At 57.3% G+C, this 57,671-nt stretch carries 47 protein-coding genes (1 of these 47 cut by a window edge); 27 read left to right on the top strand and 20 right to left on the bottom strand.

What is annotated here, in order from left to right; all coding sequences use genetic code 11:
• Positions 1–250, bottom strand: the 5' portion of a protein-coding gene (locus ACCC84_RS04420; protein WP_004963241.1) for a LysR family transcriptional regulator. 671 nt of this gene lie to the left of the window's left edge; 250 of the gene's 921 nt are visible here — the first part of the coding sequence; it begins with the start codon at positions 248–250; its stop codon lies off the left edge, out of view.
• Between the two features lie 130 nt (positions 251–380).
• Between ACCC84_RS04420 and ACCC84_RS04415 the strand changes: the two genes are divergently transcribed.
• On the top strand, positions 381–1,667 hold the full coding sequence (locus tag ACCC84_RS04415; protein ID WP_371901663.1) for an MFS transporter: 1,287 nt from the start codon (positions 381–383) through the stop codon (positions 1,665–1,667).
• A 147-nt stretch (positions 1,668–1,814) separates the two neighbouring features.
• A complete protein-coding gene (gene tus, locus ACCC84_RS04410; RefSeq protein ID WP_198773126.1) occupies positions 1,815–2,753 on the top strand; it encodes a DNA replication terminus site-binding protein in 939 nt (312 codons plus the stop codon).
• Here the strand turns inward: tus and ACCC84_RS04405 are convergent.
• The 3 genes from ACCC84_RS04405 to fumC form a co-directional block, all read right to left on the bottom strand.
• Complete coding sequence (locus ACCC84_RS04405) at positions 2,743–3,111, bottom strand: VOC family protein (RefSeq protein ID WP_004963250.1); 369 nt, start codon at positions 3,109–3,111, stop codon at positions 2,743–2,745. The two genes, tus and ACCC84_RS04405, sit on opposite strands and share 11 nt — an antisense overlap.
• Before the next feature lie 65 nt (positions 3,112–3,176).
• Complete coding sequence (locus ACCC84_RS04400; protein WP_371901585.1) at positions 3,177–3,878, bottom strand: helix-turn-helix transcriptional regulator; 702 nt, start codon at positions 3,876–3,878, stop codon at positions 3,177–3,179.
• A gap of 66 nt (positions 3,879–3,944) precedes the next feature.
• Entirely contained in the window at positions 3,945–5,342 is a 1,398-nt protein-coding gene (fumC, locus tag ACCC84_RS04395) for a class II fumarate hydratase (RefSeq protein ID WP_004963256.1), read from the bottom strand.
• Positions 5,343–5,651: 309 nt separating this feature from the next.
• Here fumC and manA point away from each other — a divergent pair, with 309 nt between their 5' ends.
• Entirely contained in the window at positions 5,652–6,830 is a 1,179-nt protein-coding gene (manA, locus tag ACCC84_RS04390) for a mannose-6-phosphate isomerase (RefSeq protein WP_371901584.1), read from the top strand.
• Positions 6,831–7,024: 194 nt separating this feature from the next.
• Positions 7,025–8,563 carry a YdgA family protein gene (locus ACCC84_RS04385; RefSeq protein WP_004963262.1) on the top strand — a complete coding sequence of 513 codons (1,539 nt, stop codon included), beginning with the start codon at positions 7,025–7,027 and terminating at the stop codon, positions 8,561–8,563.
• A 52-nt stretch (positions 8,564–8,615) separates the two neighbouring features.
• Here ACCC84_RS04385 and ACCC84_RS04380 read toward each other — a convergent pair whose 3' ends face one another.
• Positions 8,616–9,767 (bottom strand): serine hydrolase domain-containing protein, encoded by a 1,152-nt coding sequence (locus ACCC84_RS04380; RefSeq protein WP_198773128.1) that lies wholly within the window; start codon positions 9,765–9,767, stop codon positions 8,616–8,618.
• A 102-nt stretch (positions 9,768–9,869) separates the two neighbouring features.
• Between ACCC84_RS04380 and ACCC84_RS04375 the strand changes: the two genes are divergently transcribed.
• Complete coding sequence (locus ACCC84_RS04375; RefSeq protein WP_004963269.1) at positions 9,870–10,823, top strand: LysR substrate-binding domain-containing protein; 954 nt, start codon at positions 9,870–9,872, stop codon at positions 10,821–10,823.
• On the opposite strand, the gene ACCC84_RS04370 is transcribed toward ACCC84_RS04375, so the two are convergent.
• A complete protein-coding gene (locus tag ACCC84_RS04370) occupies positions 10,783–11,850 on the bottom strand; it encodes a Mal regulon transcriptional regulator MalI (RefSeq protein WP_198773129.1) in 1,068 nt (355 codons plus the stop codon). The genes ACCC84_RS04375 and ACCC84_RS04370 overlap by 41 nt on opposite strands.
• Before the next feature lie 186 nt (positions 11,851–12,036).
• Here ACCC84_RS04370 and malX point away from each other — a divergent pair, with 186 nt between their 5' ends.
• A complete protein-coding gene (gene malX / locus ACCC84_RS04365) occupies positions 12,037–13,656 on the top strand; it encodes a maltose/glucose-specific PTS transporter subunit IIBC (protein WP_273868095.1) in 1,620 nt (539 codons plus the stop codon).
• Positions 13,649–14,830 carry a MalY/PatB family protein gene (locus ACCC84_RS04360; protein ID WP_371901583.1) on the top strand — a complete coding sequence of 394 codons (1,182 nt, stop codon included), beginning with the start codon at positions 13,649–13,651 and terminating at the stop codon, positions 14,828–14,830. The genes malX and ACCC84_RS04360 overlap by 8 nt, the downstream gene beginning before the upstream one ends.
• A gap of 33 nt (positions 14,831–14,863) precedes the next feature.
• Here the strand turns inward: ACCC84_RS04360 and ACCC84_RS04355 are convergent, their stop codons facing one another.
• Together ACCC84_RS04355 and ACCC84_RS04350 are read right to left on the bottom strand one after the other, a co-directional pair.
• A complete protein-coding gene (locus tag ACCC84_RS04355) occupies positions 14,864–15,229 on the bottom strand; it encodes a TIR domain-containing protein (RefSeq protein ID WP_004963281.1) in 366 nt (121 codons plus the stop codon).
• Positions 15,226–15,822 (bottom strand): NUDIX hydrolase, encoded by a 597-nt coding sequence (locus tag ACCC84_RS04350; protein WP_198773132.1) that lies wholly within the window; start codon positions 15,820–15,822, stop codon positions 15,226–15,228. Before ACCC84_RS04350 ends, ACCC84_RS04355 begins: the two co-directional genes overlap by 4 nt.
• Before the next feature lie 96 nt (positions 15,823–15,918).
• Between ACCC84_RS04350 and ACCC84_RS04345 the strand changes: the two genes are divergently transcribed.
• The 10 genes from ACCC84_RS04345 to add all read left to right on the top strand — a co-directional run bounded on the left by ACCC84_RS04345 (position 15,919) and on the right by add (position 23,117).
• Entirely contained in the window at positions 15,919–16,674 is a 756-nt protein-coding gene (locus ACCC84_RS04345; protein WP_004963286.1) for a DeoR/GlpR family DNA-binding transcription regulator, read from the top strand.
• Positions 16,675–16,756: 82 nt separating this feature from the next.
• Positions 16,757–16,891 (top strand): hypothetical protein, encoded by a 135-nt coding sequence (locus ACCC84_RS04340; RefSeq protein ID WP_259341174.1) that lies wholly within the window; start codon positions 16,757–16,759, stop codon positions 16,889–16,891.
• A 158-nt stretch (positions 16,892–17,049) separates the two neighbouring features.
• The gene (locus tag ACCC84_RS04335) at positions 17,050–18,030 is read left to right on the top strand and encodes a 6-phosphofructokinase (RefSeq protein WP_004963290.1); all 981 of its coding nucleotides are present in this window, start codon (positions 17,050–17,052) and stop codon (positions 18,028–18,030) included.
• Between the two features lie 11 nt (positions 18,031–18,041).
• On the top strand, positions 18,042–18,353 hold the full coding sequence (locus tag ACCC84_RS04330; protein ID WP_039992127.1) for a PTS sugar transporter subunit IIB: 312 nt from the start codon (positions 18,042–18,044) through the stop codon (positions 18,351–18,353).
• Positions 18,350–19,717 (top strand): PTS sugar transporter subunit IIC, encoded by a 1,368-nt coding sequence (locus ACCC84_RS04325; RefSeq protein ID WP_004963297.1) that lies wholly within the window; start codon positions 18,350–18,352, stop codon positions 19,715–19,717. Before ACCC84_RS04330 ends, ACCC84_RS04325 begins: the two co-directional genes overlap by 4 nt.
• Positions 19,704–20,546 carry a class II fructose-bisphosphate aldolase gene (locus ACCC84_RS04320; RefSeq protein WP_198773135.1) on the top strand — a complete coding sequence of 281 codons (843 nt, stop codon included), beginning with the start codon at positions 19,704–19,706 and terminating at the stop codon, positions 20,544–20,546. Before ACCC84_RS04325 ends, ACCC84_RS04320 begins: the two co-directional genes overlap by 14 nt.
• 69 nt (positions 20,547–20,615) lie before the next feature.
• The gene (locus ACCC84_RS04315; protein ID WP_039992129.1) at positions 20,616–20,885 is read left to right on the top strand and encodes a hypothetical protein; all 270 of its coding nucleotides are present in this window, start codon (positions 20,616–20,618) and stop codon (positions 20,883–20,885) included.
• A gap of 9 nt (positions 20,886–20,894) precedes the next feature.
• Positions 20,895–21,332, top strand: coding sequence for a PTS sugar transporter subunit IIA (locus tag ACCC84_RS04310; RefSeq protein ID WP_004963303.1), 438 nt, complete (start codon positions 20,895–20,897; stop codon positions 21,330–21,332).
• Positions 21,329–21,955: a P-loop nucleotide/nucleoside kinase family protein gene (locus tag ACCC84_RS04305; RefSeq protein WP_273868080.1), complete on the top strand. Its 627-nt coding sequence runs from the start codon at positions 21,329–21,331 to the stop codon at positions 21,953–21,955. The genes ACCC84_RS04310 and ACCC84_RS04305 overlap by 4 nt, the downstream gene beginning before the upstream one ends.
• 163 nt (positions 21,956–22,118) lie before the next feature.
• Positions 22,119–23,117 (top strand): adenosine deaminase, encoded by a 999-nt coding sequence (add, locus tag ACCC84_RS04300; protein WP_039992130.1) that lies wholly within the window; start codon positions 22,119–22,121, stop codon positions 23,115–23,117.
• 38 nt (positions 23,118–23,155) lie between these two features.
• On the opposite strand, the gene ACCC84_RS04295 is transcribed toward add, so the two are convergent.
• From ACCC84_RS04295 to ACCC84_RS04270, 6 genes are all read right to left on the bottom strand, one after another.
• Positions 23,156–24,151, bottom strand: a complete 996-nt coding sequence (locus tag ACCC84_RS04295) for a bile acid:sodium symporter family protein (RefSeq protein WP_371901581.1) — start codon at positions 24,149–24,151, stop codon at positions 23,156–23,158.
• An 87-nt stretch (positions 24,152–24,238) separates the two neighbouring features.
• Positions 24,239–25,279 carry an oxidoreductase gene (locus ACCC84_RS04290; RefSeq protein ID WP_004963315.1) on the bottom strand — a complete coding sequence of 347 codons (1,041 nt, stop codon included), beginning with the start codon at positions 25,277–25,279 and terminating at the stop codon, positions 24,239–24,241.
• Positions 25,280–25,369: 90 nt separating this feature from the next.
• Positions 25,370–26,299, bottom strand: a complete 930-nt coding sequence (gene araC, locus ACCC84_RS04285) for an arabinose operon transcriptional regulator AraC (RefSeq protein WP_039992131.1) — start codon at positions 26,297–26,299, stop codon at positions 25,370–25,372.
• Between the two features lie 137 nt (positions 26,300–26,436).
• Positions 26,437–27,423, bottom strand: a complete 987-nt coding sequence (araH, locus tag ACCC84_RS04280; protein WP_039992132.1) for an L-arabinose ABC transporter permease AraH — start codon at positions 27,421–27,423, stop codon at positions 26,437–26,439.
• Positions 27,424–27,440: 17 nt separating this feature from the next.
• Entirely contained in the window at positions 27,441–28,976 is a 1,536-nt protein-coding gene (araG, locus tag ACCC84_RS04275) for an L-arabinose ABC transporter ATP-binding protein AraG (protein ID WP_004963321.1), read from the bottom strand.
• Positions 28,977–29,080: 104 nt separating this feature from the next.
• A complete protein-coding gene (locus ACCC84_RS04270) occupies positions 29,081–30,064 on the bottom strand; it encodes an arabinose ABC transporter substrate-binding protein (protein WP_039992744.1) in 984 nt (327 codons plus the stop codon).
• Positions 30,065–30,552: 488 nt separating this feature from the next.
• Between ACCC84_RS04270 and ACCC84_RS04265 the strand changes: the two genes are divergently transcribed.
• The 3 genes from ACCC84_RS04265 (at position 30,553) to ACCC84_RS04255 (ending at position 35,360) form a co-directional block, all read left to right on the top strand.
• Entirely contained in the window at positions 30,553–32,232 is a 1,680-nt protein-coding gene (locus ACCC84_RS04265) for a ribulokinase (protein WP_039992133.1), read from the top strand.
• Between the two features lie 84 nt (positions 32,233–32,316).
• Positions 32,317–33,822 carry an L-arabinose isomerase gene (gene araA, locus ACCC84_RS04260; RefSeq protein ID WP_004963327.1) on the top strand — a complete coding sequence of 502 codons (1,506 nt, stop codon included), beginning with the start codon at positions 32,317–32,319 and terminating at the stop codon, positions 33,820–33,822.
• A gap of 125 nt (positions 33,823–33,947) precedes the next feature.
• On the top strand, positions 33,948–35,360 hold the full coding sequence (locus ACCC84_RS04255; RefSeq protein WP_004963330.1) for a glycoside hydrolase family 1 protein: 1,413 nt from the start codon (positions 33,948–33,950) through the stop codon (positions 35,358–35,360).
• Positions 35,361–35,469: 109 nt separating this feature from the next.
• On the opposite strand, the gene ACCC84_RS04250 is transcribed toward ACCC84_RS04255, so the two are convergent.
• A complete protein-coding gene (locus ACCC84_RS04250) occupies positions 35,470–36,618 on the bottom strand; it encodes a glycosyltransferase family 9 protein (protein WP_371901580.1) in 1,149 nt (382 codons plus the stop codon).
• Positions 36,619–37,059: 441 nt separating this feature from the next.
• Here ACCC84_RS04250 and ACCC84_RS04245 point away from each other — a divergent pair, with 441 nt between their 5' ends.
• Positions 37,060–37,329, top strand: a complete 270-nt coding sequence (locus ACCC84_RS04245) for a hypothetical protein (protein WP_371901579.1) — start codon at positions 37,060–37,062, stop codon at positions 37,327–37,329.
• Entirely contained in the window at positions 37,326–37,655 is a 330-nt protein-coding gene (locus tag ACCC84_RS04240) for a hypothetical protein (protein WP_004963342.1), read from the top strand. Before ACCC84_RS04245 ends, ACCC84_RS04240 begins: the two co-directional genes overlap by 4 nt.
• Before the next feature lie 220 nt (positions 37,656–37,875).
• Here ACCC84_RS04240 and ACCC84_RS04235 read toward each other — a convergent pair whose 3' ends face one another.
• Positions 37,876–38,037 (bottom strand): hypothetical protein, encoded by a 162-nt coding sequence (locus tag ACCC84_RS04235; RefSeq protein ID WP_371901578.1) that lies wholly within the window; start codon positions 38,035–38,037, stop codon positions 37,876–37,878.
• A gap of 134 nt (positions 38,038–38,171) precedes the next feature.
• Here ACCC84_RS04235 and ACCC84_RS04230 point away from each other — a divergent pair, with 134 nt between their 5' ends.
• Entirely contained in the window at positions 38,172–38,522 is a 351-nt protein-coding gene (locus tag ACCC84_RS04230) for a hypothetical protein (protein WP_371901577.1), read from the top strand.
• 345 nt (positions 38,523–38,867) lie between these two features.
• On the opposite strand, the gene ACCC84_RS04225 is transcribed toward ACCC84_RS04230, so the two are convergent.
• The 4 genes from ACCC84_RS04225 to ACCC84_RS04210 all read right to left on the bottom strand — a co-directional run bounded on the left by ACCC84_RS04225 (position 38,868) and on the right by ACCC84_RS04210 (position 53,712).
• On the bottom strand, positions 38,868–39,122 hold the full coding sequence (locus ACCC84_RS04225; RefSeq protein WP_371901576.1) for a hypothetical protein: 255 nt from the start codon (positions 39,120–39,122) through the stop codon (positions 38,868–38,870).
• Between the two features lie 174 nt (positions 39,123–39,296).
• Positions 39,297–40,535 (bottom strand): VENN motif pre-toxin domain-containing protein, encoded by a 1,239-nt coding sequence (locus ACCC84_RS04220; RefSeq protein WP_371901662.1) that lies wholly within the window; start codon positions 40,533–40,535, stop codon positions 39,297–39,299.
• Between the two features lie 310 nt (positions 40,536–40,845).
• The gene (locus tag ACCC84_RS04215) at positions 40,846–51,909 is read right to left on the bottom strand and encodes a hemagglutinin repeat-containing protein (protein ID WP_371901575.1); all 11,064 of its coding nucleotides are present in this window, start codon (positions 51,907–51,909) and stop codon (positions 40,846–40,848) included.
• A gap of 81 nt (positions 51,910–51,990) precedes the next feature.
• Positions 51,991–53,712 (bottom strand): ShlB/FhaC/HecB family hemolysin secretion/activation protein, encoded by a 1,722-nt coding sequence (locus tag ACCC84_RS04210; protein ID WP_273868041.1) that lies wholly within the window; start codon positions 53,710–53,712, stop codon positions 51,991–51,993.
• A gap of 342 nt (positions 53,713–54,054) precedes the next feature.
• Here ACCC84_RS04210 and ACCC84_RS04205 point away from each other — a divergent pair, with 342 nt between their 5' ends.
• From ACCC84_RS04205 to rsxC, 4 genes are all read left to right on the top strand, one after another.
• Positions 54,055–54,492: a DUF2569 domain-containing protein gene (locus tag ACCC84_RS04205; protein ID WP_004963358.1), complete on the top strand. Its 438-nt coding sequence runs from the start codon at positions 54,055–54,057 to the stop codon at positions 54,490–54,492.
• A 148-nt stretch (positions 54,493–54,640) separates the two neighbouring features.
• On the top strand, positions 54,641–55,222 hold the full coding sequence (gene rsxA, locus ACCC84_RS04200; protein ID WP_004963360.1) for an electron transport complex subunit RsxA: 582 nt from the start codon (positions 54,641–54,643) through the stop codon (positions 55,220–55,222).
• Entirely contained in the window at positions 55,222–55,797 is a 576-nt protein-coding gene (gene rsxB, locus ACCC84_RS04195) for an electron transport complex subunit RsxB (protein ID WP_004963363.1), read from the top strand. The genes rsxA and rsxB overlap by 1 nt, the downstream gene beginning before the upstream one ends.
• The coding region (gene rsxC, locus ACCC84_RS04190) for an electron transport complex subunit RsxC (RefSeq protein ID WP_371901574.1) at positions 55,790–57,671 on the top strand (1,882 nt) is incomplete at its 3' end. The genes rsxB and rsxC, both read left to right, overlap by 8 nt.

The raw sequence follows: 57,671 nt of genomic DNA, 5'->3' as shown, positions 1-57,671 counted from the left end.
CTTTTTCCGCTGCGCGATTGACCTGATCGACCACCTGCCAGGCTTCCTTGAGAAACATTTCGCCGGCCTGCGTCAGGCTGACATTGCGATTATTGCGCGCCAACAGCCGTGCGCCGACCATCTCTTCCAGCGCCTGAATCTGTTGGCTCAAGGGCGGTTGCGAGATGCGCAGCCGCTGTGCCGCACGGCCAAAATGCAGTTCTTCTGCGACGGCAATAAAATAGCGCAGATGACGAAGCTCAATATTCATATGTTTAACGTCTTAATTGGAATTATTAATATATTAGACAAAAAACTGGCTTCTCCCTATGATTTTATAAAGCAACGATATGCTTGTTTAATCACCCGATCCCCGGTAAGGAATATCTGTGAACACCCCGATGCGTTCAGCGGCCGATACGCCGTCGACGCGGGCCGCCAACGATCCGCTGGCGGCCACTGCGCCTAAAAAACAATCCTCTTCATTGAATAAACGCCCTTATATCGAACGCGGTACGCCGCAATTCATGCGCGTCACGTTGGCGCTGTTTTCTGCCGGGCTGGCCACCTTTGCCCTGCTGTATTGCGTGCAGCCAATCCTGCCGGTGCTGTCACAGGATTTTGGCGTGTCGCCGGCACAAAGCAGCCTGTCATTGTCCTTTTCTACCGGTTTGTTGGCGATTGGCCTGTTATTTACCGGCCCGCTGTCCGACGCCATCGGCCGTAAATCGGTGATGGTAACCTCGCTGCTGCTGGCGGCGGTTTGCACGCTGATCTGCGCATTTATGACCAGTTGGCACGGCATTCTGCTGATGCGCGCGCTGATCGGCCTTTCCCTGAGCGGCCTTGCCGCCGTTGGCATGACTTACCTGAGTGAAGAGATCCACCCCAGCTTCGTGGCGTTCTCGATGGGACTGTATATCAGTGGCAATTCGATCGGCGGCATGAGCGGCCGCCTGGTCACCGGCGTATTAACCGACTTCTTTTCCTGGCGCATTTCACTGGCGGTGATCGGTTTGTTCGCGCTGATTGCGGCGTTTGTATTTTGGCGTATCCTGCCGGCATCAAGGCACTTTCGCGCCAGTTCGCTGCGGCCGCGAACTCTGATGATCAATTTCAAACTGCATTGGCATGACCGCGGCCTGCCATTACTGTTTGCCGAAGGTTTTCTGCTGATGGGCAGCTTTGTCACCATGTTCAACTACATTGGTTACCGCTTGCTGGCCGATCCCTATCATCTTAGCCAGGCGATTGTCGGTTTATTGTCGGTGGTTTACCTCACCGGTTCTTACAGCTCGCCGAAGGCCGGCGCCATGACGTCTCGTTTCGGTCGCGGGCCGGTGCTGCTGTTTGCCATTTTGATTATGCTGACCGGGATTATTATTACTCTCCTGGCGCCGGTCACACTGATTTTCATCGGCATGATGCTGTTCACCGGCGGGTTCTTTGCCGCGCATTCGGTCGCCAGCAGCTGGATCGGCCGCCGCGCGCGGCGTGCCAAAGGACAAGCCTCCTCACTCTATCTGTTCTGCTATTATGCCGGTTCCAGCGTTGCCGGCACGCTGGGCGGCGTATTTTGGCACAGCTTCGGCTGGACTGGCGTCGTCGTCTTTATCAGCGTCATGCTGTTGCTGGCGCTGTGGGTGGTACGAGCGCTGAAACAGTTGCCAGAAGCGGCACGCCTGTAATCCTCAACTCAGGCGCGGCGAGCTGTCGCGCCTGTATCCCCTGCCTGACCCGGACTGCTGTTAGCTATCATGCCCCACCGTTGCTGATGTTGCCTCCTCGGTTATCCTGCCCTACAATGTATGTTGTAACTAAAATGCGAGATTGCGATGAGCAAATACGATCTGATTGGCCGGATGAACCAATGCTTTAACCAGCTCGAAGCCGAACTGGGGCAACTCCAGCAGCAAATTCTGCCGTTGCGGCTACTAGCGGCACGGGTATTCAGCCTGCCGGAGATCGCCAAAGGCAACGAGCATCAGCCGATTGAACAGATCGCCGTGCAGCAGCACCTCGGCCAGGCGGCGCGCGATCTGGCGCTGGAACATTATCAACGCCTGTTTATTCACCATAACAAGCAGCACGTCAGCAGCAAGGCGGCAGTACGTCTGCCCGGCGTGATTTGCCTGGCGGTTGAGCGGCCACAGTCTCTGGCGTTGCAACAGCAGGTGCAGCAAATCAATCAGTTGAAAGCACAACTGGAGCACATTATTACCGTGGAATCCGGCCTGGCGCCGGAACAGCGCTTTGACTTCGTGCACACCCACCTGCATGGCCTGATTACCCTGAGCGCCTACCGTGCCATCACCCTGCTGACCAACCCTGATTCGGTACGCTTTGGCTGGGCCAACAAGCACATCATCAAGCACGTCAAACGTGACGATATCCTGCAGACGCTGGAAAAAAGCCTGAAGGCCGGCCGCGCGGTGCCGCCGTATAACCGCCAGCAGTGGGCCGAACTGGTGAGCCGGGAAATTGATGACGTTAGCCGCCTGCCGCAGGCGGCCACCTTGAAAATCAAGCGACCGGTCAAGGTGCAGCCCATCGCTCGCGTATGGTATCAGCAACAGCAAAAGCAGGTGCAACACCCCTGCCCGCTGCCGCTGATGGCGCTGTGTCAGGTTGACAGCGGCGCGCAGGTGCCAAAGATTGGCGAGTTGCTTGACTATGATGCCAGCGCGGTGAAGCATAAATACAAGCCGCAGGCCAAACCGCTGCGCCTACTGGTGAAACGGCTGCATCTGTATACCGACGCGCCTAGCGATTAAGGGTATATACCCGCAGACGATGCCCGTCAGGATCGCATGCCATAAAGCAGTAGCCGAACGCCATTTGCCGCGGCGTCTGGCAAATCTCGAATTGCCAGTCACGCCACTGACGGTATAAAGCATCAACCTGCTCTGACTGCTCGCACAAAAATCCCAGTTCGCCGCCCCCGGCGTTGGCGGTGGGCTCCGGCTGCACGTCGTGTTTCGACCACAAGGCCAGCTTGAAGCCGTTGTCGGTCACCCAGAGGGCAAAGGTAGCGGAGAGTTCTACCGGCGCCGCTCCGAGCAACCGGCTGTAAAACTGCGCGCTCGATTCTGGTTGGTCGACATAAAGAATGGTGATGCCTGGTGCGATCATGATTAGCTCCTGGTAATGAAGAACCTCGACAGGTTCCGATGACCACAGCCTAGTCGCCCGTACTGTCAGTTTTTGTCAGTAGCCTCGCCAATGCCGGTACTTTCCCGCCACAGTTTAATCAACGCCCGGCGACCGCGCGGGTAGCGTTGCGCCAGGGGAGAAATGGCGCCGATACGATCGAGACGAAAATGGCGCAGCGCCTGACGCAGCTCGCACCAGGCCAGCAACACCTGCACCTGTTCAAAATAGCCGAGAGCAAACGGCCACAGACGTCGCTGCGTAACCGCACCAGCGGCATCCTGGTAGGTAATGTCGATCTTGCATTCGCTACGGATGGTGTCGCGTATCGTCGAGCGCAACGCGTCGGACACCGGCACGCTCTCCACCGGGCCAATCAGTAGCGTGTTGGCTTCCAGTTCTTCGCGCAGCGCGGCGGGCAGCACTGCGGCAATTTTTGCCAACGCCCGATCTGCCGCAGTGGCCAGTTGGCTGTCGCCACGACGCGTCACCCAGCGCATCCCCAATACCAGCGCTTCAATTTCCTGGGTTGAAAACATCAGCGGTGGCAACATGAATCCCGGCCGCAACACATAGCCGATGCCCACTTCGCCGACGATCTCGGCACCCTGCTGCTGTAAGGTGGCGATATCGCGATACAGCGTACGCATACTGATACCCAGCCGTTGCGCCAGCGCGTGTCCGGCAAGCGGATAACGATGCTGACGCAGGATCTGCATCAGTTCCAACAGCCGTTGAGTGCGTGACATAACGCGATTTTCCTCATAAAAAAGGGCCTACCTGCGTAAGCCCCAGCGCTGACCAACGGGTAGCGCTTATTTCTTCATGCTGCCAACCATATCTTCCGGCCGAACCCATTCGTCAAACTGCTGTTCCGTCAGATAGCCCAGCTTCAGCGCCGACGCCTTCAGCGTCAACCCCTGCTTGTGCGCCTGCTTGGCGATTTCCGCCGCCTTGTCGTAGCCGATATGGGTATTCAGCGCGGTAACCAACATCAGCGATTCATTCAGCAACTGCGAGATACGATCGCGATTCGGTTCGATGCCCACCGCACAATGCGCATTGAAGCCGTTGATACCGTCCGCCAGCAGGCGAATCGATTGCAGATAGTTATGGATCACCATCGGGCGGAATACGTTCAGCTCAAAGTTGCCGGAGGCGCCGCCAATATTCAGCGCCACATCGTTGCCCAGCACCTGCGCGCAGAGCATGGTCATCGCCTCACACTGCGTCGGGTTGACCTTGCCCGGCATGATCGAACTGCCCGGCTCGTTTTCCGGAATGGCGATTTCACCGATACCACAGCGCGGACCGGACGCCAGCCAGCGCACATCGTTGGCGATCTTCATCATCGACGCCGCCAGCCCCTTCAGCGCGCCGTGGCCATGCACCAGCGCGTCGCAGGTGGCCAGCGCTTCGAACTTGTTCGGTGCCGTCACGAACGGCTGGCCGGTTGAGTCCGCCAACGCTTTTGCTACCCGCACCGCGTATTCCGGGTGGGTATTCAGACCGGTGCCGACCGCGGTGCCGCCCAGCGCCAGTTCACACAGGTGCGGTACGCTGGCCTCGATATGGCGCAGACTGTGTTGCAACATTGCCACCCAACCGGAAATTTCCTGTCCCAACGTCAGCGGCGTAGCATCCTGCAAATGAGTACGGCCGATTTTCACGATGTCACTAAAGGCGTCGGCTTTTTCGTTCAGCGTCTGGTGCAGCCGCTGCAGTTCGGGGATCAGGTGCTGGCGCAGCGCGATCACCGCCGCCACGTGCATGGCGGTCGGGAAAACGTCATTAGAACTCTGGCTTTTATTGACGTCGTCGTTCGGATGCACCAGACGCCCTTCGCCACGCTCGCCGCCCAGCAACTCACTGGCGCGGTTGGCTAACACTTCGTTGATGTTCATGTTGGTCTGGGTGCCGGAACCGGTTTGCCAGACCGACAACGGGAATTCGTTGGCGTGCTTATCCGCCAGCACTTCATCTGCCGCCTGAATAATCGCCTTGCCCCGCTCCGCCGGCAGCAGGCCAAGATCGACATTGACGCTGGCGGCCGCGCGCTTGGTCAGCGCCAGCGCGTGGATCAGCGCGGTCGGCATTTTTTCGCTGGAAATACGGAAGTGTTCGAGGGAGCGCTGCGTTTGTGCCCCCCACAACCGATCGGCCGGTACTTCGATGGGGCCCATAGAGTCTTTTTCAATACGAATGGCTGCCATCACTGTCTCCTTAGCACAATTCCTAAAAGTAAGATGTCCACGCCGCTACGGCGCGAACCTGTTTACAGGCACATCCAGTATAGTGACATAATAACTATTCGCATTAAGAGTCTGCGTTTATCCCTGCCAGCCCCGGTTTCGCCTGACGGCAAACAGAGGATAGCGCCAAACCGCCCGCCGCGCGCTGGGTAGCGAGGTGGCGATACGCCCACTGTCAAGGATAATGACATTTTTAGATTTCTCCGCTTGCAAGCACCCTCGGTGCATTGTTTACTTGGCGGTAATTCCTTTATAAAGCAGGTAGTAATCATGCAAAAAATGACCAATGCGGTGCAAAATTACGCATGGGGTAGCCACGAGGCACTAACCAAACTGTACGGCATCGCCAATCCGCAAGGAAAACCGATGGCAGAACTGTGGATGGGCGCTCATCCCAAAAGCAGTTCTCAAGTGCCTGACGCCAATGGCGATCTGCGTTCATTGCGCGACGTGATTAATCAGGATCAGCCAAAGCAGCTCGGACAGGACGTCGCCACTCGCTTTGGTGAACTGCCGTTTCTGTTCAAAGTGCTGTGCGCCGATCAGCCACTGTCGATTCAGGTCCACCCAAGCAAATCCGCGGCAGAAGTGGGTTATGCCCGCGAAAACGCCACCGGTATCCCACTTGACGCCGCCGAGCGCAATTACAAGGATCCCAACCACAAGCCGGAATTGGTGTTCGCCCTCACGCCGTTCCTGGCGATGAACGGCTTCCGTGAACTGGCCGACATCGTTGCGTTACTGCAACCGATCGCCGGCGCGCATCACGACATCGCCGCGTTCTTGCAACAGCCGGATACCGAACGCCTGGCTAAACTGTTTGCCAGCCTGCTCGGCATGAGCGGCGAACAGAAATCCCTGGCGCTCGGCGTGCTGAAGGCGGCGTTGAATAACCAACAGGGCGAACCGTGGGACACGGTACGCTTTATTGCCGGTTTCTATCCGGAAGACAGCGGCCTGTTCTCCCCACTGCTGCTCAACGTGGTAAAACTGGCTCCGGGCGAAGCGATGTTCCTGTACGCAGAAACCCCACACGCCTATCTGCAAGGCGTTGCGCTGGAGGTAATGGCCAACTCGGACAACGTACTGCGCGCCGGTCTGACGCCGAAGTTCATTGATATCCCCGAACTGCTGGCCAACCTGCAATTCCGCCCACAGCCGGCGTCCGGTTTGCTGACACAGCCGGAAAAGCGTGGCGATGAGCTGTTCTTCCCCATCCCGGTAGAAGATTTCGCCTTCTCGCTGCATGACCTTTCCAGCAGCGCGCAAAGCCTGGCACAACGGAGCGCGGCCATCGTGTTCTGCGTTGAGGGTGAAGCCCGTCTGGAGAAACAGGGCCAGCAGATTACGCTACATCCGGGCGAGTCCTGCTTTATCGGCGCGTTTGAATCGCCGGTCAGCGTCAGCGGCAGCGGCCGTATCGCTCGGGTCTACAATCAACTGTCATAACGCCGCGCACTACTGAACCGCGCAAGCCGTGGCACCGTGCCGCAGCTTGCGCGATATGAGTATAAAGTTCAGTAAATTAGTTGCTATAGTGCCGGGGTTACCGTCACAATTAAACGCCTGCGGGCGTTTTTTGTTGGCCCAATTTGCCTCCCCATCTGCCAGCGTCGGATGGTTTATGAAAGGATGATAGAACGATGAAAAAATCATTAGTCGCCGTTGGCGTCATTGTGGTTCTAGGCGCAGCATGGACTGGGGCTTCATGGTATACCGGCAAACTTATCGAACAGCGGATGGGCGAAGTGGTGGCCAACGCCAACACCCAATTGAAAGCCTATCTGCCAAAAGCCGGCGTCAAGCTGGGTTACGAAAACTACCAGCGCGGGCTGTTCAGCAGCCAGGTGCGTTACGTATTGCGTGCTGACGGCACTATCAGCGGCGACGATGCCGCGCTACAGCCGGGCGACGAACTGGCATTCCTGGAAACCATCGATCACGGTCCCTTCCCGTTCGCCCAATTGAAGAAGTTCAATCTGATACCAAGCATGGCGTCGGTGCATACCGAACTGGAAAACACCCCGGCGGCCAAAACCCTGTTTGACATCACCAAAGGCAAATCGCTGTTCAGCGCCGATTCGCGCATTGCTTATAACGGCGATACCTCCAGCGCCATCGAGGTGATCCCGGTCGACTACCAGAAAAACGGTTCTTCACTGAAGTTCTCCGGCGCAACCATCAATGCCGACATTGCCCGCGATCTGAAAGCAATACAGCTCGACGGCAGCAGCGACAGCGCGGTGATTACCGGCCCGAACCAGTTTGGCCAGAACGAGCAGGTTTCCCTACAGGGTCTGAGTCTGAAAACCGATACCCACGCCGGCAAGTTCGATCTTAGCCTGGGCAACCAGACGCTGGCGGTGAAGCAGTTGAAAGTGACGGTAGACCAGAAAGACACCCTGACGCTGGACGGTTTCAACCTGGCGAGCCAGTTTGGCGAAACCGACAGCAACCTGAACGGCCAGATTGACTACACCATGGACGCACTGAAAATTCAGGATCGCGATTTTGGTGCCGGCAAATTGTCGCTGAAGATCGACAAGCTGGACGCGCAGTCGCTGAAGGAATTCGCCGACCGCTACAACCAGCAGGTCATGGCCATGATGCAGCAGGGAGAAACAATGGACGCCGAGGCCTATCAGCAGCAGACCACGGAAATCCTGATGCAAAACCTGCCATTGCTGCTTAAAGGCAATCCGACCATCAGCATCGCGCCGCTGAGCTGGAAAAACGCCAAAGGCGAAAGTACCTTTACGCTGAATCTGGATCTGCTTGATCCGGCCAAGGCCGGCACACCGGCTGAATCTGTCGATCAGCTGCTGTCCCGTTCGGTGAAGAAACTGGATGCCAATCTGAGTATTCCAGTACCAATGGCGATGGAAACCACCGCGCAAACCGCCATGCTGCAAGGCTACAACGCCGAAGAGGCGCAAAAACTGGCGCAGCAGCAAGTGCAAGGCCTGGCGGCGATGGGCCAGATGTTCAAGCTGACCACCATGAAGGACAACGTGATCGGCACCCGCTTCCACTACGCCGACAATCAGGTTGATCTGAACGGTAACAAAATGAGCCTGCAGGAGTTCCTTGGCCTGTTCGGCATGCTGGCCGGTCCGGCAGAGCAAGGCGTTCCGCCTGCCCCGGCACCCATGCCGGCTCCGGTGCCTGCACCGGCGCAATAACGCTGTTATCAGGGGCGCATCTAGCGCCCCTTTTGCTGCGCAGGCAGGCAGCTCAGACCCGGTACACCGCATCGCGGATCTCGCCCGGATATATTCCACTCATGCCCTCATACGCCGTATTGGTCAACGCCACCACGCTCAGCGCCGCTTGTTGATCGCAGAACCAGCTGTGGCCGTAGGCTCCGCCCCATTGCAGCGTGCCGTTGCGCTGCGGCGTCGCCGCCAAGGCCGCATCCAGCAATAATGCCCCGCCAAAGCCAAACCCCCAACCCGGCCCTTGCGTTTCCGCCGCCGCGCTGACGTGCGGCTGATGCATCAGCGCTACCGTTTCCGCACGCAGGAAACCACCTGCGCCGTGGCGCATCGCCTCCACCATTTTCAGCACATCATCGGCGCTGCCGACCATGCCGGCGCCGCCGGAAGGATAAGCGTCGGCGTCCAGCGCGCGCGATGGCGCGAAATCGATCTGGTAGCCGAACTCCGGCGGCAGCGTTAACTGCAAACCGTCGTACATCGGTTCCGGTCGCGTGGCGCCGTTATAATAGGCCGTCGCCAAATTGTCGGCGTTGGCGCTGCTGAACCCGGTAGCACGCAGACCGAGCGGCTGCGCCACCAACTGCTCAAACAGCTGCGGCAACGGCTGGTCGGCGAGCTGTTCTAGCACCGCCCCCAGTACGTCAATCGACAGCGAGTAATTGAATGTGCTGCCCGGTTCAGCGATCAACGGCGCGTCCGCCAGCCGACGCAGATTCTGCTGCAGCGTGCCGCTGGCGCATTCCAGTCCGTCCTGGATCCCCAGGCGATGATACGGTTGCGACGGCAGCTGCTTGAAACGGTAATCCAGGCCGGCGCTATGCGTCAGTAATTGCCGCAGGGTTATCGGCGGTATCCGTCCGTCGGCCAGCGCCGGCGTAAACCATGGCAACCAGCGGCTGACCGCATCATCCAATTGCAGCTTGCCTTGCTCCAGCAGGCGCATTGCCGCCAGCGTAATAAAGGGTTTGGATACCGAAGCCAGTCTGAATTGCGTAGCGCGGCGCATCGGTTTGCGCCACTCGCGGTCGGCATCTCCGCCCGTTTCGGCGCAGATCAGCTCGCCATCGTGCGCCACCAACACCACGCTACCGACGATCCTTTCCTGCTCTATTGCCCGCTGTATCACTGCCTGCACACGCTTTGCTACTGACTGATTCACTGCTGACATGTTCTGCTACTCCAATATTTGTGAGTAAAATCAGTCTAAAGCGTTCATTGTGAAATAAAATAGGCTAAAATTTAATGCACCATTAAGGCAGGGTTAACGATAATGAGTTCACTGTTGCAGCTTTTGCCCTTTTTCGAAGCGGTCGCCCGGCTTGGCAGTTTTACCCATGCAGCCCGGCAACTGGGCGTCACGCCGCCGGCGGTATCACAGAATATCCAGACCCTGGAAACCCGGTTGGGCATTCGCCTGTTCAACCGCACCAGTCGTTCGGTGCGGCTGAGTGACGAGGGCAAGCTGTTCTATCAGAGCGTGGCACCGGCGATGAGCCAGATCGATGTCGCGGCCGAAAATATCCGTGCGCTGCGCAGTCGCCCGTCGGGGCATTTGCGCATCACCCTACCGCAGTTGGCCGCTTCGCTGCTGGTGATGCCGTTTTTGACCGAATTCCACGCACGCTATCCGGAAATCCAGCTGGAGCTGTTTACCGACGATCGCTTCGCCGATCTGGTCCTGGACCATTTTGACGCGGGCATCCGCATGCATGCGGTACTGCAAAAGGACATGATCGCCGTGCCGATCGACAATGGCCAGCAACGGGTGATCGTCGCCGCACCACACTATCTGGCGCAGCATGGCATGCCGACCACGCCGGAGGCGTTGCGCCAGCATAACTGCCTGCGCTATCGCTTCCCCGGCAGCGGCAAGCTCGAACCGTGGTTTTTGACCCACGGTGGCCAGCATTTGGCACTGGAGGTGAGCGGCTCGATGATTTTTAATGAGGATCTGCTGCTGAAGGCGGCCGCGCTGGCCGGGCTGGGGCTGACGCAGCGTTTTCGCGGTACGGTAGAACCAGAGCTGGCCAGTGGACGACTGGTTGAAGTGATGGCAGATCACGCCAGCGACGCCGCCGGCTTCTTTATCTATTTCCCTGCCCGTCGGCACATGCCGCTAAAGTTGCGGGTCTTTATCGATTTCATGCAACAACAACGCCAGAACGCCCAACGCGCCAAGACGCTTAAACCGAACCGCGCGGGATCAGGCTCGGCGGCAGAATGACGTCCTGCGGCGGCAGATCCCGCTGCTGGATGCGTTGCAGCAGTCGCGACGCCGCGCTGCGCCCCACTTCACGTGCGGAACTGGAAACCAGGGTCAGCGGCGGCTGCGTTAACGCCGCTTCGGGCACATCGCCGAAACCAATCAACGCCACCTGCTGGCCATAAAAGCTGTCCATCCCCTCAGAGCCGATGCCACGCCCGCTTCGCACGATGCCGAAGTAGGCACCGAGTGCCACCGAGGCTTTATGACAGACCAATGCGCTGATGTTCGGATATTGTCGCAATAGCTGCTCCGCCGCCTGCGCCGCCGCCTGCTGTTGGCAATCGCATTCGACTATCCATTCGGAACGAAACGGTAAACCGTACTGCACCAGGGTGGCGCAAAAGCCGCCAAGCCGTTCTGCGCGGGTCAGCGAGTCACTTTGGCCGCCGAGATAGGCAATCTGACTATGGCCGCGCTTAATCAGCAGTTCGGTGGCCATTTTTGCCGCCTGCATGTTATCCGGCCGTACCACGTCCACGCCTTCCAGACCGTTGGAGCGCGCGGCACACACCAGCGGCACCCCCTGTTCTTCGGCCTTCTCGCGCAAACCGCTGACCGAACGCAGGCCGCCGGCCAATACCATGCCGTCAACGCCGTGTTGCAGCAAGGTGTCAAAACAGCGCATCAGCCCCTGCCCCTCGCGGCCGCTTTGGGTCAGAAACAGCACTTTGCCGTTGGCCTCCAGCACTTCGCTCAGCCCGGCGGTCATTTCCGCATAAAACGGCTCGCAAATGTCACGCAAGATCAGGCCAATCACCCCAGAATCGCCGCCGCGCAGCGTTGCCGCCTGGCGATTGCGTACGTAGCCAAGCAGTTCGATCGCCCGATTGACCCGCTCCACGGTAGTGGCCGAAATGCGCCCTTTGCCGCTGAGAACCAGCGACACCGTAGTGACAGAAACGCCCGCCTGTAGCGCGACATCGGTGATGGTGATCTTTTTAATTGTTTTAACCTCGGTGCAATGAAAGCGCCGCGGTAGCGGCACGGCAAATGTTATACCGAATGTCGTTATTCAGTAAAACGTTTTACTTTCTAACCTATTGTTGCGGTAAAACCTGCATGCAAATTGTGATAAACGGCGCATTTTTCATAGGTAAAACGTTTTATCTTATTTTTACCTTACATCGGTACATTCCTTTTTTGTTCGCCTTTTCGCCAGGAGTTCCCGTTTATGCCAGCGGCTAAAAAACCAAAAATCACGCTTTGGGAGTTTTTCCAAAGTCTGGGCAAAACCTTTATGTTGCCCGTCGCGCTCCTCTCTTTCTGCGGCATCATGCTGGGGATCGGCAGCTCACTGAGCAGTCGCGATGTCATTACCCTGCTGCCGTTCCTCGGCCAGCCGATTTTCCAGTTACTGTTCACCTGGATGAGCAAGGTCGGCTCGTTTGCCTTTAGCTTTCTGCCGGTGATGTTCGCCATTGCCATCCCGCTCGGCATGGCGCGCGAGAATAAAGGCGTCGCGGCCTTCTCCGGCTTCGTCGGCTTTGCGGTACTGAATCTGGCGACCAATTTCTATCTCACCAGCGCCGGTATCTTGCCCACCGTCGATCCGGCGGTGCTGAAGGCCAATAATATCCAGAACATTCTCGGTATTCAGTCGATCGATACCGGTATTCTCGGCGCGGTGATCGTCGGTATTATCGTCTATTTGCTGCACGAGCGTTTTAACACCATCCGTTTGCCGGACGCGCTGGCATTCTTCGGCGGTACGCGTTTTGTGCCGATCGTCACCACCGTGGTGCTCGGACTGTGTGGATTGGTGATCCCGCTGATTTGGCCGTGGTTTGCCGCCGGCATCAATGGCCTCGGCTGGGTGATCAACGGCGCCGGCGCCTTTGGCCCGATGATTTTCGGCACTGGCGAACGCCTGCTGTTGCCGTTTGGCTTACACCATATTCTGGTGGCGCTGATCCGCTTTAGCGAAGCGGGCGGTACCCTGGATGTCTGTGGCCACAGCGTCAGCGGCGCGTTGACCATTTTCCAGGCGCAACTCTCCTGCCCGACCACCCACGGCTTTGCGGAAAGCGCCACGCGCTTCCTGTCACAAGGTAAAATGCCGGCGTTTCTCGGCGGTCTGCCGGGGGCGGCACTGGCGATGTATCACTGCGCCAAGCCAGAAAATCGGCATAAGATCAAAGGACTGCTGATTTCTGGCGTGGTAGCCTGCGTGGTAGGCGGCACCACCGAACCGATCGAATTCCTGTTCCTGTTTGTCGCGCCATTCCTGTATCTGATCCACGCCATTCTCACCGGGCTGGGCTTCACCGTGATGGCGCTGCTGGGGGTCACCATCGGTAATACCGACGGTAATGTCATTGATTTCGTGGTATTTGGCATATTGCACGGCACCGCCACCAAATGGTATCTGGTACCGCTGGTCGCCGCCGTCTGGTTTGCCGCCTACTACGCCATTTTCCGCTTTTCCATTCTGCGCTTTAATATCAAAACACCGGGTCGCGAGAATGACAGTCCGCTGGCCTCTGGCACGCCTGGCACGGTGGTCGGCAAATCCGGCTATAACGTACCGGCCATTCTGGCGGCGCTGGGTGGCGGCGAGAATATCGTCTCGCTGGATAACTGCATCACCCGTCTGCGCCTGTCGGTCAACGACATGAGCAAGGTTGACGACGCCGCGCTGAAGGCCAACCGCGCCATTGGCGTGGTACATCTGAACGAACATAATCTGCAAGTGGTTATCGGGCCGCAGGTGCAATCGGTGAAGGATGAATTAGACTCACTGATAAGTCGTACCCCCCCCGTTACGCCATTGCAGGGAGCGTCTCATGTTTGATTTTTCTACCCCTATCGATCGCCACGGCACCTGGTGCACCCAATGGGATTACATTGCCGACCGCTTTGGTGCCGCCGATTTACTGCCGTTCACTATTTCGGATATGGACTTTGCTACCGCTCCCTGCATTCTGGATGCCTTGCAGCAGCGTTTACAGCACGGCGTACTGGGCTACAGCCGTTGGCAACATGAAGATTTTCTTGGCGCGGTGCGCCATTGGTATCAGCAGCGTTTCCAGACACCGATCGACACGGCAATGGCGGTATACGGCCCGTCGGTGATTTACATGGCGGCGCAGCTGATCCGCCAATGGTCGGCGCCAGGCGAGTGCGTGGTCACCCATACGCCGGCCTATGACGCCTTTTACAAAGTGGTGCTGGGCAATCAGCGCCAACTGTTACCCTGCCCGCTGCAAAAGGTGGGTAACCAGTGGCGCTGCGATATGGCACATCTGGAAGCGCTACTGGCACGACCGCAAACCCGCATCCTGTTGCTGTGCAGCCCGCATAACCCTACCGGCAAAGTGTGGAGCGTCGACGAACTGCAGCAGATGGCAGAATTGTGCGAACGTCATCAGGTGCGGGTGATCAGCGACGAAATCCATATGGACATGACCTGGGACTCGCAGCCGCATGTGCCATGGAGCCAGGTGGCCACTACGCCATGGGCGCTGCTGACATCCGCGTCGAAAAGCTTCAATATTCCGGCCTTGACCGGGGCATTCGGTTTTATCAGCGACGACGCGTCGCGTGAAAGCTATCTGCAGACGCTGAAGGGCCGCGACGGACTCTCGTCCCCGGCGGTGTTGGCGGTGGTGGCGCATATTGCCGCCTATCGTCACGGCGCGCCGTGGCTGGATCAACTGCGCGACTATCTGCACGCCAACCTGCATTATGTCGCGCAGCGGTTGAATCAGGCCTTTCCCCAGCTCGACTGGCAGCCACCGCAGGCTACCTATCTGGCCTGGATCGATCTGCGGCCGCTGAATATTGACGATCGTGAATTGCAGCAGGTGCTGATCGAACGCGAAAAGGTGGCGATCATGCCGGGCTTTACCTACGGCGAAGAGGGGCGCGGTTTTGTGCGCTTGAACGTTGGCTGTCCACGCAGCAAGCTGGATGCCGGCCTTGACCGACTGATTGCCGGCCTGAAATTCACCCTGGGCGACCGCTAATGCACCACGGCAGGCCTGCGCCTGCCGTTCGTTTCACTCGGCGTCGGGAAGGTCTTCCAGCCGGTAATAGACCTGCAATCCCAGCGCATTCGCCACTTCGATATCCTTATCGGCCCCGCGCGACGCTCCTTCAATGCGGTAAATGCCCTGACAGCGCCCAATCAGCCGATGGGCAACCGGATACAGATAAGCTTCGCCGATCTCATCCCCCAACTGCTGCGACCCTGCCGCTGCCGCCAGTGGCAACGCCAGCCATTCGCCAATCACCGGCAGATGCCCACGCTGATATACCGCCAGCGCCGCCTGTTCCAGGCGGTGCAGATTGGCAGCAATTTTTTCTGCATCACCGTCAGTGCCGCTACGGTAAGGGCCAGCGATCAAAATCTGTTGTACCGTCATTCTTCGTTCTCCTGAATCGGGTTAAGCGCAATGTATTGCAGTAACATGATGGTTTTGGCGTCGACGATGACCCCCTGACGGATGGCCAGCAACGCGTCATCCAGCGTCATTTCCAGTACATCCAGGTCTTCACCCTCGGCGACAACTCCACCGCCGGCATGGACGCGGTCGGATGCCTGATATTCGCCAATAAAGAAATGCAGTTTTTCGGTCACCGAACCGGGGCTCATGTAAGCTTCGAACACTTTCTGCACCTTTTGCACGATATAGCCGGTTTCTTCTTCGGCTTCTGCACGAATGCGCTGTTCCGGCGACGCATTGTCCAACAGGCCTGCCGCCGCTTCGATCAACATGCCATCATGACCGTTGACGAACGCCGGATAGCGAAATTGCCGCGTCAGAATCACCGTTTTGGCCTGGCGATTAAGCAGCAGGATCACCGCGCCATCGCCGCGGTCATAGGTTTCACGGCTTTGCCGTTGCCAACTGCCATCACGGCGCAGAAAATCAAAGGTGGTTTTTTTCAGTAGATACCAATCGTCCGACAGCACCTGTGTGCTGATGATGCGGACGCGATCCTGGGTGGCGATCATTGATCGGCTCCTAAAGTCAGTGGATAAGCATTGATACTAACGTGCAGTTTCGTGTATTATCAAGATAATTCGTGCAGATTAAGTCAACGGGGTTTTATGCTCACCAGCCAACGCAAAAAATTGATCCTCGAAAAACTCGCGCAAGAGGGCCAGGTGCTGGCCAAACAGCTAAGCGAGATGTTTGGGTTGTCAGAAGACACTATCCGGCGGGATTTACGCGAGCTGGACAGCGAAGGTTTGCTGCAACGGGTCCACGGCGGCGCGCTACCGGTATCGTCGGCCATTGCGCCATTTGCCGAACGTAATACGCTGGAATCGACGGCAAAGCGCGCCATTGCCGGCGCCGCTGCCGCCATGATCCTGCCAGGCCAGGTGGCTATCGTCGATGGCGGCACCACGTCGGCGGCGCTGGTAAAGCAACTGCCAGCCTCGTTACATGCCACTATTGTAACCCACAGCCCCAGCGTGGCGGTCGATCTGGTGGAACATCCCCATATCGAGGTGATCCTGATCGGTGGCAGGCTGTTCAAACATTCGATTGTCAGCGTTGGCGCCGCCGCCGTTGAGGCAATGTCGCACATTCGGGCCGATATCTACTTTATGGGCGTCACCGGCGTGCACCCGACTGCCGGCCTTAGCACCGGCGATCTGGAAGAGGCCTACATCAAACGTGCCCTGGCGGCACGCGCCGCGGAGACCGTGGTCCTTGCGTCCGCCGCCAAGCTGAATGCCGCATCGCAGTATGCCATCGGCGACGTTACCCTGGCGCAAACCATCATTGTCGAACATGCCACCGACGACGCGCTGATCGCGCCTTTGCAACAGGCTGGCGTCAGCGTAATCAAGGCCTGACCTCTCCCCCTCTGGCTGCATGTCGTGGGGGCAAAACTGCCCCCAGCGGCGTCGCGACCTGATAACGCCCCAAGAAAATGCGATGAAAATCACATTTACGCCAAGTTTTTACCGCCTGCCGATCGGCATTTGCGGCCTTTCCCTGCCCTTGGTCATCATATTGACACAACCATTTGAATTTCAAAAACAAACCGCTGAGTCGGTCGTTTATCGCTAATGGCGACTTTGTGAGTTACTTCGCAAAAAATAACCACTGACCACGGCAGTCAAGGTTATTGGCAACTATTTTTGTGATTATTTTGTGATGTCTATTGCAAATTTTACCCACACCAAAATTGAACAATGAGCTCACGGAAACCAACGGGAGTCATTGAGATGAAAATCGGTGTGGTGATAAGTGGCGGTGATGTTACAGGCATCAATAACTTTATTTTCCAGATTGCCAATCTGACGCAGGCGGAAATCGTGTTGTTTAACGGAGGTATTCCCGGCTTGCTTGAACATCGCCATCAATCGATTAGCCATCGCGATCTGATTGATTATGCCATTAACGCGCTACCGATTATTTCCTCTGGGCGCACGGCAAGGAAATTGTCCAGCGTAGAATACGAAAAAATCGCCAGACAACTCAAATCTCTGCATATCGATGTGCTTATTATGGCGGGCGGTGATGGATCGCTACAGTTCTTAAATACCCTGAGCGAATTTGGCATTAATTGCTTCGGCGTTGGCATGACGATCGATAATGACGTTTTCGGCAGTCATTATACCATTGGCTTTTCCACCGCCTGTGAGCAAATATTGAAAGAGGTCGCCAAATTGCGTAATACCGGCCGTGCGTTACCGGGTCGGGTGTTTATGCTCGAACTGCTGGGTGGCTACTGCGGTGAATTAACTCTGCAATCGGCGATTAAATCCAACGCCGATTTTGCGTTGATCCCCGAGTGCCAACGGTCATTAAGCAGCCTGGCGGAAAAAATAAAGCTGCGGCTTGAACGGCAAAACAGCGTCATCATTTTATGTTCGGAGGGCTATACAAAAGAATATTCACCAGGTTTTCAAGGAGCTATCGATACCATGATTGCCCAGTTGGAACCACGTATCGGCGTTCGTATTCGTAAAACCATTGTCGGTTACGGGCTGCGCAATGGCGAGCCTACCTGCGAAGAAATTTATCAGGGCACCCTGATGGCAAGCGAGGTGGTGCGTTGTATTCAATCCGGGATGAGAAACAAAGCCGTCATTATCAATGCCAGTAATCAGGCTATTCCAATTGATTTGATCAGCATGAAGAAACGGCTGGTTGATCTCGAAGGGCACCATTACAAACTGGCCAAACAGTTAAATATCATTTGAGGAGAATATCCATGTTAAAAATACTCTGTGTATGCGGCTGTGGTTTGGGTTCAAGTTTTGCCATTGAAATGAGTGCCAGGGCGGTGCTTAAAAAACTGGATATTGATGCGGATATTGATCACACCACAATTTCCGAAGCCAGCGCCTTTAGATCCGATATTATTCTGACGCAAAAAACTTTTGCCGACATCCTGAATGCCGATGCCAGTGATGAAGAGAAAAAACGGGTCATTATTCTTAACAAGCTGACGGACAAGACCGAGATTGAACAGAAGATCGTCGCCTTTCTGAAAGAACGTAATATGCAAGGGACCCCATCATGAACAGCGTGATAGATTTCATTGTCAGAGACCTGCTCGGGCAGGCGTCGATATTAATTGCCTTTATTGCCATGCTGGGATTATTGCTGCAAAAAAAATCCACCGGCAAAGTGGCAGAAGGCACCTTCAAGACGTTATTGGGTTTTTTAATCATGATGGCCGGCATTAATATTATTGTCGACACCCTCACCTACCTGAACAGTATTTTCACCCACGGTTTCGGCATGACCGGTTATATCACCGACGTGGCGGCGATCGCCGGTCTGGCCAACCGTGAGCTGGGATCGGAGGTCGCACTGACGCTGATGGTGATCTTTGCCGTAAACATTCTGATCGCCCGCCTCACGCCGTTCAAATACATCTTCCTTACCGGACAGGCGATGCTGTGGATGGCCACCATTGGCGCGGTAATCGGCTACAAGGCCGGGTTGAGCGGATTGCCGCTGATCCTTACCGGCGGCATCTTCGGCGGCATCATGGCGGTAGTGATGCCGGCGCTGGCACAGCCGGCGGTGCGCAGGATCACTGGCTCCGACGAGGTGGCGCTGGGGCATTTCTGCACCATCGGCTATCTGGTGCAGGCGGCGGTGGCCAAGGTGGTCGGCAAGGGCTCGCGTTCCACCGAAGATCTGCAATTGCCGGACAACTTCAAATTCCTGCAAGACACCTACCTATCGATGGCGGTCGTGATGATCCCGATGTACCTGATCCCGGCGCTGGCGGCCGGCCCACAGTATATCGCGCAGTTTGCCAACGGCATGAATTACCTAATGTATTCCTTCATGCAGGCGATTCAGTTTGTCGCCGGGGTGTTCATTCTGTACAGCGGCGTGCGGTTACTGCTCAACGAACTGGTACCGGCGTTTCGCGGCATCGCCATGCGCATCGTACCGGATGCCAAACCGGCGCTCGACTGCCCGGTGCTGTTCCCCTACGCCCCCAACGCGGTGATCGTCGGCTTCCTGGCGACCACCCTTGGCTCGGTGATCGGCATGATCGTCTTCCCGATGTTTGGTCTGGCGATGATCCTGCCGGGACTGCTGACCAACTTCTTTGCCGGCGGCACCGCCGGGATCTTTGGCAACGCGCTGGGCGGTCGGCGCGGAGCGATGATCGGCGGCGTGGTGCATGGCCTGTTCATCACCTTCCTGCCGGCGATTCTGGTGCCGATGCTGGAAAGCTACGGCTTCGTCGGCGTGACCTTCAGCGATTCCGATGTCATCAGCAGTGGTTTGGTACTGGGCCATGCCTTGCAGAACAACTGGCTGTTTGTCGCGCTGTTCATTGCTTTTGTCACGCTTCTGGCGTGGTTCGTCAACGGTAAATCAACCAAGCATCATGAGGAAAAAATCCATGAAACTCTATAACTTCCCCGAGCTGTCGCAGGTAGCCAAAGCGCGTGGCTTCAAGGCACTCGGCTCGTTTAACCTGCACTGTCTGGAGATGCTGCCGGCCTTTTTCCGCGCGGCCAAACAGACCAACAGTCCGTTGATGATCCAGATTTCCACCGGTACCGCCGACTATCTCGGCCACAAATTGCTGGTTGACGCCGTCAGCTCGCTGGCGGCCAGCGAACAGGTACCGACCTGTCTGCACCTCGACCACTGTTCGGATCCGTTGGCCATTCGTACGGCAATCGACGCCGGTTTCAGTTCGGTGATGTACGACGGCTCGCACCTCAATATTGAAGAAAATATTGCCAATACCCGGCTGGTGATCGCTATCGCCCATCCGCGCGGTGTGTCGGTGGAGGCGGAACTGGGGGCCATTGGCGGTGCCGAAGACGGCAAGATGGTGGCAGCAGAAGACATCAGCTTTACCACCGTCGAAGATGCCAAACGGTTTGTTGACGAAACCGGCGTCGACATGCTGGCCGTGTCGGTCGGCACGGTGCATGGCCTGTATACCGGCAAGGCGCAGCTCCAGCATCGGCGTTTGGCGGAAATCACCGCGGCCACCGGCACCCCGCTGGTATTGCATGGTGGCACCGGCGTCAGCGATGAAGATATGCGACTGGCAGTGGCTGGCGGCATCGAAAAGGTCAACGTTGGCACCGAAATGAACGTGCAGTGGGTCGGTCGCTGCAAGGAGATGTTTGAAAAAGGCAAAGTCAGCGACAGCGTGCGCAAATTCCTGATCCCGGCCAACGACGCGGTCACCCAGGTATTAGCCGAAAAGATCGGTTTATTTAAATAAACGCCGTTTTATTCTCACCTATCAATATCAACCCTGGCGCCCCGGCGCGAGTCGGGGCTGGAGACGATGATGTTTGAATTTATTAAACGCCGTCGGCAGGAAAATCCTGTCGATGCGGCAGATAACCACGCCGAGGCCGCGCGAGCCGCGGAAACTATTGCCCAATGGGAACAGCGGTTGGCAAATAATCCGCAGGACGGCGAAATACAAAAGCAATTAATGCTGGAATATAACCGGGCGCTGAAAATATATGCCAAAAGCAAACGACATCGCGACCAGCTTGATTTACTGTTTGTCAAAATCGACGAACTGCGCAATATCACAAGGAAGACCATCTGAGGGGAATTTATGTCGATAAAACAATTGCTGATCGAAGCAAATGCCATTCAGGTCGGGGTGCAGGAAGATGACTGGCAACGGGTGATTGCCCTGGCGGCACAGCCGCTGGTCAATCAGGGATATATTCACGAGTCCTATTATAAAGCAGTGATTGACAACACGCTGACTCACGGCGCGTATTACGTTTTTGACGAAGGGATCGCCATTCCCCACGCGCGGCCGGAATGCGGCGTAATTAAAAACTGCTTCAGTCTGGTATTGCTCGAACAGCCGATTGCCTTTGGCGATGGTGAAAAGGCCGATATCGTTATTCTCTTCGGCGCTACCGACGGTCAGGGACATATTCAGGACGGCATTCGCGCCATCGTCGAATTACTGGATAATCCACGGGTCATGCAACAACTGCGCGCAGCAAAACAATGGCAAGAAGTGGTGGATATATTATGAAACAGACACTCGGCACGGTTGGCGAAAAAACCGTTATTTTGGTCAACGGCGTACCCGCATCAGGCAAAAGCAGCGTCGCCGTGCGACTGTCGCACCATTTTGCCTTGCCCTACCTGACCGTCGACGGTATCAAAGAGCCATTTATGCACTGTTTTCCCCAGGTCGACCGCCAGCTTAACCGCCAACTGGGGCGCGCAGCCTATCAGGCGATTTGGGCAATCGTCGCCCAGGCGTCGGCGCAGTGCGTGTACGTTATTGACGCCTGGTTTGGTTTTCAACCGAAAGATGACCTTCGCCGTTATCTGCAACAGGCCGGCGTCACGCAGGTGGTGGAGATCTGGAACCAGATTTCCCCTGAACTGGCAGTGGCGCGATACGCCGCACGGCTGCATCAGCGCGCCAAGGGACACCCCGGCGCAGAATATCTGCCGGAATTGCGTGAGTTGGCCGAACGGGCTGCGCCGATGGCGCTGGGACCGGTGCTACGGGTCGATCAGTCTCAGCCGCTGGATATGCCACAGATTATCGCCTGGCTGCAAAATACGCTGAGCGCCAGCACAGACTCACGCAGCAGCGCCGCGTTCGCTGCCAGCGGTCAATCCTACCGCCTGGCGTCACGCTGAGCGTGCAATGGCGGGGAGTTACCCTGCCATTGCTTAAAATTACCGCCACTTCAGCGTTTATGGTGATCATGATCACTTTTTTTTGCAACATCATGGTAATTTTCATCCGTTTGTTTTTATACTGATATGCACTTTACCTACAACAAAATGACGAGTGCACATCATGATAGATCCCCGCCTACCGCTTACCGATATCCATCGCCACCTTGACGGCAACATTCGTGCGCAAACCATTCTCGATCTGGGTCGCCAGTTCAATCTTCAACTGCCAGCCAACGAGCTGGAAGCGTTGCGTCCACACGTGCAGATCACCCATGCCGAGCCCGATTTGGTGAGCTTCCTGCAAAAACTGGACTGGGGCGTGGCGGTATTGGGCGATCTGGAAGCCTGCCGCCGTGTGGCCTATGAAAACGTTGAAGATGCGGTCAACGCCGGGCTGCATTACGCCGAGCTGCGCTTTTCACCGTATTACATGGCAATGAAGCATCGCTTGCCGGTTGCCGGCGTGGTGGAAGCGGTGGTTGACGGCGTGCGTAGCGGCTGCCGCGATCGCGGCATTGACGTGCGCCTGATTGGCATCATGAGCCGCACCTTTGGCGAAGATGCCTGTCTGAAAGAGCTGGAAGGTCTGTTGGCACACCGCGACAGCATCACCGCGCTGGATCTGGCTGGCGACGAGCTCGGCTTCCCCGGCAGCCTGTTCCTCAGCCACTTTAACCGTGCGCGCGACGCTGGCCTGCGCATCACCGTGCACGCCGGCGAAGCCGCCGGGCCGGAAAGCATCTGGCAGGCGATTCGCGAACTGGGCGCCGAGCGTATCGGCCACGGCGTCAAGGCGGTAGAAGATCCGGCGCTGATGGATTTCCTGGCAGAACATGGCATCGGCATTGAATCCTGCCTGACCTCCAACATTCAGACCAGCACCGTGCCCTCATTGGCACAGCATCCGCTTGCCACCTTCCTGCGCCACGGCGTACTGGCGTCAATCAACACCGACGATCCGGCGGTTCAGGGCATCGAGATTGCGCATGAGTACAACGTGGCGGCGCCACAGGCCGGACTGACCCCGGACGAGATCCGCCGTGCGCAGCACAACGGCCTGACAATGGCATTTCTTGACCAACGGGAAAAACAGGCGCTGCGCGATAAAGTCGGCGCTTGAACGCTACGGGCGCAGTGACTGCGCCCGTAGATATGACGCTATTTGCTCGCCTCAACCGCCTGCTGCCGGGCGGTTTTGCGCGCATAGCGTTGTGCCAGCACGGCACAGACCATCAGCTGTATCTGGTGGAAAATCATCAACGGCAGCACCATCGCCCCGACCGCCGCCGCCGGGAACAGCACGTTGGCCATCGGAATGCCGTTCGCCAGGCTTTTCTTCGACCCGCAGAACACGATGGTGATCTCATCGGCGGTGTCAAAGCCCAGCAGACGCGCGGCGTAGGTGTTGATCACCAGCACCGCGGTCAACAGCAGCAACGACATCAGCACAATCACCAACAGCGACCAACCGTCAATCCGCTGCCAAATACCTTCCACCACCGCCGCACTGAAGGCGGTATACACCACCAGCAGAATCGATGAGCGGTCAGTGAGGTTGATCAGTTTGCGATGGCGATCGACCCATTTGCCGATCAGCGGCCGCGCCAGATGGCCGAGGATAAACGGCACCATCAGTTGCAGAATGATCGAACCGATGGCGTGCAACACATCGGTATTGCCACCCTGGGTATGCATCAGCGCGCCCACCAGCAATGGCGACAGGAACACCCCGAGAATACTTGAGGCCGACGCGCTGCAAATCGCCGCCGCGACGTTGCCGCCGGCTGCCGAAGTAAACGCGATAGCGGACTGCACGGTAGCCGGCAGCGCACACAAATACAGGAAACCCAGGTAGACGGTCGGCGTCATTACGCCGGGCACCAGCAGGTTCATCGCCAACCCGAGCAGCGGAAACAGCGCAAAGGTACTGAGGAAAACCAGTAAATGCAGTTTCCAGTGGCTCATACCGGCGACGATCGCATCGCGCGACAGCTTGGCGCCGTGCATAAAGAACAGTAACGCGATGGCGGCGGTAGTCAGACGTTCGAAAAAGACTTTCCACACCCCTTCACACGGGAACAGTGATGCAACGATCACTACCAGAATCAAGACCAGCAAAAATTTATCAATGCGCAGGCGCTGCAACCAGGACATGAGACAGAATTCCTTGCAAAAAAGCGGGTTCAGTGGCTGAACCCGTAATATCAATCAGAATAATTTTATCGACCGTAACGCAGGCACTCAGGCCACCGGCAGCGCTTTCTGTTGTGCCGCCGACGCCATGCCCAGCTCGATCATTTCCATCACCGCGATTGCCTCACTGGCGGGCACCGGGTTTGCTGCGCTGCCGTTGATGGCGTCGCGAATGGCGGCATAATAGGCCGGATAGTTGCCCGGCAGGGTCAACAACGGTTTTTCTGCCAGTACACCATCACGTGACAACGTCACCACCCCATCACGCATATCATAGCCCCAATCGGCCTGCGGCAAGCGTTCGCCGGCCTTCAGCCGATCCTCCTGCGGATCCAGCCCGAATTTGACAAAGCTGCCCTGGGTGCCATGCACGATATAGCGCGCGCTTTCCGCCGCCGCCAGCACCGTGCCGTGCAGCACCACCCGGCGTTTGGCGTAGTGTAATACCGCGTGGAAATAGTCAACGGATTGCGAACCTGGACGCAGCTCGGCCATATCGACAAACAGCGAGTCCGGCTTGCCGAACAGCTGCAGGGCCTGGTCGATCAGATGTGGGCCAAGATCGTACCAGATGCCGCTACCAACGCCACCCTGTTCACGCCAGCGCTGACGCACTTCGGGGCGGTAACGATCGAAATGCGATTCGAAGTACACCACCTCGCCAAGCGCCTGTTCCTGCAATAATGCTTTAAGCGTCAGAAAATCGCTGTCCCAGCGGCGGTTATGAAACACCGACAGCAGCAAACCGCTTTGCTTGGCCTGCTGGTCGAGCTGCTGCGCCTGGGACAGCGTCACGGTAAACGGTTTATCTACCACCACGTGCTTGCCAGCGGCCAGCGCCTGTTGCGCCAGCGGGAAGTGGGTATCGTTCGGGGTGGGAATGACGATCAGATCGAGTGTCGGATCGTTGAACAGCGCCTGCGGATCGCTGACTACTGACAGGGTTGGCCAGTCGGCGTGCACTTTGCCGGCATCACTGCTTGATACCGCCGCCAGCTCGACGCCGGGCGTGCCGACGATCAGCGGCGCGTGGAACGTTTTGCTGGCATAACCGTAACCGACCAACCCAACACGTAATTTTTCAGCCATGGTGTTTCCTCTGACAAGGCTTATCTAGACCTCTCCGATTTGACACCATGACGCCGGCCGCGACAAGAAGTAAATTAAATGTTAACACCACTAGCGAGACGATGCCGCTTCCTGCAATGGCCACGGCTGCTCACGCAGACTCTTCGCCGGGTAGTTTATTTCCAGGCTGCGGCGGCGAAAATCGCTGGGGCTGACCCCCACGCGTTTGCGAAATACCCGGGAAAAATACAGCTGGTCGTCATAACCGACCACCCGACCGATGGTGGCGATAGATTCCTGGGTAGTCTGTAGCAGCAGCTTGGCACGGATCACCCGCTGGTCCTCACGCCAGCGCAAAATGTTGATCCCTACCTGTTCGCGGAACAGGTGGGCCAGCCGCGATGGCGACAGGCAGACGTGGCGCGCCACTTCATCAATGCGCAGTTCTCCAGCCAGGTTGCCGGTGATGTACTGACAGGCTTCAATTACCCGCGGATCCATGATTTTCTGCGGACTGAGCGGATCTTCCTCCATCGCCCGCAGCAGCAGGCGCTCCAGCAGATTCATCCCCATTTCTTCCGCAAAGCGTCGACCGGAACGCTGGGTTTGTTCAATGTTGGCAAATAACCGATCAAACTCCAGCAGCAGGTTGTTGTTCGGCAGCGACAGGCGTCCAACCTCATGGGTTTTGCTGTGCCACTCCAGCCAGTCGGCCCAATAGGCTCGCGGACGAAAGTAGACCCAGCGGTGATACCAGCAATCGCTTTCCGGCGAGCGGCCGTAATAGTGCGCCGCCTTGGGCGGAAACAGCAGCAGATCGCCGGGGTTGCAGTAGAAGGTGTCTTCACCGTCAAACACCTTGCCCTGGCCTTTGATGGTGAGATTGAGAATGTAGCCCTTCATGCCGCCAGGGCGATCGATAAAGAAATCCAGCGGCCCGTCCGCCATGATCGGCGTCAGCCCGGCAACCAGGTAGGCATTAAAGGTGTAACCCGGCAACAGCGGGTTCGGTTGGGGTTCCTGAACCATGCGATGATACATCTAGCCTCCAAAATTCGCGTCCACCCCGCCCGCGTTGCGCCGACGACGCCACTGCGAGGTACCTGTGTTTAGTTTACCGGCCCGCCAGATAACTGCGCGGGCCGGTGGCAGAACTGTGATGCCGGCGAACTTTTCCCCTAGGCCGTACGTTTCGCCTTCTGTTTGTAACGGTCGAAAATCACCGCTGCCAGCAGGATCAACCCGCGTACCACGTACTGCGAGAACGGCGAGATGTTCAACAGGTTCATCGCGTTTTCCACCGTGCCGAGGATCAGAATGCCGGCGATCACGTAGGAAATCTTGCCGATCCCGCCCTTCAGCGACACGCCGCCCAATACGCAGGCGGAAATCACGATCAGTTCATAGCCGATGGAGGTCATCGGCTGACCGCTGGTCATACGCGAAGCCAAAATGATGCCTGCCGCCGCCGAGACCAGGCCGGACAACACGAAGATGATGATTTTGGTACGTACTACCGGTACCCCGGCCAGACGCGCCGCCTCTTCGTTGCCGCCAATCGCCAGCGTATTGCGGCCAAAGGTGGTTTTGTTCAGCAAAAAACCGAACAGCGCCAGACAGCCGATGGTGATCCAGATCGGCGCAGGCAGCCCCCACCAGTTGGCATAGCCGAGGGCGAAGAAGCGCTCATCCTCGATGCCCACCGCTTTACCGTCGGAAATGATATACGCCAACCCACGGAAGATTTGCATGGTCGCAAGCGTGGTGATCAGCGCGTTGATCTTCAGGCGAGCAATGACAAAGCCGTTGATCAGCCCCGAAGCCATGCCCAGCAGCAGACCGGCGCCGACGCCAATCCACAGGCTTTCAGTCATGTTGATCACCACCGCGGTGGTGACCCCGGCACAGGCGATCACCGACGCCACCGACAGATCGAAGTCACCGGACGCCAGACAGAACAGCATGCCGCAGGCCACCATGCCGGACATGGAAATTGCCAGCCCCAACCCTTTCATATTGATGAACGAGCCGAAGTTGGGCACAAATACCATGCAGGCGATAAACAGCACCGCAAACACCACCAGCATGCCGTAGCTGTCCCAGATACGCGTCAACCCCTGGCCGCCGCGGCTTTTTACAGAATTATTGGTTGTCATGGTCGACATCTCTTTCTCCTTCACAGTCAGGCCACCGCGCTGGCGGCGTCAGGGGCAATTTCGGGGGTGCGTAACATTGCCAGGCTGAGGGCCTTTTCCTCGCTGGCCTGGTCATGCAGCAACTCACCGGAGATGGCGCCTTCGCGCATCACGATGATCCGGTCAGCCAGCCCGAGCACTTCAGGCAGATCGCTGGAGGCAAACAGCACCGCAATGCCCTGCTGCGCCAACTGGTAAATGACGTTGTAGATTTCATGTTTGGCGCCAACGTCAATGCCGCGCGTTGGCTCGTCGAGCATGATCACTTTCATCTCTTCCGACAGCCAACGCCCGAGGATCGCCTTCTGCTGATTACCGCCGGACAGGTTCATAATCAGCTGCTCGGCGCTCGGGGTTTTGATATTGAGCGCGCGGATGTGGTGCGCCGCATTGCTGGTTTCCCAGGCGTTGTTGATCAGGCAACCGGCCTTGATGCTTTTACGCCGCGCGCTGATGTTGATGTTGTCGCGCACCGAATGCACCGGGATAATGCCATCGGCCTTACGATCCTCCGGGCACAGCATGATGCCGGCGCGAATGGCGTCGATGGGCGAACCTATGCGGATTTTCTCGCCGTCGAGCGACAGCTGACCGCCGGCGATGCGCGTGGCGCCGAATATCCCCTTCATCAATTCGCTGCGCCCAGCCCCCACCAGGCCAAACAGGCCGACGATCTCCCCGGCACGTACGCTGAGGCTGATCGGCGTTTTCACGCCGCTGGCCTGCAGGTTGTCCAGTTGCAGGCGTACCGCGCCATGCTCACGCGGCTGATAACCATAAACATCGCCCAGATCGCGCCCGACCATCGCCTGCACCAGCTGTTCGTTATTCACCTGACTCATGTCGTCGAAGGTGCGCACGTAGCGCCCATCCTTGAACACCGTGATGGCGTCGCTCAGGGCAAAGATTTCCTCCATACGGTGCGATACGTACAGAATCACCCGGCCCTCGGCACGCAGTTCACGGATCACGCGGAACAGTTGCTCAATCTCGCGCGCCGACAGCGAACTGGTCGGCTCGTCAAAGGCAATCACTTTGGCATTGCGCGCCAGCGCCTTGGCGATTTCCACCATCTGCCACTGGCCGATTGACAGGTACTTCAGCGGCGTATCCGGATCGATGTCCAACCCGAGATGCTCAAGCTGCAAACGGGCTTCATAACGCAACAGCTTGCGATCGACCAACCCGCGTTTGGTCGGCAACTGGCCCAGATAGATGTTCTCCGCAACCGTCATTTCCGGCACCAGGTGCAGCTCCTGGTAAATGATCGCCACGCCGGCGTCCAGCGCGTCGGTGGTGGCATTAAAGCGCACCGGCTGGCCCTTGAGATGGATTTCGCCCTTGGTCGGCGCATAGTTGCCGCTGAGGATCTTCAGCAGCGTCGATTTGCCGGCGCCGTTTTCCCCCATTAGCGCGTGGATCTGCCCGGCCTGGCAGCTGAAACTGATATCGTCCAGCGCCTTGACCCCCGGAAAGGTTTTTCCGATGCCCTTGAAAGCCAGATACGGCGTGGTGGCTGTCATAGTGCTTTCCTCATGCTTGTCTGAAAACGCCGCTCGCCGGCAAACGCCGTGACAACCGATGGCCGTCACGGCATACGCACTGGGCGAGCGGGCAATGCAAAGCGTTACATCAGGCCTTTTTTCTGCAGTTCGGCTTTGAAGTTGTCACGCGTGATCAGCACCACGTCGGTAACTTCGGTGAATTTCGGTGGCTCGGCGCCCTTTTCAACCCAGTCATGCAGCATCTGAATGCTCTTGTAGCCATGGATGTCCGGGCTTGGCAGCAGCGAGCCATAGAAGCCGGTGGCCTGCCCCTTGGACAGTTCGCTCACCGCGTCAACGCCGTTGATGCCGATGCCGATCACGTTCGGTGCTTTAAAGCCCTGACCTTCGGTAGCACGCACGCCGCCCAGCACGGTATTGTCGTTCATGCCCACAATCAGCCAGTTCTTCACCCCGGGATGCTGCACCAGCATCGAGTTGGCGGCGTCAAACGCACCTGGAATGTCGTTGGATTTGGTCGGTACCTTATAGATTTGCTTTTCCGGGAAGCCGGCGGCCTTCAGCGCGTCCATCGAACCGCTGGTGCGGCGGCGAGCCGTGTCCAACTCATCGGCGGTGATCGCCATTACGCCGGTTTCTTCCACTTTCCAGCCACGCTTGGTCATTTCCTTCCACAGCTCTTGCCCCTGACGCTCGCCGATTTTGGTCGCCGCCATCATCACCAGCGGCACGCTGTCCATCGGCTTGCCTTTGGCGGTGACGAACTGATCGTCAACCGCAATCACCTTCAGATCGTAACTGCGCGCCTTGGCGACGATCGCCGAACCAAGTTTCGGATCCGGCGTGCAGATCACAAAGCCTTTGGCGCCGCTGGCCGCCAGGCTGTCGATGGCGTTGAGGGTTTTTTCGCCGTCCGGCACGGCGATTTTGATCACTTCAAAGCCGAGGTCTTTACCGGCCTTGTCTGCAAACTTCCATTCGGTCTGGAACCAGGGCTCCTCCGGTTGCTTGACCAGAAAACCCAGCTTCATGGTTTCGGCGATAGCCGATTGTGACATAACCGCTGCCAGGCCAATCGCCGCCAGTGCCTTAGTGAATTTATGCATGATGCTCTCCGCTGTGTTGTTCTCCCCGGCGCTGAAATCACCGCGCAGTGAAAACGCTTTCATTAGGGTAGTGATACGGTTATCGATAAAGAAAAACGCTTATTGATGCGCCTTCGTTCCTCATCGACTTTCAGACCGGGTTAGTTTTAGCGGGTATTTGTTGCTGAAATGTAGAGCGCTATCACATCCAGAGATTACAGCAGATATGTACATATATTTAGCAAATTTAGCCAATCATTAACTTTTGACTGCCATCACAAAATCACTGCAGGAAGCAGGAAAGTGCATACTTCCAGCTAACCGCTCCTCACTGCCCCATGACACACGCTCCTATGGTTATAGCCATCTTTCACGATGCAGATGCGTTGACGGCGCGTGCGCGCCCGTCAGTAGCCGAGGCTGCCCCCGGTAACCGACCCCGTTCGGCGCCTGCACCCTGAAACCTATCGGGTATCCGCCACAACAGATTAATAATGAGGGTCAACATCATGACGGCAGGCGCAATCGCCCTGGGATTGGACTTCGGCAGCGACTCGGTGAGGGTGCTGGCGGTGGAGTGCCATAACGGCAATGAGCTGGACACCGAGGTGGTTTATTACCCCCGCTGGCAACGCGGCGAATATTGTCATGCGGCTGAAAACCAGTTCCGCCACCACCCACTCGACTATATCGAGGCGATGGAGCAGGCAATCGTGGCGGTGGTGCAGCGCATGAGCGAGCAGCAGCGCCAGCAGGTGATTGGCATCGGCGTGGATTCCACCGGTTCAACGCCGGCGCCGATTGATGAGAACGGCGATGTGCTGGCGTTGCGACCAGAATTCGCCAATAACCCGAATGCCATGTTCGTGTTATGGAAAGATCACACTGCGATTGAAGAAGCCGAAGAGATCAATCGGCTGTGCCATAGCGGCAACGCGGCCGATTATTCACGTTATATCGGCGGTGTTTATTCCTCCGAGTGGTTTTGGGCCAAAATTCTGCACGTATCGCGCGCCGACGATGCGGTACGCCACGCCGCCGCTTCCTGGGTTGAACTGTGCGACTGGGTGCCGGCATTGCTGTCGGGAACCACTGCGCCGGCGCGGTTAAAACGCGGGCGCTGCAGCGTCGGCCATAAAACGCTCTGGCACCCGGACTGGGGTGGTCTGCCGCCAAAAGAGTTCTTTGCCGCGCTCGATCCGCTGCTGGTGGAAGACTTGCCCTATCCCCTGTTCGAACAGTCTTATACCGCCGATCTGCCGGTCGGCACGCTGACCGCCGAATGGGCGCAGCGCCTGGGCCTGCCGCAGCACGTGGTGCTGTCCGGCGGCGCGTTCGACTGCCATATGGGTGCGGTCGGCGCCGGCGCCCAGCCGTATACCCTGGTCAAGGTGATCGGCACCTCCACCTGCGACATTCTGATTGCCGACCGTGAACGGGTCGGCGATCGCGCCATTGCCGGTATCTGCGGTCAGGTTGACGGTAGCGTTATGCCGGGGCTGATCGGCATGGAGGCAGGCCAGTCGGCGTTCGGTGACATGTACGCCTGGTTCAGCCGCCTGCTGAGCTGGCCACTGCGCGAAGCAGCAACGCGCCAGCCGGAGCTGGAACCACAGCTCAAACAGATTGAAAACCAGCTGCTGGCGTCGCTTACCGACGCCTGGGCCGCTAATCCTTCGCTCGATCACCTGCCGGTGGTACTGGACTGGTTCAACGGTCGCCGTACGCCATATGCCAATCAGCGCCTCAAGGGGGTGATTACCGATCTCAATCTCGGCACCGATGCACCGACGCTGTTCGGCGGTTTTATCGCCGCCACCGGCTTTGGCGCGCGCGCCATTATGGAATGCTTTGAACAGCAGGATATCCCGGTTGAGAATGTGCTGGCATTGGGCGGCATTGCCCGTAAATCACCGACCATCATGCAGGTTTGCGCCGACGTGATGAATCGCCCGCTGCAGATCGTCGCCTCCGATCAGTGCTGTGCGCTCGGCGCGGCGATCTTCGCCGCCGTCGCTGCCGGACAGTTCGCCGATGTCCCTGCCGCACAACGGCACATGGCCTGTGGGCTGGAGCGCACGCTGCAACCGGATCCGCTGCGAGTCGCACGCTTCCAGCAGCTCTACCAGCGTTATCAGCAGTGGTGCGACGCCGCCGAGCCGCGCTACGCCGCTGAACGTCATGCATAAGGATCCACAGCCATTGAACTTTCGGGCGCCGCCTGCGGCAGCGTCCGCTCTCTTATCACCCAGTCAACATGTCAGGAGTTACTGATGGACGCATTCAAACAGCGCGAAGTATGGTTCGTGATCGGCAGCCAGCATCTGTATGGCCCGCAAACGCTACAACAGGTCAAAGAACATGCCGAGCAGGTGGTCAACAGCCTGAACCGCGACGCCGGTCTGCCGGTCAAGCTGGTGCTAAAACCGCTGGTGACCACGCCGGATGAAATCACCACCGTGTGCCGCGATGCCAATTATCAACAGCAGTGCCTCGGCATTCTGACCTGGCTCCATACCTTCTCGCCGGCAAAAATGTGGATCGCCGGCCTGTCGATCCTCAACAAACCGTTGCTGCAGTTCCATACCCAGTTCAACGCCGAAGTGCCGTGGGACAGCATGGATATGGACTTTATGAATCTCAACCAGACCGCGCACGGCGGCCGTGAGTTTGGCTTTATCGGCGCACGCATGCGTCAGCAGCACAGCGTGATCACCGGCCATTGGCAGGACCGCAACGCGCATCAACGCATCGCACAATGGATGCGCGTTGCCGCCGCCCGTCAGGAAAGCCAGCAGCTGAAAGTGGCGCGCTTTGGCGACAATATGCGCCAGGTGGCAGTAACCGAAGGCGATAAAGTCGGCGCACAGATCCAGTTCGGCTATGCGGTGAACGCCTACGGCATCGGCGATCTGGTCAGCGTGATCAACGAAGTCAGTCGTGGCGACGTCGATACGCTGATTGAAGAATATGAAGCCAGCTATGTGCTGAGCGAAGCGGTAAAAAGCAACGGCGCCAAACGCGAAAATCTGATCGACGCGGCACGTATCGAGCTGGGTATGAAACGCTTCCTTGAGCAAGGGGATTTTCACGCCTTTACCACCAACTTTGAAGATCTGCATGGCATGAAGCAACTGCCGGGGCTGGCGGTACAGCGCCTGATGCAGCAAGGCTACGGCTTTGGCGGCGAAGGCGACTGGAAGACCGCCGCCCTGCTGCGCATTCTGAAAGTGATGGCCGGCGGCCTGGATGGCGGCACCTCGTTTATGGAGGATTACACCTACCACTTCCAGCCGGGTAACGATCTGGTGGTTGGCTCACACATGCTCGAAGTGTGCCCATCCATTGCCAAGGAGCAAAAACCGCTGCTGGACATTCAACCGCTGGGCATCGGCGGCAAGGCGGATCCGGCACGCCTGATCTTCTCTACCCCGGCCGGCCCGGCGGTCAACGCCAGTCTGATCGATATGGGCGATCGCTTCCGTCTTCTGGTCAACCAGGTGGATACCGTGGAACAGCCGCATCCGCTGCCGAAATTGCCGGTGGCGCGCGCTATCTGGCAGGCACAGCCGACGCTGGCTACCGCTGCCGAAGCCTGGATTCTAGCCGGCGGCGCGCACCATACGGTATTCTCACAGGCGCTGAACGCCGATTATCTGCGTCTGTATGCCGAAATGCACAACATCGAGTTCCTGCTGATCGATAACGACACCACGCTGCCGGCGTTCAAGAACGAAATCCGCTGGAACGAGGCCTACTATCAGCTGAACCGCCGTTAATCTCGCTCTCTCTGCCAGCCAACAAAACTGCAACCGGTTTCAGAAACCGGTTGCAAAACCATTCCCGTTCCCCCTAGACTAGGCTGATACTGATTCAATCATTCATCTGACAGAGAGAGTTGTTTATGTCTGCTTTCCCGAAAGATTTCCTCTGGGGCGCGGCTACCGCGGCGTATCAGGTTGAAGGCGCCCATGACGCCGACGGCAAGGGCCCATCCATCTGGGACGTGTTCTCCCACCTGCCCGGCACCACCTATCAGGGCACCAACGGCGATGTGGCGGTCGATCACTATCATCGCTTCCGCGAGGACGTGGCGCTGATGGCCGAAATGGGCATGAAGAGCTACCGCTTTTCCATATCCTGGCCGCGCCTGCTGCCGCAGGGCCGTGGCCAAGTCAATGAGGCCGGGGTAGCGTTTTACAGCGATCTGATCGACGCGCTGCTGGAACACGGCATCGAACCGATGATCACCCTTTATCACTGGGATCTGCCGCAGGCGCTGCAAGACGAAGGCGGCTGGGAAGCGCGAGCCACTACCGAGGCGTTCGAAGCCTATGCCCGCCTGTGTTATGAGCGTTACGGTGACCGCGTCAAGCTGTGGTCGACCTTTAATGAAACCATCTGCTTTATTGGTTTTGGCTATATCACCGGCGGTCATCCACCGGGCGTGCAAAACCCGGCGCGCGCGGTGCAGGCCTGTCACCACGTTTTTGTCGCCCACGCCAAAGCGGTGGCGGCATTCCGTACCAGCGGCATCGACGGCAAGATCGGTTTCGTCAATGTGTTGCAGACCAATACCCCACTCAGCCAGTCACCGGAAGATCTCGCCGCCTGTCAGTTGGCCGATGGCATTTTTACCCACTGGCTGTATGACCCGGTACTGAAAGGCGAATACCCGGCAGAACTGCTGGCGCAGACTCAGGCGTTGTGGGGCGTTCCGCAGTTCGCTGACGGCGATCGCCAACTGCTGCGTGACAATATCTGCGATTTCATTGGCCTGAATTACTACAAGCGCGAAACCATTGCCGCCAACCATCAGGAATCCCACCTGACTATCAACACCACCGGCGAAAAAGGCAAAGGCCACCAGCAAGGCAATGAATTCGGCTTCAAGGGTCTGTTCAAGTTCGTGCGCAATCCGAACGGCGTCTATACCGATTGGGACTGGGAGATTTATCCGCAGGGCCTGACCGAAGGCATCATGAATATCAAGGCGCGCTACGGTGACATTCCGATTTACATCACCGAAAACGGCCTTGGCGCCAAAGATCCGATTATCGATGGCGAAGTGGTAGACGACGACCGCATTGACTACCTCAACCAGCATATCGGCGCGATCGAAGATGCAATCGCTCAGGGGGCTGACGTGCGTGGTTATTATCCGTGGTCATTTATCGACTTGCTGAGCTGGCTGAACGGTTTCCAGAAGCAATACGGTTTTGTTTATGTCGATCACCAGAAGGATCTGGCGCGCCAGCGCAAGAAGAGCTTCTTCTGGTATCAGAAACTGATCGCCAGCAACGGCGCAGAGCGTTGATTTAGCCTGCGCTCACTTTAACCCGCCCTGCTACGGGGCGGGTGTTGGCGTATCAACCAGGCACCTTATGCGACTCTGGAGCTTGAGAGTGCCAGTGGCTAAGGGCCGGTTACTTTAGCAAACCTCTTTGGTCTATCTCGTGCCATATCAGCTCCGGAATGTTCGCAACATCCGCTATTATTCTATTATGAACAATTATCTGACTTGCATTGCCATAACCCGGCGCCCATAAGTAGTTGTTGTCGATGACGTCTTTATAAACAGAGATAAGTGTTTTCTCCCATGCGGCAGATATATGCACAATCGACGTGTCTGGCGTTACCACCATGTCAGCCCCATACAGTAATGCCATAACATGATGTAGTGAGTTAAATGGGTTTATAATGGCATTATCAGGAAGTTGTAGATTCAATTGTCGCCGATGATCGAGAAGAATGAACGTGATATTGGTTGATTTGCTATTAAGCATCTTAACAATATTGAACAGTTGCCGTTGAGATAGATCCCTCTCCGCACTGCCAGTAAATACATTAATCACAATTTTTATCCGTTCTTTTTTGGCGTCATAAAAATCACGCACTTCACGAAAAACCGCACCAGGAATGTGCAAATCATAAGCTTTGGGATTTATATGGCCAATTCCGATAAAACTAGCCACCATGGCAATAGCCTCTGTTACATGTTGCTTACCATTTTCAAATGCAAGCGATTTACTGTAATGGTTAATGCAATTCCATTTATTGAAGCCAATAACCGCTTTGGCATTTATTTCACTAAATAACCTTAACCTATGCACTGGAGTTTCGAACAGGCAAAGGTCAATGATCAGATCGTAATGATTCGCTCTTAACCGATTTATTGTCGACTCTGCAACGGTATGATTAAAGCTCTTAAGAAAAATCGCAGTGCTACAATCCTCTGCCTGGTAGACACCTCTGATATAAGGATTATATTTAACCACCACACTACTCGACGTTGTCAATAATAAATCAACCGTGTAGCCAGCCTCAGACAACCCCTTTATCAGTGGTGTAGTAACCACCACGTCGCCGACGGTACCCTCATTGCGCAGGAGCAGAATGGTTTTAATGGATTTTACATTTAGCTCACTCCTTATCCTTTTATCCCAAATCAGTTTTGCCAGGTAAATATTTCCATTAAGTTTTAGCTGCTTGAAATAGTAGTTCCTGCGACGATTCCATTCTCTTAATTTTCTGAAGCGCCCTTTTGTTATGGTGATTTTCAAATCCTTATTCATAAAACCTCCTTGTTATTAATTGATCATTAAATCTGCTTTCTGTCTCTTGGCATGGTAGCGATTGCTGTTATTTTCTTTGCAATACCAGGTGGTGCTTACAGTCAATTTTTTTAAATCCTGCTCGCCTAAACACCCGGCAGAGTGGCACTATGGCTGCTGACCTGGTGTATAATACTGGCTATACTGCCATTTTTCATAAGTGTGTTAGGGAATAAAAACCACCAATAAAATTATCTTATGAACGTGCTCTTTACGCGCACTGGCACCAGTAATGCAGGCTGAGATCACGCACCGCGTCGGGCGACAGGTCTTTGCCCGCTTTGAGTTGGCTACTCTGCAGCCCGCCCTTTTTTGTCCAGTTGGTAATACGTGTCGCTCTCGGTGTGGCCACGCCGATATCGACGTTATGCGCACCGTTACGCAATAACAAGGAGGTTCATCATGGCCAAGATCAACGCACAACGTCAGGCAGAGTACCGCGCACGCCGTCGCTGCAACCACAACATCACCCGCCTGAACATGGAAGTGAGTCACCGCGCCCAGTTTGCGCTTGACCGATTGGCGTATCACCACGGCCTGACCCTGCGCCATATGCTGGAACGGCTTATCACTGAATCCCATGATGCCTTGTGTAAGACGCTGGATGGAGCCGTGGTCCAACGCTATATCGACAAAGCACCGACCACCGACAGCAACGAGGTGACACCATGAAGATAACCTTCACCGCCGAACCGATAGCCACACTGACCCTTATCCGTCACGGCTGGCGACCAGGAAGCCGGTTTAGGCTGTTACGTCAGGGCAACCTGATCACGCTCACCCTTGTTACCGATAATGACGAGTGGGACACCCTGTGCGCAGACAGCCAGCACGGCTATGACCTTGGTGCAGACTGGGTGCGGCAGAACGGCGAGCTGGTTATTGGTGGCGACTGGCTCAGCGAGTTTGACCTCACGAGACCCAAGCAGATCAAGGCCACCGCTGCGCCGGGCAAGATAGTGATAACACAGCGAGAACAAGGGTATTTTAGTGCATAAAAGCAAAACCTCGGCCACTTGTCCGAGGTTTTTGTTTACCTGCCACAAGGGTGACGTTGCCCTGGTTGCTGCCAACGGCGCTGACGCTTTGGCTCTGGGTGGTGCCTTTCTCGTCGATTTCATTGGAGTTGGAATCGAGCATTCATTCAGATAGAGTTTTCTGGCTTTTTCATGTCAGATGACCTCTTTTTGCAGGAGAAGAAAGGCCGAAAACTCTACTTTACGCCGGTACTGAACAAAGGGAAGAGATCACAGCGGTAACACCGGCAAGTATCGCATCAACGTAGTTAAACGGATCTTTACCACCAAGCTGAACGGCTGCATTTGCACCTACACCTATCGCTGCATTGGTCAACACACCGGCTTTAAGAGAGTTTGCCAACGGCCCCGCCCCAAATGCCAAGAACGCCTTATCACCGAGCCGCATGACGCGCTGTGTAAGACGCTCGATGAAGAAGCGTTCAACCGCTACCTCGACAAAGCACTGGCCACCGACAGCAGCAACGAGGTAACGCCATGAACCTTGACATCACTTTCACCACTGACCCGATCCCCCTGATTATACTGGCCGGTCAGACGCTAGCGGACAACGGCTTTACGCCGGGCACCTTGATTGCGGTGCAACAAAAAGACTCGGCGTTTTATATCAGCATCGTTAACGACCCGCAGCGCTGGCAAGCCCTCTGCGAAGAGAGCGAGAACCGTGCCGACCTCAGCGCCGATTGGGTGCGCGATGACGGTGAACTGATTATCGGCGGCGACTGGCTCACCGATATCGATATTACCCAACCGGAACACATCGACATCACCACTGCACCAGGCAGGATCGAGGTCAGACGACGAACACTGACTATTTTCAAGGCCTAGAAGCATCAACCCCGGCGAAAGCGACCGGGGGTTATATTAATCTACCTAAAACTCATCGATAACAAAAAAACCAAAAAACAATTCCTATAGGCGGACCTATCAAGGATACCTTGAGACAAACAAATAAATCTTCCGATGAAAAGGGAAAGTTGCTATTAACATCCCAAGCTAGCCATGCCCCTAGTAATCGTCCAAATAAGAGCATAAAAATATCACCACCCCCATTGAACAGCACAGATATAAAAGGTTAAGTAATGACTTCGTTTTATTTTCCATCACTTTCCCCCAAGCTATTCTGTAGCTTATCCTGAACCATCCCTGACACGGCTGAATCGCCAATATTACCTACATTTTCCTATGACGCTCATGCAACTTATTTTTCAACCATACTCCAGCACCTAATGCCACTCCTGCCATGCTCCCTTTTTTTAATGCGATATATAATGCATCTTCCCATGAAAAAAGGAATACCCCATCATTGAAGTAGAAAATTGTTGACACTCCTAGTTGGCATATGAAAAGAACAAAAGATATTAAAACAGTACAGTATACAACCAAGAAAAGAAGCCAAAGGATACCAACCTTGCTGAACAGATTCATTGCTTCTTCTCCCGCTTGTCTAACTCATCTTTTACAGCTTTTCCTGTAAGTTCAGAAGCAGTAGAACCTGTAACTGCCCCAATAACATCCTTTGTTACTTGATCAGTTCCGGATACAATGCATCAACAACTTTTCCTCCTAAACTACCAACCGCACTACCAAAGCCAGTACTTATCACAGAGTTAGTCGGATCTTCCCCTTTAATCGCACTGCCAATCGCAGCCCCCCCATATTGATCGCTGCTGATGCCTGCCAGCTTTTACCTGTAGTCGCGGCAGCTGTCACACCAGCAAGAATTGCATCAACATAGCTGAAAGGATCATTCCCGCTAAGTTGTACGCCGGTATTCACGCCTACACCGATTGCCGCATTAAGCGCCATACCTTCTTTTATTGTGGTGCCAAGGACACTGCTGCCAAATAACAATACCGGGTCTCCAATGCTGGCGTTGGATTTATGATAACCCCAGGTATTCATGATGGTTTGTGCTTTCTGCTGCGCCTCTGTCTGCGGCGCTGATTTCAGATAATCCTGCCCAGAAAGAACTCCTGCGATCAGCTCTTTAGTCACTGCCTCACCATATTGAGCCTGCATGTCAGACGCATATATCTTCAGATAGCTCACCAACTCGGTTTGCTCTGCCGTGCTCAACTCACTCGGTTCTTTATTGAACTTGGCAACCAGTGCATCACTGCGTTTATCAGCATTCTCAAGCTGTAAAAACTCTTTCGCGGTTTGAAGCGACTTGTCGCCCTGCTTCACTTTTTCCGCCAACGCATCACGTTTTCCCGAGGAGGTACTACTCAGGAAGTTATTCTCAACCGCGTTCTTCCCGGCCTGCGCTGCCGTTACCGCCCCCACAGTATCGCCCGTTGCCAGTCCACCCACAAGCCCGGCTGCCAGAGTGCTCAGTGCACTGATAGTCTGTTTCTGCTCCTCGCTCAGTTCACTGACTGCTTTACCCAGATACAGCTGGTTCATCACCAGTTGCGCCATCAATTCACCGCTGACCGCACCCGTGGCTCCTGCCGCCGCACTGTTGCCACTGGCGTAAGCGATGACGGCTCCCACCACCGCGTGCGCCATCGCGCGACTGGCTTCATCCGACACCAGTTGGTGGATTTGCTCCGCAAGATACGGCGCTGCAGCTCCACTCAATGCCTGTGCCATATTGCCACCGGCCAGTCCCTGTATCGCCGCCGTCGCCGCCTGCATTCCTTGCTGGATGGCGCTTCCGGTGCCCCATTCGGCTTGCGCCGTCTTATACGAAGAGGTGTTGGTCAGCTTCTCGTTGTAAGCCGCCCAGTCTTCCTTGCTGGCACCTTTACCCGGTTCTTTCTCGCCCTTCGCCGCTAATTCTGCCTTACCCGCATTCGTCGCCCGGATTTGTCCCTGTGTCCGCGCGATATCCATCACCTGACCGCCAATCTCCCCGATCAGTTGAACCTGCTACCAAGTACCTCAGCCCTGGCTGGGGTACATAACAACATGAATTACAGGTCGCGATAATAGAAAAACCATATAGGTAACCCTATCAATATTCCAACAAGAGCTACTTTAAAATAAGTAAATAGTTTATCAAAAAAAAATGAAGGTATGTCCTCTCCTCCTCCTACCCAATAACCAAGTAGGCTGAATGACATCGCTATAATGAACAACGCAATAAAAAGGCTCAAGCATAGATAAAGTAAAATAATAAAAGATCTATATTTACTATTGACCATTATTTTTCCTTTTTGCTTTTCAAGGCTTCATTAACCCCCTCGGTAAATAATCCCGAAGCAGCGGAGTCTCCTGCATTACCCACTATCACAGGTAATGGGTTTTGCTGTACTGGCTTGGTTATTGTCCAAACTCCCGTAGGCACCCACTCATACTGTTTTGATATTGGATTCAATGCCTTATCCATTGGGATTTTAATGATATTACCAGTTGCATAACCAGCCGATGCACCTGCCTTGCTCAGCAATGCCCCCATAAACGGATCATCACCTTTCATCTCGGCTTGGTAATACCCCCCGGCAGCATTCCAAGTCACTGTCGGGTTATAGCCCTTACCCGCAGTGATTGCACCGATCACACCTGAACCAATCACGTCTGAGAGTTTAACTTCACCCGTTGTACCGTATTGGATTGCAGCATTGGCTGCGCTTGATACCCCCACCGCGATTAATTGCTCTTTCCCTTTCGTTACCGCATTGGTAATAATATTTTTCCCGCCCATTATGGCTACCGGCCACGAAGTCGGATCACTCACAACTGCTATGAAGCGATCTCCGGTGGTAATGTTGTCTTGAAGGAACTTAAGATCCGTACCGTTAAGGTAATTAACCAACGCAGCGGCATCCGGATCTTTCAGTTTTTCATCCAACCGGATTTGTGACGGATGCGCATCATTGGCAACATTGGTTGCACCTTGAATAAGCTCTTCCCACGTCACACAAGCCACACCACCACCAGTACAGGCGTCAACCAGCTCTTTGCTGTTCTTGTTGCTGATTTCGATATATTTCTCAACAACGGACTGGCAGTCACCACCGGAGGATTTACAGTCGGATAGCTCTTTATCGAGCTGTCTGCCTTCTGTGCTGCTCAGATAGTTATTATCAACCGTCGTCTTCGCCGCCTGACCACCTGCCAGCGCATCTGCCGATCTATCGCCGGTCAACCCACCTGCCAAACCACCGGCCAAGGTCGCCAGTGCACTGATGGTTTGTTTCTGCTCTTCGCTCAGGTCGCTGATTTTGGTGTCTTTACCGTACAACTGGTCTTTGATGATGCCCGCTGCGATTTCACCCGCAGTGGCGCCAGCAGCGCCGGCCAACGCATTATTTCCCTGCGCTGCTGCAATGGCTGCGTTTACTGCCGCATGAGCCAGTGCTCGTGCTGCCGGATCATTGGTGCTTTGCGCAATCACGTTCGCGATGTAGGGCGCTGCGCCTCCGGCTATGGCGGCGGCCATATTTCCACCGGCCAAGCCCTGTATCGCAGCGGTGGCGGCCTGCATTCCTTGCTGAACCTTGCCACCTGTGCCGAACCCCGAGTCGTTAAACGCCTGATTGTAGAAGTTCTGGTAAACCTGCTTGCTGATATCCTCGGCCTTCGGCTCCTTGCCCGGATTGGCTTTGCGCCACTGTGCCTCCGCTTTCGACTGGTCTTCCGGGCTCGCAGACTTCATCTTTTCGTTAGCGGCTTTGGTCGCTGCTATTGCACCTTCCGTGCGTACGATATCCATCACCTGACTGCCAATCTCCCCGATCAGTTGAACCTGCTTAAGCCGGTTCTGCTCCTTTTCCTTGTTGAAGATCGGGCTGATGCTGCCGTCGTTGGCGTGCTCGGTATCCCGGTTCAGCGTGGTGATATCCTGCCGTTGCCTGACGCTATCCCGGACTATCAGCGTCCCCTCGCTGACCCCGGCCTTGGTCGTCCCGTCGGCATGCCCGCTGTTGTTGGCCACCGACAGCATGCCGCCAGCCATATGGGTCAGCAGATCCTTACCCACCGGACCGCCGCTACTAAACGAACCGCCGCTGTGCGTCGCTTTATAATCCGCCTGGTTGTGAATATCACTCCAGCCCAGCGTGCCCGTCTCAAGGCGATTCCTGTCTTGCGCTGAGCTGCTTGCTATCACCGCACCGTTTAACTGCGTATGCTCACCCACCTTGACGTCATAGCCACCTCGGCCCGCAAACAGCCCGCTTTGCTCCTTCACCGAATCGAAGTTACTGTTGAGCTTATCCCGACTGACGCTCATATACGCCGAGCCGGTCATTGAACCGAAGGTGAAACTGCCGCCGGCGCTGATGTTCTGCTGTCTGGCATCGTAGCGGTCGCTGTCCTGCTCGCTTTGCAGCGTCAGGTCACGCCCAGCCTCTACGGCGACTTTGTCTCCGCTCGCCTGCGCGCCCTGTAGCCGGGTGTCGCGGCCGCTGCTCAGGCTGAGGGTGCTGCCTGCATCCAGCGTGGTTTCGCTATGCGTCAGGCCGTTGCCCCGCTCATGCCCCTTGCCGGCATTGATCCCCGCCGACACGCTGATACCCCAGCCGCCTGAACCGACACCAATCCCCACGCCGATGTTGCCGCCCTGACTGCTGTTCTTGCCGACGGTGCTTTCGCTGTTTTGCGCTGAATGCAGGCTGAGATCACGCGCCGCGTCGAGCGACAGGTCCTTGCCCGCTTTGAGTTGGCTACCGCCAATCGTGATATCCCCACTTCCGTCCGCGTGGTTTTTACCGGTCGCCGTTATCGACAGGTTTTGCCCGGCGTTGAGCGTGCTGCCCTGCGATTGGCGGCTATCGCTACGGGTTTCACTCTTCGACGCCTGGCTGCCGTAGGAAACGCTGATGCCCACCGTATTAGTGTTCGCCGCATCGTTGCCTTTCGCGCTATCCAGTTGCCCGGCCTGTACGGCCTGCAGCCCGGACAGCGCCGCCTTGGTGTTTTGCAACGCACCAAGCCGCCCGTCACCTTCTTTTCTGGCCTGCTGTGCCGAACTGACCGCGGTGTTGAGTGCGCTGCCTGCGGTACCCGACAGCGCCAGCGTCAGCCCGCTCTGCTTCTGTTCGAAGGTTTCTTTACGCGTGCGTGCATCAAAGCCGGGGTCAATGCGCACGCTGTCGCCACTCAGGGTCAGGCTCTTGCCCGCCACCAGATCGGCACCGCCAACGTGCAGTTGGTTGCTCGCCGACAGGGTGACGTTGCCCTGGTTGCTGCCAACGGTGCTGACGCTTTGGCTCTGGGTGGTGCCTTTCTCGTCGATTTCATGTTTGCTCGACCGCTTGCCTAGCGTGAAACCGATGCCACCGCTGCCCAGCAGCCCGCTTTTTTTCTTCTCGTCCAGTCGGTAATGCGTGTCGCTCTCGGTGGCCGCGCCAATATCGACGTTATGGCCGGCCTGCAGGTTTACATCCCGGTCGGCGGCAATGGCCGATCCGCTGACCGTCAGGTCATTGCCGGCGGTAACGCTGACGCCGTCGCCACTCAGCAGCGTGCCTTTCTCTCGCGTGGTCGCATCACGCGCCACGCTAAGGCTGCTTCTTTTTTTCAGGAAGCCTTTTTTCTCCGAATATGCTTCGCTGTAGTACGACTCGCGTTCGGTGGCGGTATTGAGATTCACATCCCGTTTCGCCTGTAAGGCAATAACGCCCTGGTCACTGTGCAGGGCGCTTGCCGTAGCGGTGATGCTCCCTTGCTGCGCCACTACCGTAACACTGTCGCGCCCGCTGAGCGTGCTGCCCAGCACGTTTTCACGCAGGGTCTCTTCGGCGTACTGACCTTTGGTTTTCCGCCCGCGACTCTCCTCTCTGGAGACGCGATGCTCACTGTCGGTGGTGTGATCGAGGATCACATCCCGTTTCGCCTGCAAGGCAATCCCGCCCTGGCCACTGTGCAGCGCACTGCCAGTCACGGTCAGGTCCCCTTCACGACCGATGATGGTCACTCCCTGCTGGCCACTGAAGGTGCTGCCGATACTGATTGCACGTTCGGTTTGCTCTTCGCGGTGGCTTTTGGTCTTGCCACGACGCTTGTTTTCGCTGTCCTGATCTTGCGTGCGGATGCGCGCGTCCTTGATGGTCACGTCCTGCGCACTGACGCCAATGCGCCCCTCTTGGCTAACAACTTGGGCACCTTCTGCCAGCAGTTGGTTGCCCGCCACCAGGGTAATCCCCCGGTCACCGCTCAGGCTGCTGAGCGTCAGGCGCTCTTCCTGACGGTGGTTGTTGACCGACGACGTGCGGCTGCTGGCGCCCAGTTGCGTGGTGTTGATGGTGGTTTCGGCCTGAATGTTGATATCATTCCCGGCCTGCACACGGGTGCTGCCGGCAGCCCCGACCTGACTGCCGGAGAGCGCCACGTCCCGCCCGGCCGACAGGCTGAGGTTGCCACCGGCGTTAAGCTCACTGCCCAACGCCTGCTGCCATTGGCCGCTGACCTGCGCCATGCGTGAACCGGCCTGTTCGGTGCCGCCACGGGTACGATTACCCATAGAGCCAGAGATGACGTCAAGATCGGCAGTATGGCTGCTCTTCGCAGCGCTAATGGTCAGGTCGTTGCGGGCACTGAGGCTGAGTGTGTCCGTAGCATCGAGCTTCGCCCCAGAAAGCCGGATATCCGCACCGCGCAGTCGAATGTCGCCGGCGCTGATCGTCGCCTGGCGTAACGCATCCTGTAAATTGGTACTCACGGTCAGGCTGTCGGCCTGCACATCAATGCTGTCGGCCTTGATAACACCGCCCTGGTGCCACCACTGCCCGGCGTCGACCAAAAGGGCCTGGTCGGCCAACAGGTTTGCGGCATTGGTGATGCTGTTGGCCGAGAGTTGCAGATTACCACCGCCAATCAGCGCACCATCGCCGCTCAGGCGCAGCGTGGTCTGTGCCAGATACACCTTCGGCACCCACACCGTCTGCGGGCCGTTTTGGCTCGCGACCGTTTCACTGACCAGCCAGACGATATCCTGTTGCAATGCCGCGATCTGCGCCGGCGTCAGCGCGATCCCCGGCACCAGTTGGAAATCTTGCGCCACTTTCGTGCCGTTATTCATCAACTGCTGGTATTGCGTCATTGCATCCCATCCTTTGACGGACGGTTTGCCGGTGAGCTTCAGTACCTGCTCACGCACCAGACGCTGTTCGTAAAAACCGTCCCCCAGGCGTTTATGGGCCTGCGCCGGGTCATAGCCCAGGCGTTTGAGCATATAGTCACTGCTGATGAACTTATCGCGGCGGGTAAAGCGTTCGTCGGTCACCACCAGAAACGGGCTACCGACCGCCGTATGCTGGCTGAACAGACCGTTATTGGGGATAAAGGTGGCCACATTATCCAGGTGCTGCAGCTGAGTCAGCGCCAGTTCCGCCGGTAGCAACGGACGCCCCAGCGGCGATGGCGTCACCGCCGCGGGCGACGTGGGCTGTTCGGCTGGCGTAAGCTGGGTATCGCCATCAGGTCGGGCTGCGCCCTCCACCGTGAAGGCCAGTGGATTGCGATCGAGTTCGGCGCGTTCGGCGTCCACGGCGTTTAATGCCGCCTCGAGCCGGCTGGTTTGCGCCTGATTGACCGTGATGTTGGTGATGCTGGCCCCGCTGATGGTGACCGAGCCGTTACCGGTGATAACCCCGTCAAGGGTTGCCAGCGCCGTGGTCTCGTCGCGGTTAAACGTCGGATACCAGTGATGCGTATCCTTGTCGTAGTGGTCGACAATAAACGCCTGACGCCGTTCGTTAACCGAATAACCCCGGTTGTCCACGCTGCCACCGCCATCCTGTGTCAGGTTGCCATTAGCCGTAATGATGCTGGCGTCATTGAACAACTGACCGGTGATGCGTAGCACCAGGTTGCCTCCCGCCAGCATACGCGCCCCGATGCCTTCAGAGACCAGTTTATCGCGCGTCAGCGTACCGCTCTCGCTACGCTCGCGGAAGTTGTTGTAATCGGTGACAAACGGTGCGCTGTCGATATCGACATGCATCCCGGGATCCCAGGTCATCACCTGCGTCCAGTCATGCTCCCAATGGAAGCCGTTTTGATAAGGGGTCGGGATGGCCGCCAGCTGATTTCCCCCACGCGTTTCGTAAAACGTCATGGCATAGCTGCCATCGGCGTCAGGTTTAAGCGCCAGATAGTTGACCCACAGGTCAATCAGTTGGCCGCTGCTGTCCTTGACCAGCACCTGCGCACGCTTGCCGACAGCGTCGATGGTCAGCAGGGTGCCGAAGCGGTTGGTTTGCGCCGCCGTGTCATCCTGGAAGGTTAGCCGTTGGGTGATCGGCGCCATGGTGATTTTATCGGGGTTGACCTGTGAGCCGTAGGAGCGCCAGTAATAGTTGTAGCGGTGCCATTTGTAATCGCGTTTATCCACCGCGCGCTCAATCACCAGACCTTGCCGCAGATTGTCCAGCCGCCGGGCTTCGATCATAACGTCGCCGTCCGCTTCGATAACGCTGGCCCGGTTTTCAATCAGATCATCACTGTGCAGCTGCAGGCGGTCTGCGCTATAGAGCAGAGCACCGTCCCGGTTGGTCAAACGCTCGCCGGTCTGCAGCGTCAGGCTTTGGCTCGCCGCCATCACCGCCGGTTGTCCGTGGTTGTCGATGGTACGCCCGCGTACGGCAATATCATCTCCCATCAACGCCGCCGCGTTGTCCAGGCTATCAACGTTGAGCGTCATCGCGTCCGCTTCAATACGCCCGCTGTTTTGCAACGCACCGGTGGTCAGTTGCAACGTCTTGCCCACCAGGCTCGCCGGGTTGGTGATGCTGGCCGCATTGAGCACCAGGTTGCCCGGCAGCAGCCAGTCCACCAGATTGGTAAAAGCACCGCTCAGGGAGAACGACAGCGTACCGTTACTGCTGATCGTTTCGCCGGCTTGGCGTGCGTAATCCTGCTGCGCGAACAGCGTCAGCGCCTGCAACCCCAACAGGGTGCCATTCTGATTATCCACAGTGCGCGCATGCAGTTTCAGGGTAGCGGCACTCTCCAGTCGCCCGCTCTGATTAAGCAGAGCGAGCAGCGAATCGCCCGCTGGCCGGTCGGCGTTAATCTCGAGATTGCCGTTAGCCAAAATACGCCCGTGGCGATTATCCAACTGCGAGAGGTGACTGAGAGTGAGGCGATCTGCGCTTTGCAATAGACCGGCGGTATTATCGATGTCACGGGCGCTGATGTCGGTGTGGGTAGTGCCCAATATCTGGCCGCCATCGCGGTTGTTCAGACGTTCGGCCCGCACAGCCAGCGCCGCCTGACTGCTGAGCATACCTTGTTCACTGTTATCGAGTTCGCCGCTCTTGAGCGTCAGTCCCTGCGTTGACACCAGTTGCCCACCCTGGTTATTCACTTGCACACCGTCAAGCGTCAGTGTCGCGCCGCTGTGCAGCTTGCCCTGCGGGTTGTTGAGACGATCGATTCGGTAGGCGCCTGCCCCCTGACTGACCAGCGTGCCGCCGGCGTTATCCAGTTGCTCCGTCGTCAGACGGATGCCGTCCCGGCTGCTGAACACCCCTCGCGAGTTAGCGATACTGGCTGCCATGAGCTGCTGCTCGCCGTTGCTGCGCACCACGCCGTCGCTATTATCCAGTATGTCGAGAATGCGTAGCGCCAGTTGCTGCTGGCCATCTATGGTACCGCTGGTATTCCGCAACCACCGAGCCTCAAGAGTGAGCGCCTCACCGCCTTGCAGTTTACCACCGCGGTTATCCAGTCCGTGGTTCAGGTTTAGACGCAGCTGTTTTTGTGCGTACAACTGGCCGCCCTGGGTATTATCCAGACTGAGGGCGGCAATATGCAGCGCCCCACCGGCCAGCCACTGGCCGCCGGCGTTGTTTATCTTGCCCGCAAGCGTCGCTTCGTCTGCGCCCTGCACCGTCATTTGCCCCTGCGCCGACACCTTGCCATCCTGGTTGTCGATATCCTGCGCGACGCGCAATACCAGGTCGGCGGCCGACTGCAAGATGCCTTTCGCGTTGCCCAGCCAGTGAGCCGTCAACAGGCCGTCCTGCTGGCTCTGTACGCTGCCTTGTGCGTTGTCAAACCCACCGCTGACGGCATGCCAGCTCCCCTGACTGCCCATCCAGCCCTGCGCGTTGATTATTTCCTGTGCCGTAAGCGTCTGGGACAGGTGGCTAAAAATCCGCCCGTTGCCGTTATCCAGTTTCCCGCTGAACTGCATTTCCAGGCGGTCCAGCGCGTTGATGGCACCCTGAGCATTCAACAGATTTGCCGCTCGCACCCACGTGCTGCCGTTAGCGGTCAGATTACCGCCCTGATTGTCCCATCCACCGGTCAGATTCAGGGTCAGCGCCTGCTGGCCCAGCACCAGCCCCGAGCGTCGATTGGTCAACTGCCCACTTTGCAAGGTTAACGCGCCGCCGCTTTGCAACGAGCCGCCGTCGTTATCAAACAGGCTGGTCGAGTCGCCAGTAATGGCGAGAGTCCGTTGCGCGCTCAACCTGCCGGCCCGGTTAACAATATCCCCCGTGCCCGCCAGCGTCAGGTCGCCACCTGACTGCAATCGGCCATTGGCATTATCAAGGGAGCGCACAGCGGCGACCACCTGAGCACCACCTTGTACGCTGCCATTACGGTTATCCCAGTCGCCGTCGCTATGTACGCCAAGTGTATTTCCGGCATCAAGCCAGCCGCCAGCGTTGATCAGCCCCCGTTGCGCCGTCAGCGCCAGGCTCTGGCGAGCCACCATCTTGCCCTGGGTGTTGTCTACCTGCTGTGCCGTCAGGGTGAGCGATTCGCCGCCGATTTCGCCCTTACGGTTAGTCAGCCCGGCAGCGATGGTTAACGCCAACTGGGTTTCGGCCAATATCGTGCCGTCATCGTTGTGCAGCTCTCGCGCCGTCACGCGGGTTTGCCCATTCCCGGTGAGGGAACCTCGCCGGTTATTCAGCTCGCCGTCGGTGTGCACGCTGAGCATTTCACCGGCGCCCAGCTGCCCCTGCGTATTGTTCACGCCCTCATCCGCACGTAGCTCAAGCCGTTGCAGGCCAATCATCTTGCCCTGCGTATTGTCGAGCTGGGCGACCTGTAGCGCCAGCACCGTGCCGCTGATTTCGCCGGCACCGTTGGTGACGTTACCCGTGGTATTCAGGCTTAATCGCTGACCGGACAGCAGTTTGCCCTGATCATTGTTGACGCTGCCGGCCGTTGCCGTGAGCGACGTTTCGCCCTGTGCGGTGCCGCCACGGTTGTCCCAGTCGCCGGTATGCAGATTCAGCCCTTTCCCTGCCGCAATCAGGCCGTGCAGGTTGTCCAGTCGACTGGCCGTCAGGTCAAGGTTGCCCAGACCAATAATCTGCCCCTGCGAATTATCCAGTTGCTGCACCGCCAGCCGCATCTCACCGCCGCTCAGGGTGCCGAGCTGATTGTTCAGACTGCCAACCGCGTCGAGCGTCAGAGTCTGGCCGGCCAGCAGGTTGCCCGAGAGGTTATTGATGGCGCTGCCGCTATCAATCATCAGTTGCCGCTGTGTTTTTATCGTACCGCCCTGGTTGTCAACACCAGCCGCCTCAAGGCGCAGGTCACCGTTGCTGCCCAATATGCCACCGGCGTTGTCAAGCAGGCCAGTGACCTGCCAGTGCTGCGCTGCGTCGTTGAGCGACACCAGCCGACCGTGCTGATTGGCAAGCGCCCCGGCCGTCAATGCCAGACGCTGAGCCTCAATGGCGCCGTCAGCGTTATCCACCCCCGCAGACAGCGTGAAGCGACTCTCACCGTCGCCGGTCTGGGACCAGCTAGCCCGTTGGTTAAACAGATTGACGGCTGCCAGTTGCCAGCGCCCGACCTTGATCTTCGACTGCTGCGCGTTGACATCACCACTGGTGCTCACCACCAGTTCCCCACTGTCAACCGACGATTGACGTAACGCCACGCCGCCCTTCAGCGCGGTCAACGTGGTACGGCCGGCTGCGACCTGCGCACCGCTGATATCCACCCGATGGCCGGTCGCGTTCAGCGCCTTGTTACTCAATAAACTGCCGCTGGCGCGAATGTCGCCCTGACTGACCAGTTGCAGGCCGGCGTCACGCACAATCTGGCTGTTGACATCGCTGCCCGCCAGCAGGTGTCCACTGCTCTGGATGCCGCGCGCCGCGTTCAGGCGTACGTCCCCGGCTGCTGCCAGGGTACCGGACTGCGTGAGCGTGCCGTCGCGACTCTGTAGCGTCAACTGCCCGCCGCCGTGCAGTTTGCCGTGGAAGTCGATGGCGTCTTTGGCTGCAAACTGGATGTCGCTGCCGGCTTGCGTGACGGCGTCACTTGCATCAGACTGCCAACTGAGCCTGCCATCGCTGCTCACGGTCAACGTTTGGCTCGCCTGCACCTGTCCGTTGCGGTTACGCACACCGACGCCGGCTTCGGTGCCGATCATGCGGATGCTACCGCTGTACATACCGCCCATCTGACTCATGTCTATCGCCAGTTCGGGTTTGGCACTGCCGTCCTGCGCCAACGGGGTAACGGTTTTGACATCCGCGCTCACGCGGTTGCGACCGGCCACCACCGTCAGCCCCTGTTTGGCCCAGACGCCGGCGTTGACCGCCACCGCGCGCGCCAGAATGTCGACGTATTCGGTGTCATGCCGGGCGTCGCCGTTCAACCCGCCACCGTCAATCCGTACCACTCCGCGTTCAATCTGATACCCCGCCAGACTGCCGTCGGCGTTGATCTGCGGGCGGCCGGTAGTCAGCGTCATGCGCCCGGCGTTGATGGTGCCGCAGCCGTTGCAGATAATCCCGGCCGGGTTGGCGACAATCACCTGCGCCTTGCCGCCAGCCACCTCCAGAAAACCACGTAGTTGACTGGGGTTGTTACTGTTAACCTCATTGAGGATCACCCGCGCCGCTGCGGCGTTGGGATCAAGATGGGGATTGCCCTGGATCATCCCGGCCAGTTGGCTCTGAGTCATGATCGCCGAGTTGTTGAGGATGGCGCCCTTGCGATCGACGTCAAACTGCTGATATTGGTTATGCGAAACCCCAGCCTGATTGGGGGCGGTGATGTTGACCTGCGGCAACCCATTGTGGGTGGCGATAACCTCTGGCCGCAGGCCAGGTGTGGCGGCGGCATCCGCCACAATGCCGTCGGCCATCACCGGTCCGGCAAACAAGGCCAACCCCAGCAACCACACCACCCGCCGCACCGTCACCCACCAACGGTGCCCCGTGCTGGTAGCGGCGCTGCGACGTTGCCCGGAGTCAGTGCTGCAACGACGCGCCAGTTCGGAAACCACCCGCAAAGCTCCATCTGTGCGGCTAAAGATCAGGCAATAGCAATGTTTGTTCATAGGTCACATCCGTGAGAAAAATCAGTCCGTTTAGATCGGCAGCCATATTCGTAATTGCGCTCGCTATCACAGCCCGACGCGTCAGATTTCCAGATTAAGACTAAAGCCGCTGGTCACGCTCGAGGTAACGAAATGGTCCGGTTTATAGACCGGCACCCCGGCAAACAGGTCGTAACTGAAGCGCCCCCATAAGGTGCCGCGCAGCCCTATGGCGCTTCCCGCCAGTTGGTGCCCGACCAGATAGCGGGTCCCTGGGCCATCTACCCGCCCGTAATCCAGCGCGGCGTACAGTTCGTGGCCTCGTGCCAACAGGTTCCAGGCCAGTTCGTTGCGCCATTGCAGCCCCTTCTCGCCGGAGAGCATCTGTTCACCGTCAAACCCGCGTACCGTATAACGCCCGGCAATCGCCAGACGGTCCTGTGGCGTCAAGGCGTGCTGGCTCCATTGAGCACGCAGGCTGGTGTAATAGCGCCAGGGTTGCGTGCCCAGCGCAAAGGGCTGGTTCAGGCTGATATCGCCCATGGCAATCCCGCGGCGCGCACTGCCGCCATGATAGGATTCTTCCGGTGCCGGCAGGGCATTGAACGCGCCAGTCCCACGACGCCAGTTGATATTGGCATCCAGCGTGGTGCTAGCAAGGTAGCTACGCTGGTTCAGCCCCAGTTCCCAACCGGCGGTGCGACGTTTTTGCGATACGATGTCGATACCATCGACGGCATTGCTGGAGTGCTTGCGGTAACCACGCAGATTGAGCGTGATCTTGTGCGACCGATCGCGGTACAGCAGCCGCGAGACGCTCAATTGAATATTGTCGCTGTTGCCGCTGTAGGTCAGTACCTCATTGGCGTTGGCGATATTCTGGTGATAGGTGTAGTCGTTGTAATTGGCAGCCAAGCCCCAGTATCCCAACGGGAAAAAGTAGTTCAGCGTATGGGAGCGATTGCCGAAAGGGCCATGCTGCAGCACGTCTTTGCCAATATTGGCGTAGAACAGATCGTTCTGGGCAAATGGGGCGTCAAGCGCCAGGGTCGCCGAGGCCAGGTAACGACCGGTACTTTTGGAACCACTGTCGTCCAGCCCCAGACCAAGACGCACCGGCCGCCCTTCTTGCCAACTGACGACCAAATCGCTGGTCGACTCCTGCCGACCAGGCTCAATCTTGATGTCGGCAGCGGCGCTCGGCACCCGCCTGAAATTCTCCAGCCCCTGCTCGATATCGCGCAGGTTGAGGATCTTACCCGTGCCCGTCGGGAACGCATTCCATAATCGCCCTCGCCAGGAGACCGGTGCGCCAAAGCGAATGTCGCCAATGCGCCCGGGCTGGAGACGTAACCGGAGGATCCCATCGGTCAGGTTCTGCTCTTCGGCCATAACCCGGGTGGTGACGTAGCCTTTGGCCAGAATGGCGTTTTGGACCTTATTAATCACCAGCAGTATTCCCTGGCCACCCAGACAGCGCCCCCTGGCGTCATCAACCGCATCCAGCGCCCACTGGAAATCGCTGGCCGCGTCACCGTCGAGTTGCAACCTGTCGACAGGAAAGCAGGGACGTTCGTGAGTCGGGTAATCAGGCAGGACGGCGCCAGGCGGTGTCAGCCGGACATCGCTATCGGGCGTATTCTGTTGCTGTAGGGCACGCTCCCGATCCTGTTGCCGGCTTTGCTGCCGAGCATCAATAAGCGCGGCCTGTGCGGGTGCGGCAAGCGGCGGCACCTCGTTCCCCGAGGAGATGGCAACCGCAACGCCGGGTGTAGCAAGTAGGCCCAGCAGTAGCGCTGCAAGCCGATGAGTTACTGAGTCCATTCAGAGAGTCCTGGCTATTTTTTCGGCATCTTAAAAGTGCTATCGCCAATTCACAAGCCAAAGACACATGAAAAAATAAACAATAAAAACAATAAGAAATGAGAACATTCTTAAATATTGACATTAAATTTTTAAAAAATAATACATACCTCCGCCATGTATTATCTCCATAGCCAATGGCAGTATGAGATGCTGGGTTTTACTGAGATTATACTGATGACAAAAATTGTAAAAATGCCACGCTGCGCACATCCTCGCCGACAGCACGCATGGGGATGACGAGGCGATAATTACCCGCTACTCTATGCCGCTTGTTGCCTTGACCGTTTCCAGGAAGCCGTTATGTCCTCTATTGAATACAATCGCATCGGCGGTTGGCTGCTGGCCCCGATGGCCTATCTGATCGTTACCCTGCTGAGCGCCAGCCTGATGCTATTGCTGTACGGCATGGCGATCGTCGCCCCGGAGTCCCGCGAATATCTGATGACCAATGCCCAGGCCTTCAGCCTGCAATGGTACTTTTCGGTGATCACCACCCTTGCCATGTGGGCGTTTACCCTGTGGCTGCTGTGGCTGTTCTGCCACCGTTCGCGCCGCTTCCCGAAACTGTTCCTGCTGTGGCTGTTGATTACCGTGCTGCTGGCGATCAAGGCGTTCGCCTTTTCGCCAATCCCCGACGAACTGGCGGTACGCAGCCTCGGCTGGCCACTGTTGATGGCGGCGCTATTGGTGCCCTATATCAAGCGCTCGCAACGGGTCAAGGGGACCTTTACCCAATAAACGCGCGGGCGAAGGCACGATTTGCACGCCAAGGCGTGCAAATTTTGACCAATTCGTAGCAAAAAGGGTATTATCCCTGCGATTCATATGTTGTCGTTATACCGCTGATTCCCGATAATAAGCGGCTTTTCTTTTTTTAGGCGTTGCAATGACCGAATACCTGCTCCTTTTTGTCGGCACCGTACTGGTGAACAACTTTGTCCTGGTGAAGTTTCTCGGCCTGTGTCCGTTTATGGGCGTTTCCAAGAAACTGGAGAGCGCCATTGGCATGGGCATGGCGACCACCTTCGTCATGACGATGGCGTCGATCAGCTCCTGGGTCATCAATACATTTATTCTGGTGCCGCTGGATCTGGTGTACCTGCGCACGCTGTCCTTTATTCTGGTCATCGCCGTGGTGGTGCAGTTCACCGAAATGGTGGTGCGCAAGACCAGTCCGGCGCTGTACCGGCTGCTCGGCATCTTCCTGCCGCTGATCACCACCAACTGCGCGGTGCTTGGCGTGGCGTTGCTGAATATCAATCTTGGCTATAACTTCCTGCAGTCTGCGGTATACGGCTTTAGCGCCGCAGCGGGCTTCTCGCTGGTGATGGTGCTGTTTGCCGCCATCCGCGAACGTCTGGCGGTGGCTGACGTTCCGGCGCCGTTCCGTGGCTCGTCTATCGCCCTGATCACCGCCGGACTGATGTCGTTGGCCTTTATGGGCTTTACCGGGCTGGTGAAATTCTAATGAGTGCGTTGTGGATTGCCGTTGCGGCACTGAGCGCCCTTGGGTTGCTGTTTGGTCTGGTGCTCGGTTTCGCCGCGCGCCGCTTTGAGGTAGAAGAAGATCCGGTCGCCGAACAGGTGGACGAAATCCTGCCGCAGAGCCAGTGCGGTCAATGTGGCTATCCCGGCTGCCGGCCGTATGCCGAAGCGGTGGCCAATGGCGAAATGATCAACAAATGCGCGCCGGGCGGCGAGCAGGTGATGCTGAAGCTGGCGGAGCTGCTCAACGTCGAGCCACAGCCGCTGGATGGCGGCGAAGAAGTGGCACAACCGACGCGCAAAGTGGCATTTATCGACGAAGCCAACTGCATCGGCTGCACCAAGTGCATCCAGGCTTGCCCGGTGGATGCCATCGTTGGCGCTACCCGCGCCATGCATACGGTAATTACCGATCTGTGCACCGGTTGCGACCTGTGCGTTGCGCCCTGCCCGACAGACTGTATTGAAATGAAACCGGTCGCCACCACTACCGCCAATTGGAAGTGGGATATGAACACCATCCCTGTGCAAGTCATTCACGTGGAGCAACATGTTTAATCTGTTCGCCGCCTTCAAAAAAGATCGGATTTGGGATTTCGACGGCGGGATCCATCCACCTGAAATGAAAGAGCAATCCAGCGGCGTACCGCTGCGTACGGCACCGCTGCCTGATATTTTCATCATTCCGCTGCAACAGCATCTGGGGCCGGAAGGCGAGCTGATCGTGCAGGTCGGCGATGCGGTGCTGAAAGGCCAGCCGCTGACCGTCGGCCGTGGGCGAACGCTGCCGGTGCATGCACCAACCTCCGGCACGGTCATCGCCATCAAGCCACATATCACCGCTCACCCGTCCGGACTGGCGGAACTGTGCGTGATGATTCGCCCTGACGGTGACGATCGCTGGTGCGAACGCACGCCGTTGGTCGACTATCGCCAGGCGCCTGCATCCGAGATCGTTGCGCGTATCCATCAGGCCGGCATTGCCGGGCTGGGCGGCGCCGGTTTTCCCACCGCCAGTAAACTGCAGGGCGGCGCGCATGGCGTGGAGACACTGATCCTCAATGCCGCCGAATGTGAGCCCTATATCACCGCCGACGATCGCCTGATGCAGGAGCATGCCGATCAGATACTGCAGGGCACCGAGATCCTGCGCCATCTGCTCCAGCCCAAAACCACGCTGATCGGCATTGAGGATAACAAACCGCAGGCCATCGCCGCGCTGGAACTTGCGCTGCGTGAACACCCACACATTGCGCTGCGGGTGATCCCGACCAAATACCCGTCCGGCGGCGCCAAGCAGTTGACCAAAATTCTCACCGGCAAAGAGGTACCACACGGTAAGCACTCTTCTGCTATCGGCGTGTTGATGCAAAACGTCGGCACCGCCTTTGCCATCAAGCGCGCCATTATTGATGGCGAACCGTTGATTGAACGCGTTGTCACGCTGACCGGCGACGCGCTGAGCCATCCCGGTAATCTGTGGGCGCGCATCGGCACCCCGGTCGAGCATCTGTTGGCATTTGCCGGCTTCCAGCCGCAGCCGCAGCAGATGGTGGTGATGGGCGGGCCGCTGATGGGCTTCACCCTGCCAGCGCTCAATGTGCCGATTGTCAAAATCAGCAACTGTCTGCTGGCACCGACGGTGGAGGAAATGGCGCCACAGGAGCCGGAACAGTCTTGCATCCGCTGCGGGCTGTGCGTGGACGCCTGCCCGGCCGGTTTGCTGCCACAGCAGCTCTATTGGTTCAGCCGCGGCCAAGAGCACGACAAAGCGCGCAATCACAACCTGTTTGACTGTATTGAATGCGGCGCCTGCGCCTACGTGTGCCCAAGCAATATTCCACTGGTGCAGTATTACCGGCAGGAAAAGGCCGAGATCAAGGCCATCGATCAGGAAGCGGCACGCGCCGCCGAAGCCAAGGCGCGTTACGAAGCCAAACTGGCGCGGATGGAACGCGAGAAACTGGCGCGTGAACAGCGTCACAAGAAAGCGGCGGTGAAACTGACCGATGACGATCAGAGTGCCGTACAGGCTGCGCTGACGCGTGTTCGCAGCAACAGCACCGCCGCCGAAGGCAGCGCGCCAGGCGGGCAGGAACCGGACAATAGCGCGGTGATTGCCGCCCGTGAAGCGCGCAAAGCGCTGGCGCGGGAACGCAAGGCACAGCAGCAGACCGATGCCGCCGCGCCGGCTGTAACCGAGGCTGCTGCACCGCAGCAAGAGGATCCGCGCAAGGCCGCCGTGGCCGCCGCCATCGCCCGCGCCAAAGCCAAAAAGGCCGCGCAGCAGCCACAACAGGCAACCCCGGCTGCAGCCGAGGCTGCCGCGCCGCAAGAAGACGATCCGCGCAAGGCCGCCGTGGCCGCCGCCATCGCCCGCGTCAAAGCCAAAAAGGCCGCGCAGCAGCCACAACAGGCAACCCCGGCTGAAG

The sequence above is a fragment of the Serratia odorifera genome, assembly GCF_041448735.1.
GTDB classification, from domain to species: Bacteria; Pseudomonadota; Gammaproteobacteria; order Enterobacterales; family Enterobacteriaceae; genus Serratia_F; species Serratia_F odorifera.
Note: the sequence above shows the minus strand (reverse complement) of the source record. Positions and strands in the feature narration are given on the sequence as shown.

Coding starts and splice junctions, on each gene's coding strand:
- ACCC84_RS04415 (WP_371901663.1), top strand. CDS start 381: ATGCGTTCAGCGGCCGATACGCCGTCGACGCGGGCCGCCAACGATCCG.
- tus (WP_198773126.1), top strand. CDS start 1,815: ATGAGCAAATACGATCTGATTGGCCGGATGAACCAATGCTTTAACCAG.
- ACCC84_RS04405 (WP_004963250.1), bottom strand. CDS start 3,111: ATGATCGCACCAGGCATCACCATTCTTTATGTCGACCAACCAGAATCG.
- ACCC84_RS04400 (WP_371901585.1), bottom strand. CDS start 3,878: ATGTCACGCACTCAACGGCTGTTGGAACTGATGCAGATCCTGCGTCAG.
- fumC (WP_004963256.1), bottom strand. CDS start 5,342: ATGGCAGCCATTCGTATTGAAAAAGACTCTATGGGCCCCATCGAAGTA.
- manA (WP_371901584.1), top strand. CDS start 5,652: ATGCAAAAAATGACCAATGCGGTGCAAAATTACGCATGGGGTAGCCAC.
- ACCC84_RS04385 (WP_004963262.1), top strand. CDS start 7,025: ATGAAAAAATCATTAGTCGCCGTTGGCGTCATTGTGGTTCTAGGCGCA.
- ACCC84_RS04380 (WP_198773128.1), bottom strand. CDS start 9,767: ATGTCAGCAGTGAATCAGTCAGTAGCAAAGCGTGTGCAGGCAGTGATA.
- ACCC84_RS04375 (WP_004963269.1), top strand. CDS start 9,870: ATGAGTTCACTGTTGCAGCTTTTGCCCTTTTTCGAAGCGGTCGCCCGG.
- malX (WP_273868095.1), top strand. CDS start 12,037: ATGCCAGCGGCTAAAAAACCAAAAATCACGCTTTGGGAGTTTTTCCAA.
- ACCC84_RS04360 (WP_371901583.1), top strand. CDS start 13,649: ATGTTTGATTTTTCTACCCCTATCGATCGCCACGGCACCTGGTGCACC.
- ACCC84_RS04355 (WP_004963281.1), bottom strand. CDS start 15,229: ATGACGGTACAACAGATTTTGATCGCTGGCCCTTACCGTAGCGGCACT.
- ACCC84_RS04350 (WP_198773132.1), bottom strand. CDS start 15,822: ATGATCGCCACCCAGGATCGCGTCCGCATCATCAGCACACAGGTGCTG.
- ACCC84_RS04345 (WP_004963286.1), top strand. CDS start 15,919: ATGCTCACCAGCCAACGCAAAAAATTGATCCTCGAAAAACTCGCGCAA.
- ACCC84_RS04340 (WP_259341174.1), top strand. CDS start 16,757: ATGAAAATCACATTTACGCCAAGTTTTTACCGCCTGCCGATCGGCATT.
- ACCC84_RS04335 (WP_004963290.1), top strand. CDS start 17,050: ATGAAAATCGGTGTGGTGATAAGTGGCGGTGATGTTACAGGCATCAAT.
- ACCC84_RS04330 (WP_039992127.1), top strand. CDS start 18,042: ATGTTAAAAATACTCTGTGTATGCGGCTGTGGTTTGGGTTCAAGTTTT.
- ACCC84_RS04325 (WP_004963297.1), top strand. CDS start 18,350: ATGAACAGCGTGATAGATTTCATTGTCAGAGACCTGCTCGGGCAGGCG.
- ACCC84_RS04320 (WP_198773135.1), top strand. CDS start 19,704: ATGAAACTCTATAACTTCCCCGAGCTGTCGCAGGTAGCCAAAGCGCGT.
- ACCC84_RS04315 (WP_039992129.1), top strand. CDS start 20,616: ATGTTTGAATTTATTAAACGCCGTCGGCAGGAAAATCCTGTCGATGCG.
- ACCC84_RS04310 (WP_004963303.1), top strand. CDS start 20,895: ATGTCGATAAAACAATTGCTGATCGAAGCAAATGCCATTCAGGTCGGG.
- ACCC84_RS04305 (WP_273868080.1), top strand. CDS start 21,329: ATGAAACAGACACTCGGCACGGTTGGCGAAAAAACCGTTATTTTGGTC.
- add (WP_039992130.1), top strand. CDS start 22,119: ATGATAGATCCCCGCCTACCGCTTACCGATATCCATCGCCACCTTGAC.
- ACCC84_RS04295 (WP_371901581.1), bottom strand. CDS start 24,151: ATGTCCTGGTTGCAGCGCCTGCGCATTGATAAATTTTTGCTGGTCTTG.
- ACCC84_RS04290 (WP_004963315.1), bottom strand. CDS start 25,279: ATGGCTGAAAAATTACGTGTTGGGTTGGTCGGTTACGGTTATGCCAGC.
- araC (WP_039992131.1), bottom strand. CDS start 26,299: ATGTATCATCGCATGGTTCAGGAACCCCAACCGAACCCGCTGTTGCCG.
- araH (WP_039992132.1), bottom strand. CDS start 27,423: ATGTCGACCATGACAACCAATAATTCTGTAAAAAGCCGCGGCGGCCAG.
- araG (WP_004963321.1), bottom strand. CDS start 28,976: ATGACAGCCACCACGCCGTATCTGGCTTTCAAGGGCATCGGAAAAACC.
- ACCC84_RS04270 (WP_039992744.1), bottom strand. CDS start 30,064: ATGCATAAATTCACTAAGGCACTGGCGGCGATTGGCCTGGCAGCGGTT.
- ACCC84_RS04265 (WP_039992133.1), top strand. CDS start 30,553: ATGACGGCAGGCGCAATCGCCCTGGGATTGGACTTCGGCAGCGACTCG.
- araA (WP_004963327.1), top strand. CDS start 32,317: ATGGACGCATTCAAACAGCGCGAAGTATGGTTCGTGATCGGCAGCCAG.
- ACCC84_RS04255 (WP_004963330.1), top strand. CDS start 33,948: ATGTCTGCTTTCCCGAAAGATTTCCTCTGGGGCGCGGCTACCGCGGCG.
- ACCC84_RS04250 (WP_371901580.1), bottom strand. CDS start 36,618: ATGAATAAGGATTTGAAAATCACCATAACAAAAGGGCGCTTCAGAAAA.
- ACCC84_RS04245 (WP_371901579.1), top strand. CDS start 37,060: ATGGCCAAGATCAACGCACAACGTCAGGCAGAGTACCGCGCACGCCGT.
- ACCC84_RS04240 (WP_004963342.1), top strand. CDS start 37,326: ATGAAGATAACCTTCACCGCCGAACCGATAGCCACACTGACCCTTATC.
- ACCC84_RS04230 (WP_371901577.1), top strand. CDS start 38,172: ATGAACCTTGACATCACTTTCACCACTGACCCGATCCCCCTGATTATA.
- ACCC84_RS04225 (WP_371901576.1), bottom strand. CDS start 39,122: ATGAATCTGTTCAGCAAGGTTGGTATCCTTTGGCTTCTTTTCTTGGTT.
- ACCC84_RS04220 (WP_371901662.1), bottom strand. CDS start 40,535: ATGGATATCGCGCGGACACAGGGACAAATCCGGGCGACGAATGCGGGT.
- ACCC84_RS04215 (WP_371901575.1), bottom strand. CDS start 51,909: ATGAACAAACATTGCTATTGCCTGATCTTTAGCCGCACAGATGGAGCT.
- ACCC84_RS04210 (WP_273868041.1), bottom strand. CDS start 53,712: ATGGACTCAGTAACTCATCGGCTTGCAGCGCTACTGCTGGGCCTACTT.
- ACCC84_RS04205 (WP_004963358.1), top strand. CDS start 54,055: ATGTCCTCTATTGAATACAATCGCATCGGCGGTTGGCTGCTGGCCCCG.
- rsxA (WP_004963360.1), top strand. CDS start 54,641: ATGACCGAATACCTGCTCCTTTTTGTCGGCACCGTACTGGTGAACAAC.
- rsxB (WP_004963363.1), top strand. CDS start 55,222: ATGAGTGCGTTGTGGATTGCCGTTGCGGCACTGAGCGCCCTTGGGTTG.